The organism is Bartonella fuyuanensis, from assembly GCF_014197255.1.
In the GTDB taxonomy this organism is placed as follows: domain Bacteria; phylum Pseudomonadota; class Alphaproteobacteria; order Rhizobiales; family Rhizobiaceae; genus Bartonella; species Bartonella fuyuanensis.
The window spans coordinates 1-43,144 of sequence record NZ_JACIFE010000014.1 but is presented as its reverse complement, the minus strand read 5'-3'; the positions used below and the strand labels follow the sequence as shown (position 1 = coordinate 43,144).

Sequence of the window (43,144 nt, the reverse complement as noted above, 5' to 3'; positions counted from 1 at the left end):
ATGGAGTAATGAAACGCATATATACAAAACGTATCTATCGCAAGTGCTCTATTCAAGATATGAAAACTTATCAAAAGGAATGTAAACGATGCGTATGATCTTTAATCACTCTTTTGAATGAGAGAGCCTCTAAAACGCTTTTCGTTGCTATCAAGCGTATCAAACATAACGTCTTTATCTTTAAAGAGATTCATATAAAACAAAGCCCTTGATCATGACGCTTCTTTTAAAACGTTTCAAAATATTAAACTCAAATTCGAGCTGAGTGAATTCAAATAACACATTGTCTAAAATCAAACCTATCAAACAAATCAAAACGCTTGATAGCTTTAACAAAACCCGTTTTTTACAGTTGCAAACGATTACTTTCTAATAGGTAATAAAATATCGCTAGAATAGATATAGACTTTAGCTCCCCAATTTTGGGGAACTAATAATTTTGTTCTTTATGCTATTAACAATACAATCTTTAAAACAAGACGTGATCTTAAACGTATATTATCGATAATTCTAAACAATTAAATTTTAAAACAATGTAATTTGTGCTGGGATAAAAACCTATCATAAAATTTATAAACTGTTATGAATGATAGCTACTTTTCATTATTTAATTGTGTTTACAGTACTCAATAAAGCAAGAATAAAAAATAATATAAGTGCTTTTCATTATATGATCATATGTGTTTTTTTCCAAAATAAATACGCATAAAAAGCTTTTCGATGCCTTAGTAACATTTGATAAATAATAGAGAAGATTTTTTTACTTTTTCGAAAACATAATCCTTGCAAAGATGAATTATATGAAATCTTTTAGAAAAAAATCGATTCATACACCCTATAGCTAAATGCTTTGTTGCACATAGATAACGCTTTTCATATAGTTCACTCAATAACACAATAGAAAATATGAAGGTATACAGATGAATTATCAACCTCAAAACTCGAAAATAATACTTATTTCAAAAATTTTAGTCCCAGTTATGTTGAGTCTTTTAATCTTTTCACCTTCTTTTTCAAACGCAATATCCCCGCAGAAATCAGTTAATCATTTAAGTTTAGAAAAACTTAAAACACAACTTTTAGAAGATTCTAGCTTTTTATCTAAACTTAAAGAAAAAATAATATCACATACTGATTCTCATTATATTCAACAAATTATCAGGGAATATCTTCTTACTCACCCAGAAATTATGATTGAAATGCAACTTATCCTTCAAAACAAGTTGGAAAAACAAACTGAATACGAAAACCAAAAACAAGCTTCAGCCATTCATTTATTAGAAAAAGAAATTTTTCACTCTCCTTATGATGCTGTTTTAGGCAATCCAAATGGTAAAAAGGTACTTGTTGATTTTTTTGACTATAATTGTGAGTTTTGTAAAAATTCTTATTCCTATATAGAAGGCTTGATAAAAGAATACCCAGATCTACGAGTTATTATTAAGGATTTACCGATCTTGGGATTTGATTCTACGGCGGCTCATACTGTTGCCTACGCATTTCGAAAACAATTTCCAGAAAAATATCCTCAGTTTCACAAAACACTTTTAATGTCTCAGGGACGTGCAAATGAAGCTAAAGCTATAAAAATAGCTGTTTCATTAGGAATCGATGAAAAAAAATTACGCCATGCAATAAAAGATCCTAATCTGCAAAATGCTTTTAAAGAGAATATTCAAATTGCCTCTACACTTCATATTACAGGGACCCCTTCTTATATCATTGGTAATAAAATATTCATCGGCGCAGCTAATCAAGATATTCTAAAACAAGCAATCGATGACACACCGTAAATATCTATTTCAAACCTAATCAATTTTAGAAAGAATACTGTAAGTGAGATAATTTTATGCTTTCGCTTTTTTGATAACAAGCTTATAAATGTGATTTTACAGAAGAAAATATGAGTTTAAAATTGCAAAGAATAATAACTTAAAGGAAAGAAATGCCTTTAAAGGCTCAAAAGATATCATCCGAATCTAGAGATATTCGGTCATAAAATAATGACGATCTTCATTGATCAAGGAGTTAGAAATAAAATGGCAATAAAAAAAATGGATTCGGCAAAGCATACTGCAATTAATACGAAAATTGTTCGTGATCTTGCCGAAATTTTGAATGATACAAATTTAACGAACATCGAAGTTGAACAAGGGAAGCTTCGTATTTGTGTCTCACGCCAAAATACCCCAACTTCTTCCGAGCAAACAATCTATGCTCCTGTTTCTACTCCTACTTTTTCTGTAACATCTTCTCCAATTCCAACAACTGAAACTCCAATACAATCTGCTCAAGAAGATCAATCAAAAAATACTATCACCTCTCCAATGGTGGGGACAGCTTATCTGGCACCTTCACCAGGAGCACAACCTTTTGTAGAAGTAGGACAAAACGTTTCTGAAGGAGAGACATTACTTATCATTGAAGCCATGAAAACAATGAATCAAATTTCATCACCGCGCTCGGGCACGGTAACCATTGTTTTTGTCAAAGATGGTCAACCTGTTGAGTTTGGTGAACCACTTATTGTTGTTGAATAAAGCGAGGAGCAGCTATGATTCGAAAAATCCTCATTGCTAATCGGGGAGAAATTGCTCTTCGCGTTTTACGTGCGTGTAAAGAACTTGCCATAAAAACCGTAGCTGTTCACTCTACTGCTGATGCAGATGCAATGCATGTTCGCCTCGCTGACGAAAGTGTTTGTATTGGCCCTCCTCTCGCTCGCGATTCTTATCTGAGTATTCAACAAATTATTGCTGCTTGTGAAATTACAGGAGCTGATGCTGTTCATCCAGGATATGGCTTTCTTTCTGAAAATGCAAAATTTGCAGATGTTCTAGAAGCCCATAATATTACATTCATCGGTCCAACGGCTACTCATATTCGAACCATGGGCGATAAAATTGAAGCAAAAAAAACCGCCAAAAATCTTGGTATTCCTGTAGTTCCTGGTTCAGATGGGGCTATTACTGAAGAAAAAGATGCTTTACGCATAGCTCATGAAATTGGTTATCCAGTTATTATCAAAGCTTCTGCCGGCGGTGGTGGGCGTGGTATGAAAGTCGTTCATTCTGAACAAGAATTTTCTATAGCTCTCAAAACAACGCGTTCAGAAGCAAAAGCAGCTTTTGGTAATGACGCTGTTTATATAGAGAAATATTTAGAAAAACCTCGTCATATCGAAATTCAAATCATAGGTGACGGTGCTGGAAATGCTATTCATTTAGGAGAACGCGATTGTTCTCTTCAACGGCGGCATCAAAAAGTATGGGAAGAAGCTACATCACCTGCACTTAATGAAACTGAGCGAAAAAAAATTGGTCTTATTGTTGCAAACGCCTGTGCCCAACTTGGCTATCGAGGGGCAGGTACTATTGAATTCCTTTATGAAAATGGTGAATTTTACTTCATTGAAATGAATACACGTTTACAAGTCGAGCATCCTGTAACTGAAGCAATTACAGGTATAGATTTAGTCCATGAACAAATTCAGATTGCATCAGGTTGCAAGCTGTCAGTAACACAAGATGATATCTGTTTCTCTGGTCACTCCATTGAATGCCGTATTAATGCAGAAGATCCTATTAACTTTACTCCATCCCCTGGAACCATTACACATTTTCATACACCTGGAGGTTTAGGAATTCGCGTTGATTCAGGCGCTTATTCAGGTTATCGTATTCCTCCTTATTATGATAGCATGATTGGGAAGCTGATTGTTCATGGACGCACCCGTTTAGAATGTATGATGCGTTTGCGGCGTGCTTTAGATGAATTTGTCGTTGATGGGATAAAAACTACACTACCTCTCTTTCGCGATCTTATTAATAATCAAGATGTTGCTGATGGAAATTATAGTATTCACTGGTTAGAAAAATACCTTGCTCATCAATCAAGATCTTTAGATTCGTAATTCAACAGCGAAATGGCGAATTTTTGATGAGATCAATATAAAAAATGATTGCAACATTGCTGTAAAAAGTGCTAGAAGGGGAAGTAAAATGGTTATTTATTATATTTCTTTAATATGCACAGAAATTGATAATTTTCTGTTTTCCTTTTTGTGAGTTTGTGGTAGCTACGTGATTGTGCCCTTATAGCTCAGTTGGTAGAGCACCTGATTTGTAATCAGGGGGTCGGGAGTTCAAGTCTCTCTGGGGGCACCATTTTATGTATTCAGTATATTGAAATATATAGATTTTCTTCCTTTAAATAACCATTTTCAGACTGCCTTTTAGACCACCTTCTATAGTTTGTATAATTTTATCTAATTTGTTCTTATTTGCTCCTTATTTTTCTTTGGAGCGAAGGCTAAGATCTCCTTCTTTCTCTATCTCACTGCTCTCTCTAGCTTATATGGCTCCGGAAACACTCCTTGAAGCACCCTATTGCGAATCGTTGTTGTGGATACACTAAAAATCTGTGCACACTCACATGTCGTTACATAGCTATCTCCATCATCAAATATCATCTGATTACTTTTCTCTTTTTTATCACTTATCTCGACGGATAGGTCGCAAAAATAACATTCATCGCATGGGGAGAAGAGTTTCCTACTTTCTCGACAAGCCTAGAGGCATCTGTGGTAGCAGGGAGAGCTAAATCAGATGCCGATATTTCACCATCATCTTCTTGGTTTTTACGACGCTTGCCGATTTGCTTATCGCAACACACTGCAAAGCAAAGGCCCTTGTGCATCGGCTGTCCATTCACAAATGCTTTGTGACATCAGAGCTAGCGAGGGGACTAAAAACAAAACATGCTTGCCTTGACCGGCTATGGTCTCTGCTATTTTCAAACTGGTGAAAGTTTTTCCTGTCCCACAGGCCATAATCAGCTTGCCACGGTCGGCCTCTTTTAAACCCTCACAAACCGCTTTGAGCGCTTCTTTCTGATGATCTAAAAGATTTTTCTTCGTTTGCTCGTAAAGGACAATGTTGCCTGTCTTATCAAAGATACCCCAATCGATTTGACTATTGTCCATGTCAAACAGATTAATCCGATAAACCGGAACGGCTTGCCCTTCAATCATGGTATGGGCATTTTCGCTTAAGTCTGTTTCTGTGCTATCAATGAGAAGACGGTATTTAAATCTCTTTTTACCAGAAATGGCGATAAAGCTTTCAATATCGTCTTGGGTAATCTGATGATTGGCCTCATAAAATTGACAACGAATAGCAACGTAATCCTTTTGATCACGAATTTTAGCTACCAAATCAATATCAGTGTCTGCATCGCTTCCTTTCCACCCTTTTTTGTCCGCGACCTCTCTATAAATTAGAACCTTTTCGTATTCTTGCTTTTGAAGCGAGTCTTGCGTCAAATAAGCAATGACAAACTTTTCAAAAGCGGCTTGCTTTTCTTGCTCTGATAGTGCTTGTTCACGATAAGATTGTAAGAGAGAGCGTAAAGAGATGCGTTTGTTATCAGAATAAAGAGGATAAAACATATTACAACCTGGCTCCGTTTTGGTATGAGGTATTTAATTCTCTTCAAAAGAATCAAAGCGAAGCTTATTAAATCCATTTTGGATGAATTAAGAAAAGAATGCAGAAAACTGCGAAAAAAGCCGATATATTTTTTTCAAAGGCTTTTAAAAGGTACTTATCCATAGCCCATGCCATGGAATAAGATCAGCAAAGTAGTGAAATTTGCTGTTCGTTTCACGTATTCATCAAGACAAATGAACTATGTACATTAAAATATCATAATGAGTATTTTGATGAGTTTTATGACGAATTTTTCTTATAGGTTTTGAAGGTGTAAAAATCATCACCCCCCCTCAAAACGTATATTATTGATTGAATTCAGAGGTTATATTATCAATATGGGTTGTTTTTTAAAGATCTGTAAAATATTAACACATTGAAATATAACGTTTTTAATTTTTATCGTTTTTTTATCTAAAAGGGGCAACCGTCAAAACTCATAACCATGATGGTCTTGATAGTATTTCATATGAGGTTTACATCCTTTTTAATACTTAACCTTTTTACTGTAAAATTATTTGGCGAGCCTGAGTTTCTGTTCGGTTTTATCAAAACCATAGCAATTTTAATCTTGATTGTTGTGGAATTTTATATAAGCCTCACCGATTTTGTCTTTCTAAATAATACAATTGCTTCCCTTGGTCAAGGATAGAATGGTGGAAATGTTTTTCGAAGAATTACAGATTTTTTGTTGTTTTTCAAATTGTCATGTTTTCTTTTGTTGATATTGAACTGGCCAGAGACAATTACTATTGAAGTAAAAGAGCTTCAAAAAGCCTTATCAAAAGCGGTTAATTTAATACCAATCCTTATCGGATTCATATTTTTTCTCTTCTTGTGATTATATCTGGAACGCTTTGGGATTAAATCAGTTCAAGAAAAATCCCATTTGTAACAATCTATGCACTTATTGATATTCTAACTGCTTCTAGTTTAATGAAATTTGTTATCCTCACAGCTACCACATTTTCAGCAAATAGTGGATTTTTTTTCAATCAACCGCACAATCTATGGGCTAGAAATGCAAAAAGAGGTTCCTAATTTTTTAAGAAAACTTTCTTGTAACTACATTCCAGAAAACGCATTATTCATTTCATGTTTATTCATCTTATTCGGTTATGCAATTGCATCGTTATCCCCAACCCTCATAGCTGCTTTCACAATTTCTACAACAATTGCTGCAACTTTGTTTATATTTTGACTATCATTTTAATCAGCTATTTGTCCACCGTTATGATTATCCTCTCCAGAATGCTGTATTCCCCTACAAAAGGCTAGAGAGCGTTTCTATGTGTTGGATACTTCTCATTTTCTTTCCATCCATTATTTATTGTCATTAGAATCTGATACTGTTATGGCTTCAAAATACATTCCAGTGTGGTTTATTATATTTTTATGAATTGCATACTTTACTTTTTTTTAAAAAATTACGCAAAAACTTGAAAAATAAAGTTCATATTCAAGAAAATATATAAAAAGGATAAATTAAAGATACCCTTTTTTGATATTTATCTATAAAATTCTAAAAGCTGTTTACAAAATATTTCTATAAATGCTTTAATTACGCTCTTTATCAATCAAAGCATTCGACTTTATCCAAGGCATCATAGAACGAAGTTTTTTGCCAACTTCTTCAATAGGATGATTATCATTTAAACGCCGCATACTTTTAAAATGAGCAGCACCGCCTTTATATTCTTGAATCCAATTCGATGTAAATTTACCCGTTTGAATATCTTTCAATATATGTTTCATTTCTGCTCTGGTTTTATCCGTAATCACACGTGGACCAGACATATATTCGCCCCACTCAGCTGTATTAGAGATCGAATAATTCATATTCGCAATACCCCCCTCATATATGAGATCAACAATTAGTTTAACCTCATGTAAACACTCAAAATAAGCCATTTCTGGTGCATAACCTGCTTCCGTTAGTGTTTCATAACCTGCTCGAATCAGTTCAACAAGACCACCACAGAGAACCGCTTGTTCACCGAAGAGATCAGTTTCACACTCTTCTTTAAAAGTTGTTTCAATCACCCCAGCACGTCCGCCACCAAGACCACATGCATAAGATAATGCTACATTATGAGCATGCCCTGAAGCATCTTGTGCCACCGCTATTAAGCAAGGAACACCACAACCACGTTGGTATTCATTACGAACTGTATGACCTGGACCTTTAGGAGCAATCATCACAATATCAACGTTTTGTTTAGGTTCAATCAACCCAAAATGAATGCTCAAACCATGAGCAAAAGCAATCGCTGCTCCATCACGTAGATGGTCATGAATATGCTCTTTATAAATCTCAGCTTGCAATTCATCTGGTGTTGCCATCATGATGAGATCCGCCCATCTTGCTGCTTCAGCAACACTCACCACTTCAAAACCATCAGCCTTAGCCTTTTTAACTGTTGCCGATCCTGAATGCAAAGCTATTTGCACATTCTGGACACCAGAATCTTTCAAATTTAAAGCATGCGCACGCCCTTGAGAGCCATAACCAACAATAGCCACTTTTTTCCCTTTAATGAGATTAATATCCGCATCGCGATCATAATAAACACGCATAAAACACTTCCTTCTTTTTCCATTTAAACTGGATGTAAGATCATTTTGATTAAATAAATAAGAAACATTATTTTCAATGCATCGCATACTATAAAGATAAAAAACACCGCTTATAAAAACAGAGGAATTGAATAACCTTTAAAGCTTACATATTGTATAGAAAAAACTGTGGCTCCTAAACATTCCCAAAACATAAACGGATCCCTAAATAAACTCCAACTGCACCCCACAAAAACGATATATTACACAAAAGAAGATTTCTAAAGAAAACATATATGCTAATATTCTATTCTTCTATTGCACAACAAAATATTATAATCTAAAAATTAAAATATAATATATAATTTTTAACACAAATCAAAATAATATGGATAGCAAAAAAATTGTAAAGTAATAAATATTTTTTTAATGCAACCTTTAGAAAGCATATACAGTAATATTTTTAGAATAATATAGAGGGGGTACTTTTACTTTTTACATTCGTTAATAGTCACACTTCTCACGCAAAAAAGAATGACATTGTGTTATTCACTCATACATTTATTAAAAAGGTTAAACTGTTTTCAAAAGGCCCCTGTAATAATTTAAGATTTATCCCTCTTTACTTCGTAAAGCTACAAGTCGACCCCATCATTCTATTTGCTCACTCCCAATGTTGCAACAACTTTTATTGCATTGAACCTATTTATAAAAAGCATTTTCTGATTTCAAATCTGTTTATGATGAAATCATCACCCCTTGCACATAACAAGCAAAATTGCATGTGAATATCTTTCTTGTAAACCAACTCGCAGAAACAGCTGCAGCAACATTAAACTAGAAAAAAATGATGGTGCTAACTTATATCTTTATAATGTAAAATGATAATACATAATAATTTTCGATATCATTCATGAAGATTTCTATATTCCACTATATACGGGTAGCATTGTGAAATGGGCTTAAACATATTGAGAGATGTCTTTATAACGTTTTAATTTATAATAATAATTTATTGTTTAGTGCGTTGAACGAAAATCCCGACTATCACAGGATTCTCTCATTCCAAGTCTGTTTATGTTGAATCAATCAAAACTACTTGCTTGCACGTCACAAGCAAGATGAATGTATAGGACCAAATTTATACAAGAAAGGAGTAAAAATAGCTCTTATAAACCCATCTTAATACAAGGGCTGTCGCAACATTGAAGGCTAGCAAGTATAATGATGGTTCCAACTCGCTTCTCCATAAGTGTGAAGATGGAGATTCTCAATGGATTTTACGATATATCATTCATGAACACCGTCGTGAAATGGGCTTGGGTGTCTTGGATGCCTTAAGGAAGGTCTCTTAAAAAACTCGTGAAACTACAACATAATGGCGTTCTGTTTTACGCGAAGGTTGTACCCCCATTAATAAAGAATGCAATACAACAAAAGCATGAGGCAATAAGTAATCTCATTACTGAAAAGACATTGCTTTAGATGCTTTTGAAAATCGTAAAACTGAATTTAAAATGGCAATAAGGCTTGCGATTGGTTCTTTACCTTTACGACCTTATATTCTTCTAAATGACGCATATGATTTTTACTCACTCATTTGGATTACAAAGCCTATAAATGCTTTTCACCACTTCAAACCTAACGGCCTCATTTTTTAGGTAACCATTTGAAATTGAAACGAATCTATTAAGAAAGAAAAAGCTATATTAGCAAAACACAGCTCTTACATAGAGTCTATAATTAATATGCTTCAATAGTGTTTGTAATACGAAAGGTATAATGATTCAACTTTTGAAAATGTATTAAGGTATCAAATTAGAAATTGAAGTAAGTCAATTTCAAATGATTTACATTTAAAATCAAAACAAATGCCTGTTAAACAAATGCTTTTTTAAAAACGGTCTTTTTACGTTTGCAAGCGTTGGTTTTTTCAAAGCAGCTTTTCATAAAACAAATAAATAATTATGGTTTTTTGTCACCATTTTTATCAAGTCAATTTTATTAATAATAGTTATTAAAAAATTACAAAATTAAAATAACCATTTGAAATATATCCATATAGATATATTAATGATTATGAGTAAAATAAAATGCATCCTATGGCTTGGCTCTTCACTCAAAGATATAAAAAATTTTTCTGATCTTAATTCAACAAAGGATTGGCTATATTTTTTATCTTACTCCAGATAAGAGATAAAAGAGAAAAATGTTAAGGCTCTCAAGGGGTTTTAATCTGCCAATGTTCTGGAAATTGTTGAACATGATATTCAAAAAACTTACCACATTATTTAAACGGTACAATATAAAAAATCTCTTTATGTGTTGCATTGTTTTCAGAGAAAATCGACCCGTAGCATTGCAACACCAAAACCAGTTATTAATCTGATTATGATCAAATGAAAAACATATATAAAGTGTGGATTCTTATAAAAGAATCTTATATAATTTGTTGATTTTTTTATATTTTTACGCTAAACTAGTATCTAGTTGAAGAAAAGAATAGCACGATTAATGGTGATAATGAAAACATACAGAGTGCGATAGAAAATAAAATAGAAGAAAAAAATTGTACTATTGGCAACAATTCTCGGACAAATTAATCTAGCAAATACTTTTACAACAGCAGAAAATATAAGCATACAAGTAGCAGCTTTACTGAAAACGAATATAGATGAATGAAATGAACTACAAATATGAGAAAATAATGAAATCAATTTAACCAAACTAGAAATTCACGTTGAAAATAGCACTGAGTTCTTATTGAAGCTATCGCTGAAAATAACAGCGCAGATATTCAAAATTTGTCAATCGGTACAGTCAAGCTTAATAAATCGAAAATCTATGCCAACAGGTTGTTAGGAGATGGAATTTCCGAAGAACTAAAGTCTTGGAAAAATAAATTTAATCAAACCTTTTGGTGTTAATAGTACCATCCAGATTGGCAAAAACTTTAACCTTGATCTCATAGATACTTCCCTTGAAGGTAGCATTGGCATTAATGCGCAACTGTCTTACAATTTCTCCCTTTATAGTGTTATGAGTTAGCAACAAAAGATTCAAAAAAATGGTATCTCTGGAGCAATTTTCAGGAGACAGACGCCTATCAGTTTTTAAAAAGGCTTTAAAGCAAGCCTATTCATTCTATTAAATTGAATAAAAAAAGCAGCATAGTGTACTGGTTTTTCAATTCATAAATCTATATTTCTTTTTCTAAAAAGCTCTGTCTTTTTATGACTGAAAACAACTAAAAGATTTTAATAATTATTATTTACGATTGTAAAATCCCTACTCTCCCCTTTTTAAAGAAATAGAAATAGACATTGTTAGAGAAATAAGACCAGAAAGGATCAAAAAAGCAAAAGACAGTAAAATAAAACTTATGCCATAAAAAATCAGAAAATTCGTAATTTAACTTATGAAATACTCAAATACTTATTTATATTTTGTAATATTCATTAGAAAAATATCACAGAAAATATTCTACAAATATAATTAAATAAATTATAATAATATAAGAGCAATTTATCTCATAAATTATATTTATACAAATTATAAGGAAGAACACATAATATGATAAAAATACTATCCCGAAATAATTTTATAATATAAAAATAAAAAATGAAAAAATCTATGTTACAATAAAAGGAACTCCAAAAAAACGGCTTCCTTTTCTGGTAAAATTTATCATACTTTTCCTTCTCTATAAGCGATAGACTCAACGCTTGCTTTAAAAAACTCCTTTGTATAATCATGTTGTGCATGTAGATTACGTAATTCATCGTTGCTAAGCTCTTCAAGAATAATCCCTTTATGCATAATCCCAACACGCTCACAAATATGTGCAACAACGGCAAGATCATGGGACACCATCAAATAAGTAAGCTTTTTTCTTTCTCGCAACGATTTCAACAAGTTTAAAATTTCAGCCTGTACCGACACATCCAATGCAGATGTCGGCTCATCAAGTAACAAAACCTCTGGTTCAATAATTAAAGCACGTGCAAGAGCGACACGCTGACGCTGCCCTCCAGATAACTCATGAGGATAACGATAAAGAAATGAAGAATCTAAACCAACGGAATCTAAAGCATCCTCTATCCGCTCCTTTTGATTATCCATACCACGGATTTTAAGAGACTCAAAAAGAACCGTATGGACCATTTTTCTTGGATGAAGCGAAGCATAAGGGTCTTGAAAAACCATTTGGATATAACGTAAAAAATCTTTACCTCTTTTTTTTTCGACTTCTTGTCCAGCAAAAAGGAATTCTCCACTATAATCTGGAATCAGCCCTACCAATGTATTCAAAATAGTTGATTTTCCGCATCCGGATTCACCAATCAAACCATAAGCTTCACCACGTTTTATATGAAAATGAACATTTTTAATAACTGTTACTGCCTTATGCCCATGACCAAAAGTTACAGATAAATTAGCAACATCAATAATATTCTCACAACTTGTCATGAGGAAACTCCTCAATACCATTAATAATCGTAGGATTATACAACCAATCAGGATCACGCTCAGGAACAACCAAAAAATCAACAGGCTTATCAAGCCGTGGCAAACTAGCAAGCAAAGCCTTCGTATAAGGATGGCAAGCGCGAGACAAATCAGAAGCAAGCAACTCTTCTACTACGCGTCCTGCATACATCACTAAAATACGATCACAAAAATCAGCAACCATATTCAAATCATGGCTAATAAAAATAAGTCCCATTCCAGATTTTGTCACAAGTTCATCTAATACAGATAAAACTTTTCTCTTTACTGTAATATCAAGTGCAGATGTTGGCTCATCGGCAATAATTAAATCAGGCGTTGGAATGAGCATCATTGCAATCATCACACGCTGCCCCATTCCCCCTGATATTTCATGAGGAAATAAATACATCACATGTTCAGGATCACGAATGTGAACAGATTCCAACATAGAGATAGTCCGCTCCCACGCTTCAATTTTTGAAACGCAGTAATGAATACGGTAAGCCTCCATAATCTGCTCCCCAATCCGGATTAATGGATTAAGTGAATATTTAGGATCCTGTAAAATCATTGAAATACGCCTACCTCGGATTTTCCGCATCTGAAATTCATTTGCAGTCAGTAAATTGACATCTCCAAAGCACATTTTCTTAGCTTTAACAATTGCTGATTTTGGACTCAACCTTAAAACTGCGCGCCCAGTCATAGATTTTCCAGATCCGGATTCACCAACAATTCCAATTTTTTCTTTTCCGACAGAAAAGCTAACGCCGCGCACAACTTCTGAAATTCCGTATATTGTAGGAAAAGAAATACGTAAATCTTCCACTTCTAATAATTTATTACCCATTACGTGGATCCAATACATCACGAAGACCATCACCTAAAAGGTTGAAAGCAAGGCTTACAAATAATATTGCACAGCCTGGTATTGCAGCCAACCACCAATTTGTCATCATAAATTCCCGCCCTGAAGAAAGCATCGCCCCCCATTCAGGACTCGGAAGTTGAGCTCCCAACCCCAAAAATCCAAGACCAGCAGCCGTTAAAATAATCCCAGACATATTCAAAGTTAATCGTATAATTACTGAAGGAATACACATGGGTGCAATATGAAACATAATAATCCGCCAAGCAGAAGTCCCCTGCAAGCGAACTACAGAAACATAATCAGAAGAACGTATCATCAAAGTCTCAGCACGTGCTAAACGAGCGATCGGCGGCCATGCTACAATTGAAATTGCAATAGAAGCATTTTCGATCCCAGGCCCCAATGCAGCTGAAAATGCCAGAGCTAAAATCAAACCTGGAAAAGCAAGAAAAATATCGACAATGCGCATAAGCACAATATCAACCCATCCACCCATATAACCAGATACAGTTCCAACGATAAGCCCTATTGGACCGACAATAATTGCTGTAAGAAAAACAACATAAAGAGTAAGACGGGAACCAAAAACAAGGCGGCTAAAAATGTCACGTCCTAATTCATCCGTCCCCAAATAATGCGCCATAGAAGGTGGCTGCAACCGATTCCCCAGATCATTGCTAAGAAAATCATGCGTAGCAATCCAAGGAGCAAAAAATGCACATATGACCATAATACAAATAATAAGCAGACCGAACACAGCCGAAAAGTTATGAAAAAACTTAACCAGTGTATAATGAATTCTTTGTATGCTCGCTTGAATTATGGACCGTGGAACAGGATCATTTAACCAATTTCCCAAAGCAGATGATGATTGCGATTTGTGATGATTGCTTACTGTCATATTCAGCGCGTCCTTGGATCAAAAATGCGATAAAGCAAATCAGAAAATAAATTGATGGCGACAAAGATAAATCCTACAAGTAAAGTACATCCTACAACTGCATTCATATCTCCGGCTAAAAGAGCATTTGTCAAGTAATGTCCGAAACCAGGCCAAGCAAAAACGGTCTCTGTCAAAACAGCACCTTCTAATAAAAAAGCGTAAGAAAGCGTAACAACGGTAATAACCTGAACAACAGCATTTCTAAAAGCGTGTCCCCAAACCGTTCGCGCCCACGATAATCCCTTTACACGTGCAGTAATGATATATTCCTGATTGAGCTGCTCAATCATAAATCCACGAGTCATACGGCTAATATAAGCCATAGCACCGAAAGCTAAGATCAAAGCAGGCATAATAATGTGACTAAAAACATTACCAAAAGCCTCCCATTGTCCTTGGCTTGCTGTATCCCAAAGAAAAAATCCTGTTTTGAGTTCAAAAGTATCTTCATAAAGAAAATCAATACGCCCTGGACCACCAATCCAGCCAAGCTTGGCGTAAAATATTAACAATGCCATTAAACCAAGCCAAAATATCGGAGTGGAATAACTCAAAAGTGTAAAAACACGAACAACATAATCAATAAATGAATCGCGATACATTGCTGCAAAAACACCAAATGGAATTCCAAGACTTGTGCCAATCACAATAGCAACAGTTGCAAGTTCTAATGTTGCAGGAAATACGCGCATAATATCGACTAAAACAGGACGCCCAGAAGTTAAAGCATCTCCAAAATCAAACAATAATACATTATGAAGATACTTCCAATATTGAACAATCAACGGCTTATCAAGTCCCAGTTTATAATACATTGCATCGTAAGCCTCCTGACTGATATTATCACCAAGAATAGACAAAACCGGATCTAGAGGAAGAAGATGACCAAGAAAAAAAGTAATCGTCACCAATCCAAGCAATGTGATAACAACTGAAATAAGGAATTTTAATCCCTGGAACACAAAAACCCATAAAAATATTTTTTTCTGCTTTTCTGATACAGCTCTTTCAATCTCTGAAAGTGGCAAAATCATTATAAAATTCCCTTTGTAGCAACAAAATATAAAGCGAATACCTTTTTCCATATAATGAAACAATCCGCTTATTTAAGTATATTCTACAATCCTTTTCTATCACATGCTTTATTTACTTTTCTAATTCATTGTAATAAAGCCTGTAACTATTCCAAACCCATTTTTTGATATCATCTCTCATGCCAACGGTATAATATGTCTGAAATAAATAAACCATAGGACCATGCTCTAAAACATAATGCTGTAAAGTACGATATTGCACAATACGCTTATTGGGATCTTGCTCAAACAAAGCATCCATCACCATTTTGTTAACATTTTCATCATAATATCCAGCACGCCAAGCCAAATACATATTATGCTTTTTTGTAAATGTTGGATCAGGATTAAACACGTGATTTAATGAAGCAGCATGTCCATCAGGATCAGCACTCCCCCACCCCATAATAGCAGTATCATAATTTCCGCCCCGTACACGATTCAACAATTGATTTTGTGCCATTTTTTCAATTGCAAGCTCAACACCGATTTTACGTGCATTGGCTTGAATAGACTGGGCAACAAAAGACATATAACTAAGGCTTCCAACTAAAAGATTAGCTTTAAAACCGTTAGGATAACCAGCCTCAGTAATCAGCTGTTTTGCTTTTTTCAAATCCAGTTTAAAAGGCAAACCTTCTTTTTCATCTAAAGCACCCGGAACACCCAAAGACATATAAGTAGCCCGAGGTATAGCAATTCCCTTCAAAACAGTTTTTCCAAGACCTTCATAATCAACTAAATAACGAAGTGCCAATCGGACCTTTTCGTTCGCAAAAATTGTATTTTTATTGTTTAACGATAGATAAATAATCTGTGGGCGCAAAACACGGCTAATTTTGACCGAATCTCCTTTTTTTTCAAGATCTAAAATATCCTCTGCAGAAAGATCACGCGCTATATCCACATCACCTTTTTCCAAAAGAAGTCTTTGACTTGATGAATCCGCTACGTGCTGAATAACAATCCGCTTAATTTTAGGCACATCACCCCAATAATGCTGTGTAGCTTCTAATACAACTTTATCCCCTGGAGACCAGTTCACCAATTTATAAGGTCCAACACAAGCTGAATGTGTTGCTAAATATTTATTCCCCATATCACCATTAATACTCTGTGCTTCAATTGTCTTCCGATCAAGCAACGCAGAAGTATAAGATTGCCCAATACCAGTCAATATGATCTGAATAGGATAGGGTTTATCTAATTTTAATTGTAAAGTCTTATCATCAAGAGCCTGAATATTTGTTTCAACATTGTTTTTGGTAAACCCATAGTCCTTTAAAAATTGAGCATAGCTCAATCCCAATTTAATAATCCGTTGCATCGACCATACCAAATCTTGCGCCGTTGCTATTCTTCCATCATTAAACTTTAAATCATCACGAAGATGAAAAACTATTCTTTTGCCATTATCTAAAACATCCCAAGATTGTGCCATAGCAGGGCGAATTTTTGTAGGATCATGTTCATCATATTGCACTAATGCGCTACAAATATTCATCAATAACTCACTCGTTACAACCTCAACAGTTTGCGCTGGATCAAAACTACTAATTGAATCAATATTCCATGCCATCACCAATATATCCTTAGATGAAGCACTAAATGCTGATGTCACAGCTCCATTTAAAAAACCTATAATGCTTAATAAAATACAAATTCTTTTTAACATTCTTTTTTCCCCACTTTATCTCTTCCTCTTGTGTTCTTGCACCTTTGCACACAAAGGATTGTGATTTTACTCTTTCATCTCTTTAACAGCATGGTATCAAACATCAAATTCAACTAATCAAACTAAACATTTATAAAATAATCCCTCTATAGATCAATCTTATATTCGGAACACAGAGAATCTATAACCATAAATAAAGATCCTCCCTAATATAACTTTCCATATTCATTTCTTCCTATAAACAACCTTAATCATATACTCTACAAACATTCCTCACAATTTCATCTTTTAAAAACTGAAGAGCTTTTATGTGGGAAAATATTTTCTTCATATAATATATGAGCGAGCTCTTTTCGTATTTATCAAAACTAAAAAACACTCTTATTTTTCAATTCCATTATAAAAAATACGTGATGTACTATTCCAATCCCACCTTTTAACATCGGATGTCATTGCTAGAACGTTATATTGTTGATAGATAAACGCATAAGTTTTTTTGCATAAGTTCTCGTTGTAAATCAGTATACATTTGCGCCCATTTTTGTGAATCTTTTTGAAACAATGCATCTCCAACTTTTTGATTCATCTTAACATCAGAATACCTATGCTTCTAACTAGAGTAGGTTGTATTTCTAACCTCAAATCGATTATTTGGATTATAAACGAAATGTGAAGCCATTGTATGAGGATCCACAGAATTATTACTCCAGCCAACAAAATCCGTATCAAAAATCCGAGCATTGATTTTTGAAAGAAATTGTATACCTGCCACATGTTCAATTCTAAGATGTATCTCCGCTTGTGCAGTACTATCTTGGAGTGATTGAGCAGGGAACAAAGTATAAGGAGCATTTGATACGAGAATTTTTTTCTCAAATCCGTTTGGATAACCAGCTTCTGCTAAAAGATTCTTGGCTTTTCGAATATCAAGTTTAAAGGGTTGCCCTTCCTTTTCATCCAAAACCCCTAAATTGCCAAAAGGCATAAAACTCGCCTGCGAAATATTAATTTCTTTGAAAATCTTTTTGCCAAGATCTTCATAATCTATAAGATAGCGCATTGCCAAGCGCACTTTTACACCTAGAGATTTTGCAGACCTGCAAAAAACAACAGATGTTAAAACTGAAGCAGTGTTAGAGCCATCCATGATGCACTGGGGATTCAATATGACAAAACCTATTTTTTCTGAGGAAAAATTACGAGCAACATCAACATCATGCTTTTGCAACAACAAGCGTTGTGCTCCTGGATCCACAACATGATGAATTAAAATCTGCTTCAGTTTAGAGGCTTGTCCCCAATAGTTGGAACTAGCGCGCAACAAAATTGCTTCTCGAGGGTGCCTTTTTAACTGATAAGAACCAACACAAACAGCATGTGTTCTCAAATACTGATTTTCCAGATCTTCACCTTTTTTGTGCTTCATAATTATCCCACGATCAAGCAAAACCGTTTCAGAAATCACAACAAGATGGTTAAGAATGAGCTCTTCCGCTGGATAAGGCTTATCAAATTTTATTACCACTGTTTTCTCATCAGGGGTAGAAAGCATCATCAACATTTTGCTCTAAAATTCTATATTCATTAAAAATTTCCGCCTTGGCCATCTGTAATTTGACGATCCGCATCATATCCCCAACAAAATCATTGGCATTAACTGGTCTACCATTATGAAACTTCAAGCTATCACGAAAATGAAAGGCAACCACAGTACTGTGACCATCATCTGAAACATCCCAATGTGTTACTAAAGCGGGAACCATTTTAACAGGACCATCTGTAGCAATACTTAATCAAGTTATCACAAATATTAAGTATTGCGAACAATTTCACTTAATATAAACATCATTGAAATATATTAATTGTATTAATATATATTCCAAGCCATTACAAGTGTATTAGCTGGTGTTTTTGTTGATATGGGCTATATAACCACCCAAGCATCATAAGCGCAGAAACAAGAAAGCTGCTCCTTTTTAATATCTTCCTTTTCAAGGTCATAGACTTTTCCTTTTATTTTTATCAATTAATAATGCTGGAATAACATGGCAAATTTACAATTGTACAAATTGAACAAATGCGTTTATCGCTTACCCAGAGTCACCCACTTTACAAATCCTTTAGTTTAAGGGTCAATTAAACCATAGAGAACATGCAATCTATATTTTTCTAATCAATCTCACATTCTTTTCATAATATCTCTTTACACATGATAATAAGCCATATCAGCCCTTAATTAATCATCAAAATGATAAACCTTGTAGCCCCCCTAAATGATAAAATTTTTAAAAAATCATTGAACACGATTTATGAACTCACTCTTCTATTTCTTAAGCGGTATTTAAAATAAAATATGCAAATTTCAAAAATCCTCATCCCCTTAAAAGACCCAATTTTAAGATGTGTCACATCTTTACTTCATGATCAAAACAGAACTAAAACAGCAAAAAACATAGGAAATATTTTTTCTAAACCTCTGCCCCGCAAAAATTGCTTAATCTTTTGAAAATTAAGTTTCAAAAAGAAGCTATCAGATAATAAAATCTAACACAAGCCGTCTGGGTTATTTAATTTCAATTTTTCATAGCTGTATTTTGTTCTATATTGTCTAAGAACATATTGAGCAATCAACAATCATACAAATAAACCAACATCACCTTCTTCACCTACATATTAAAACATGTTCTATCAAAAACTTTCAAAATTAAAGCGCAACATTACTCCTAAACCATGTTACACAATTCTATCTTTTAAACGAGCAAAAGTGCGAACAATTTTCTTAACAGGACATCGTTTTTCATCGGGAATTTTCTAAAGTATGTAATTGCATAATCTATCTTATATATTGAACACTCTTCCATCTAAAAGCGACCCTATAATCCCTATTTAAAAAAGAAACGCAAAATATTTTAATCATATCAAATTATAGTCTTAAACTATCCGATACAGTGGAGTTATCTAATCTGTATCTGGACATATACTAATTATCCTATTAAGATTAACCTCATAAAAAACTTTGCCAATTTATCGACAAAAACACCCTTCAAGATGATCATTAACGATCCCTACAGACTGCATAAAAGCATAACAAATCGTAGGACCAATAAATGTCCAGCCGCGTTTCTTCAAATCTTGAGAAAGACGAAGAGATGCAGGAGTTATAGGATGGACCGATAGAGTTTGAAAATCTATCTTTTCATAACGCTCTGATTGTGGTGGCTGAAAAAACCAAAAATAATGGGCCAAGCTCCCCCACTCTGTTACAATTTCCTGCGCCCTAAGTGAATTATTAAGCACTGATCGAATTTTTCCTTGATGGCGAACAATGTCTTTATTCTGCATCAACGCTTGCACTTTTAGCTCATCATAATGAGCAATCTTTTCAAAGTCAAAGTAATCAAATGCAATGCGAAAAGCAGACCGTTTTTTTAAAATTGTAAACCAAGAAAGCCCTGCTTGAAAACCTTCAAGACAAACTTTTTCAAACAAACAGATATCTTCAAAAACAGGTTTTCCCCATTCGTTATCATGATAAGCACAATAAAGTGGATCAGTTCCAGCCCATGCGCAACGAACCTTTCCATCCACTCCCTTAAGAAGACCTTCTGCAAGCATGAGGTTAATCGTATTAAAAGAGAGTTCCCTGGTCATCGCCAGCCGACTTTGTTTGATTGCCAGACAACTTTATCTGTTTGTGTCTTGAACTTTTAGCAGAAACAGATTCTTGTGCTGCAACACTGATATCACCATCAAAAAAACGCAAATTTATTTTCTCTGTTCTAGGAAACTGGGCCAAGCGTTTAATAGGCTTATTATTTTGCCCTAAAGCCAAAACAAAACCACGCTCTAAAATATTTTGATAAGAAGTACTTTTTAAAAGCCTATATGCAACCTCCATTTGGGCACGTTGTTTTTCCATACTACAGATAAAAGCACGATGAAGACGCGCTGTATATTCCTTTGTACTACGTCGTGCTTTTTCACTATTTAACAAACGTAGCGAAAGACGTAGACGAATAGTGTGAAAAGAAAAACGTTTTTTATCATAACTCACACAAAGAGCACGCTGCAATCGACTTGAAATTTCATCAAAAGCACGGCGGGGTAGAGCGAAAAGTTGATCAACAGTAGGAAGACCACGTCTGACTGCACACAACTTTTGTTGATGAAAATCAAAAGACCGCGCCAATCTCTTGCGCAAACGTGCTCCTAGCGACGCAACACACACTTCAAGATCAAGCTTGACGGGAACAGCTTTTTCTGCAGCTCCTGTCGGAGTTGGAGCTCGCCAATCAGCGACATAATCAATCAAAGTCCAGTCCGTTTCATGCCCAACAGCAGAAATAACGGGAAGAGCAGAGGCATAAACAGCACGAACAACAGCTTCATCATTAAACCCCCACAAATCTTCTAAACTTCCCCCTCCCCGTGCAACAATAATAAGATCAGGTTTTGGAATAAAGCCTCCTGGAGCAAGAGCATTAAAACCTTCAATAGCAGCAGCTACTTCTCTCCCACTTGTTTCCCCCTGAACACGAACAGGCCAAACCAAAACATGCAATGGAAAACGATCAGATATCCGATGAATAATATCACGAATAACAGCACCCGTTGGTGATGTTACAACGCCTATAATCTGGGGCATATAAGGCAAAGGTTTTTTCCTTTCTTCATCAAATAAACCTTCTTCTACAAACTTTTTCTTACGGTTTTCAAGAAGTGTCATCAAAGCACCAACCCCTGTTGGTTCAAGAGCCTCAATGACAATTTGATATTTTGATGCCCCTAGATAAGTCGTCAGTTTACCAACAGCTACCACTTCCATCCCTTCCTCAGGAGGAAATTTAAGCTTTTCCATCACTCCACACCAAATGACAGCTTCCAACCGCGCTTTATCATCTTTTAAAGAAAAATAAGCATGTCCCGAAGCATGAGCACCACGGTAACCTGATATCTCCCCACGCACCCGTACATAACCAAATTTTTCCTCAACAACCCGCTTTAAAGCCCCTGCTATTTCGGAAACAGTAAATTCCGCGACATTCGTTACACTTATTTTTTCACCAAATAAATTTACCATTTTTCAATCCACGCAAGTTGAAATATCTAGTTTTAACATCTACGTAAACATATCTTTAATGAGATAAAAGATCTCTTAAAAACAGAATATCTTGTAAAGTACATTCTCTCTACACCATATCCCTGCATTGTCCATACTATCCACTTGTTATCCATGAACTTTGACGTATTGCAAATTTTTTAAATCCTATGCAAGCATCGCGGTTATCATGATTGCGCTCTTTTTGTATTTTACAAGTAAAAATTATTTTTCAATTGCACTATAAAAAACACGTGACGTAGTATTCCAAATCCATTTTTACATCAAGTTGTCATCGCTAGAGTGTGATACGTCTGAGGAATAAGGGCATAGAGACCTTTCTGCATAAGTTCATATTGCGAATCAGCATACATTTGCGCCCGTTTTGTGAATCTTTTTGAAACAACACCTCCTGAACTTTTTGATTCATAGTTTCATCCCAATCCCCATGGCATCAACTAGCATAGATTGTCCTTTTAGCCTCAAACCAATTATCAGGATTGTAAATAAAGCATAAAGCCATTGTATAGGAATTTGCAAAATCATTATCCATCCCCCTAAATTGTATCAAAAGCATGTCCAGATAGTTTTGAAAACAACTTCATGCTTACAAAACATTCAATTTTAAAACGTACATCTACCTTATCTTGGAGAAACTAAGCAACAGGCAAAGCAAAAGGATAAGGAAAAGCACCCCAAAAAACAGGTCTCAAAATCTTCTAGGTAACCAACTTCCGTTAAACGCTGTTTTGCTTTTTGAAAATCAAGCTTAAAGAGTTGTCCTTCTTTTTCATTCAAAGCTTAAAAACTACCAAGAGGAATAAAACTTGCACGTGAAACACAAGCATCTTTGAAAAGCGTCTTACTAAGTTTTTCATAGTCAACTAAGATAACACATCACCAAATACACTTTTCATTAGCAAAATTGGATTTGTCACATTAAATCCCCCTGCAATCAGGATATCTCCAACACCCTTGCAACTTTAATATCTGTTGTCTCTTGGAGATCTGCCAAATCCTCTGGCATCAAATTATGTGCCATATCAATGTTGTATTTTTGCAATAGTAAATGTTGTGTTCCAAACTCCAAAACATGGAGAATTAAAATCTTCTTCCATTGCGGCAACCGGACCTAATAATTTTGGGATTTGCATGCAATACAAAGAGCTTCCAGGATGCCAATCGCTTAACTGGACCAATATAGACAGAATAACGTGCTAAATACTGTTTTCCCAGATCACCATCTTGTTCGTGTTTTATAATTGTCTCACAATCCAGCAAAGCAAAAGTACGTCGATTGGCAAAATGGCTAAGGATAAGTTATTCTGGATAAGATTTATCACATTTCATTACTACCATTTTCTCATCCAATAGCTGAAAAGCTTCATCAACATTTTTTCTGTGAAACCATATTCATTAAATGTAACCGCAATGATCACCTTCAATTTAACAACTCATCTCAAAATCATGAAGTGAGAGCGTTAACTGGACAACCATCATTGAACTTTAAACCATCACGCCAATAAAAAGCATTCACCGTTCTCTGGGTATCACTTAAAACATTCCAGCTTTTTGCTAAAGAGGCAATAAGTTTAGCTGCATTATCTTTAGCTGCTTCAACTAAATTATCACAAACATTGACAAAAACTTCCTTACCATAACAGCCTTGATTTGTGCTGAATCAAATGTGCTTGTTGAATCGAGAGCCACCACCTCACAAGGCTATTCGCTAAAGTTTTTGCTAAAACTTGTTGTACAACCAGTTCCAATGCCACAAGAGCAGAAACAAAAAACTTCTTCCTTCTCCATATCTTTTTCTTCAAATGCATAGACTGTCTCTTTTAACGTTTCTTGTATAAATTCCTCCACGCAATAAAAACGTGCAGAATAATAAGATTATAAAAACCACAAGTGCCTAAAAATAAAGTGTTAAAACTTTCAAACAACAGCACTTACCAATCATCCCCCCTATCCATATTTAGAAGCCGAACCAAACAAAAACATGCAATGGAAAACATTTTAATATAAACGAACGGTCACTCATTACAGAACCTATTCATGCTATCATAACCTCTACCGTTGAAACTATAAAACAAAGACTTCTTCTCTCTCATTGAGAAAGCTTGTCTCTTCTAGTATTTCTTATGCCACAAAGCATTACCATCGGTTATTTTAATCAACTTCATAACAAAAAAGCTCTAATAACAATTTGATATTTCAATAAAACAAAAAAATCGTCCATTTTCCAACATCAACCATCTCCCCCTTTCTGCAAAAGGAATTTAATTTTCTCCATAATTCCCCGTCAAATAACGATCTCTAATTTTATTGTATTTTCAAAACAAAAGAAATATGGGCACCACAAATCTCTGATATATCCTCTCAAGCTCTCGTACATAATAAAACTTGTTTTAACATTGTATTTTAAATGCCTTTGCTCCTTTAAAACATCCAATTCATTGCTTGCATTTTTTCAGCAAAAATATCTTTTCAATGCACTAAGGTTGAAATACCCAAATATAATACCTATACAAAAACACCACTATCAGAATAAGTAGTTTTTTTAATAAACTTTCTTGAAATATTATTTTTATATACGATAATAATAAGGTCGTTACAAAGACTTCAACGTACGAAATCCCTCACCCTAATGTGAAATATCGAAACATTATAAAAAATTCTCTATAAATTCTTAGAAACGACAGGATATCACTTCATTTAAGAAAAGAAATTCCATAAAATAGTGCAAAAAATACAATAAAATACGAATGTATTTCAAAAAAATTGTACTGATATTACATAAATACTGAGGTGGTAAACTCAAAAAAGTAAGAAAAAATAAAAAAACGTTCCTTCTTTATGATAAAGATATAACTGTACTATGATGATACAATGAAAAAACGAGATATTTGAAAGTATATTAAAATAAACCGCAAGAGAAAATTGACAGTTTCCTTTCATGCGTTTCTTGGAGGAACATTAAGTCGTGTTAGCTTAAAATTGCTCATCCTTTCATTCTTCATTGGCATTGTAATGAATTTTTTTGGATGGACTCCTTGAAAAATTATCCATAAAATAATAATTTTTCTTCAATCTCTATGGAAAACAGGATTTATAACATTCACAAACTCTTTCACATAACCATGATAGGAGCTCTTATTGTTGTGCCTATTTTTTTATCTTACGCATTTTCCATAAAAAATAAAAGTCTTAACATTTCCCCTGCGCTAATCTTTTCGAAACATCAAACGACATAAAAACCCTGTCGTCACAGCAATAATCACCGCAACAATACCATATAAGAAACGATACTTATGTGCTGCATAAAAAATTGTATAAGCGATATGTGCTTTAACAATTTCAAGAGTCGTTGTAGCGCTATCAATAAACTGGCTATCACGAAAAAGATAAGCATGGACCTTATAATGTCCAACAGGAATATTTGCCGGCAAACGAAAATGTGCTGTGAAAAGTGTATCAGAACCAAAACGAACACCACCGACTTCCTCATAATAAAGATTTTTAGCTTTTTGCAGTTTTATAAGTTCATCGCGAAAGATTTGTATTTTTTTCTGATCTTGTTCATCAGTCTGCAATGGTAAATAGAGTAACCCTAACCCCAAGCGTTTATAATCTTCAATGCTCGTAATATCGTCAATTTCACGTGTTGTGATCATAGAGTAAAAAAAAGGAACCTTTTTAAAAACAAGGGAATCTGTATTAACCCATACACCAGCGTTACGTTTTTTTTCCCGCATCACCATTGTCCGGTCTTGTCCCTCCAAGCTTACAATAACATCATAACGGTTCTGTCGAGAATATAACGGGTCAATATTTTCCAAAACACCAGCAATATAAAGATCACGACCAGCAAAATTTGCATCCACAGTAATCATATTCGTTGTTACAATAATTTGGATAGTTTCATGATCAACTTGATCAATGAAGGTAGCTGTCGTCCCAACATGTGACCATGTGGAAAAGGAAACAAAACAAAAGCAACCTGTAATGATATATAAAGGAAATAATCTACCCATTTTTATCTCATAAGAATATCCAGAGAAAAAAGATTATCGGGGCGTATAAATAATTGAAAAGCAAGACGCAAACACACAATCCACACCAAAAATGCAAGTGCCATCCGCAACTGTTCAGCCTTTAACTTCCGTCCAGCCCGTGTTCCATATTGCGCGCCAATACTTCCTCCAAGCATTAACAAAAAAGCCAAGACAATATCAACGGACTGATTAGTCATACTTTGCAAAACTGTCGTGAAAGAAGATACAAATGTAATCTGAAAAAGGGATGTCCCAATCACCACACTGGTTGGAACACGCAGCAGGTAGATCAATGCCGGTATCATAAAGAATCCCCCACCAATTCCCATAACAGAAGACAACAACCCTACAATAAAACCAATCCCTAAAACTGGAATAATGCTGACATATATCATAGATGTCCGAAAACGCATTTTTAACGGTAATCGATGAATCCAATTATGTCGACCAGCAAGCCGAATATTGGCTTTTTCTGCCTTACGTTTGCGCATCATATCAGACCAACTTTCAATAATCATCAAGCTTCCTACACTTCCAAGAAGAATAACATAAAGAAGCGAAACCATTAAATCTAATTGACCTAATTTTTTCAAAACAGAAAAAATCTGAATTCCGATTAAAGAACCAATCCCTCCTCCAATTGCCAAAAGGATACCAAGTTTGATATCGAGCGTACGCCTTCTAAAATGTGTAATCGCCCCTGTGACAGAGGATGCAATCATTTGGTTAGCACCTGTTCCTACAGCAATAGCAGGAGGAATATTATAAAAGATCAATAAAGGCGTGATAAGAAAACCACCACCAATTCCAAAAAGTCCTGAAAAAAAACCAGCAACAACTCCCATACCAATCAAGATCAGCATATTGAGTGACATTTCAGCAATTGGTAAATAAATACTCACTTATAGCACTTTCAAGATAATTTAAAGCTTTTTAACAATTAGAGAGTCTTTCTCCAATTATCCTCTTTTCCAATAATCTCTGTTGCGTATAAAAGGATAATTCTAGCTGCTCTATAGCTTTCTACAATCATGAATGCACATTACATTTCACATCAACATCATAAAAACTAAAAAAAGCAATCTCCTTTAAAAAGCTATCAAAGACATAATGTTATCGCTACTATAAATGCAATGATTAAAAAACAAAGAACACTTTTTTTACCCAATAAGCTAAAAACGAGCTACTCTCGCGAGACCGCACCTTTAAAGAAGAAAAATTATTCTCAATGCTATGATTAGATGATTGCACATCCATTTCCTTTTCTTCTATCACAGCATACTCCCCTACTTCCTCAGTCTTTTTTTTACAAGGAGGATTCATAACATCACTTGGCAAAGAGCTTTTATTTTTTTTCTGCAACACATTTTCAACATTCGTTTGGAGTGGAATTATACCGTTTGATCTCGAAAAATCTTGTACCTTTTGAAGTGATAAGCGTTCTTGATTTTCCTCACATTCCATATGGGCAAGTTTTTGTACAACAGAATCAGGAAATTTTGAACGCGACATACGTCGTGTTACTACGACCTCTTCTGAATTTTTTTTTTCACTATGCAAACTTTGAACAATTGTTTTAATCTGCTCTAAAGACTGGAAAAGCTTTTTTTCCCTTTGACGACGTATATAATATTCAGCTAAAATGGCTCGACTAATATCATCTAAGTAAGATTTAAAATGCTCTTCTACCAAACTTTGCCGTATCAAAGGACGGGGGGGGATCTTCATTTGCATTTGTGCATAAACAGTGCGTAATTTTTGAGCAATATCCGCCATTGTTGCTTCCACAGACGTATCCACTCTCTCTTTCTGCTCAACAGAAGAGAATTTATCATTCCTAATTTGATTGGTTGCCCGGTCGATCGTATGACCTTTCGTATTCACAAATGTCTACCCCTCATTAATCTTCTAATAAAGAATCGCGCAAATGATTAGGAAGTATGATCTATTTTAGTAAATATAGTTTTAAAAAATCGCAAAATTTTCTTTCCAGAAATATTTTTCTTACTCTATTATCCCGAATATTTAAGAAAGATCTTTAATTTTTCTGTGCACAAAATTTTTCTGTGCACAAAATTTGAAGAGCAAAATCATTCCCCTATTTTTTATTTTTCATTGCATAAAGTACCTATTGCACCATCATAAACAAAATATATGAAACTAAAAAAGAATATTCTCATAAGACATATTGATTTTTTTACTTTTTATTCAAGCAAATAAGGCAATTGTAAAAATACAAAAGATATGAAGATTGAAAATAACACCAAGAAAATGCAATAAACGTAAAAAAAGCTTATATGTAAAGAGAATACAAGTTATCAATGGGACTTCATTCTCAACAATTTGGTTTCTTATGATTATTGCTGTAAACTTATAATCATACAAATAAAAGAGGATCATCATGAAGATAATTGTCGCTGTTAAACGTGTTGTTGATTATAATATCAAGATCCGCGTTAAACCTGATGGTACAGGCGTTGATCTGTCTCATGTAAAAATGTCTATGAATCCTTTTGATGAGATAGCCATAGAGGAAGCAATTCGCCAAAAAGAATCCGGTAAAATTTCAGAAATTGTTCTTGTTTCAATTGGCCCAGAAGCAACCCAAGAAACTCTACGAACAGGACTTGCAATGGGGGCTGATCGTGCACTCCTTGTCACAACAGATCAAACACTTGAACCCTTAGCAATTGCTAAGGTTCTCAAAGCCATTGTTGATGAAGAAAAACCCGATATGGTCTTTTTAGGAAAACAAGCAATTGACGATGATAACAACCAAACAGGACAAATGCTCGCTGCTCTTCTCGGTTGGGGCCAAGCAACTTTTGCCTCCCATCTTAATATAGAAAATGGGCATGCGACAGTTACCCGTGAAGTTGATAATGGTACCCAAACCCTTTGTCTTCCCCTACCCATAGTTATGACTGCCGATCTACGGCTAAATGAACCGCGCTATACCACTCTACCCAATATCATGAAAGCCAAAAAGAAAACTATTGAACAAAAAGCTCTTGCTGATCTTAGCATTGATACGAAAGCACGCTTAACAATTTTAAGTATTGAAGAGCCAAAACCGCGTCAGCCCGGTATTAAAGTGGCAAATGTAGTAGAACTGGTCAGTGCACTAAAACAAAGAAATTGTATTTAATATTCTCACCACTAGTGTAAAAGAAACACTCATATAAAAAGGCAAAAACTTATGGCAATTCTTTTATTGGCCGATCATAATACAGAAGAAACCGCAAGAACACTCACCGTTGCGCGCGCACTCAATGATGATATCGATATTTTGGTTTGCGGAGAAAAAATTCAAACGATAGCGGAAAAAAGTGCTAAACTGAATGGTGTGCGGCAAATTCTTATTGCCGAAGCAGACTATTTAGCACATCAACTCGCCGAACCTATCGCAGACACAATTATTAAGTTAGCAAATGATTATGATGTAATCATAGCTGCATCCAACAGCACTGGAAAAAATGTAATGCCGCGCGTAGCAGCTCTTCTTGATCTTATGCAAATTTCAGATATTACCGCCGTTCTTTCAACCAATACTTTCAAACGACCAATTTATGCAGGCAATGCACTTGAAACTGTACGCACCAATGAACAAAAAAAAATTATAACAGTTCGCACGGCTTCTTTCACCCCAACACCCTTTCAACATAACTCAGTCCCCATTAAAACAATACCACCAGCTCCCAATCCAAATCTTTCTTCTTTCGTAAAAGCAGAAACCAATAAAAGTAATTGTCCTGATCTTACCTCAGCACGTGTTATTATATCAGGTGGGCGTGGTCTTGGTTCTCAAGAGCAATTTATGGCACTTCTTCTTCCCCTTGCAAATAAATTAAATGCTGCTTTAGGTGCTAGTCGCGCAGCAGTTGACGCAGGCTATGCGCCTAATGATTGGCAAATTGGACAAACAGGCAAAGTTGTTGCACCTCAACTCTATATCGCCGTTGGCATTTCGGGAGCGATCCAGCATTTAGCCGGTATAATGGATGCACAAATTATTGTTGCTATTAATAAAGATGAAGAAGCCCCTATCATGCAAATTGCCGATTACACCCTTGTAGGTGATCTCCACCAAATCATTCCAGAATTGGAGAAAGCTTTATAAGCCATGAAAGTACCTCTGAATGGCCAATATGAAAGTATGGAGTTTGACATCGTCATTGTCGGAGCAGGACCAGCAGGGCTTTCTGCTGCAATTCGTTTGAAACAAATTAACCCTGAACTTTCCGTCACAGTCGTTGAAAAAGGTACTGAAGTTGGTGCACATATTCTTTCTGGTGCAGTTATTGACCCTATTGGTATCGATACACTCTTACCAGAATGGAGAAATGACAACGACCATCCCTTCACAACCCCTGTTACCCGTGATCAGTTTTTTTTTCTAAAGCCCCAAAAAGCGACAATCTTACCCGGTATCTTGCAGCCAAAAATCTTATCAAATGATGGGTGTTATATCGTTTCACTTGGGAGTGTCTGCCGTTGGCTAAGCAAAAAAGCTGAAGCATTGGGTATTGAAATCTATCCTGGCTTTGCCGTAACAGAGACCATTCAAAACAATAATGGAGCTATCATTGGTGTTCTCACCGGTGATATGGGGCTTAACAAAGATGGAACTCCTGGAAAAAATTACATACCTGGTATGGCTTTATTAGCAAAATATACTCTGATTGCGGAAGGAGCACGCGGCTCAATTGCAAAACAACTAATACAAGATTTCAACCTTAGCAAAAATCGTGAACCACAAAAATTTGGTCTTGGTCTCAAAGAACTCTGGAAAATTGATTCTCACAAACACCAACGCGGTTTAGTGCAACATTTCATCGGTTGGCCCTTAGACAATAATACCGGTGGTGGTGGCTTTCTTTATCATCAAGAAAACAATGTCATTTCTGTCGGTTTTGTAGTGCACTTAGATTACAAAAATCCTTATCTTTCTCCTTTTGAAGAATTCCAACGGTTTAAAACACATCCAAAACTCTATGAAATTTTCAAGGGTGCAAAACGTCTTTCCTATGGTGCACGTATTATCAGCGAAGGAGGTTGGCAATCTGTGCCAAAACTCACCTTTCCTGGTGGAGCGCTTATTGGCTGCTCTGCTGGCTTTGTCAATGTTCCTCGTATCAAAGGATCACACAATGCTATCTTATCTGGTATATTAGCTGCCGATAAAATCGCTACCGCTCTTGCACAAGGACGTGCTCACGATGAGGTCAAAGAAATAGAAGAACAATGGCGAAAAGGGCTCATTGGTAAAGATCTTTACAAAGTACGAAATGCCAAACCGCTCTGGGCAAAATATGGAACAAAATATGGAATTAAACTTGCCGGTTTTGATATGTGGTGGCAACAGCTGTTTGGATTCTCCTTATTTAAAACACTCTCCCACGGAAAGGAAGATTATGCATGTCTTGAACCAGCAGAAAAATTTCAACCCATTGTTTACCCAAAACCAGATGGCGTTGTAACTTTTGATCGCCTTTCAAGTGTTACCCTTTCCAATACAAACCATGAAGAAAATCAACCTTGCCATTTAAAAGTAGCCTCATTAAAAAAACAAAAAGACTCTGAATATGCAATCTATGGAGGACCTTCTACACGCTATTGCCCAGCCGCTGTCTACGAATGGCTTAATCATGATAATCATCTGACTTATATTATCAACGCTTCAAATTGCATACATTGTAAAACGTGCGATATTAAAGATCCCAACCAAAATATCACCTGGACCTGTCCACAAGGCAATGAGGGCCCTTTTTATCCCAATATGTAATCCTCCAATATCTAATTATTGTTCACTCGCCTAAAATTGAAGTATACAAAATTCAATAAATAAAAATATTTATCTTAGATCAAAAATCTATCAATCACCTTCCTGCATACGCTTTTTCACAAGGGAAACTGGACTCTATTCTCATCTAAAATATTCTTCCACCACATAATTTTTTTCAACGGAAAAATATAATATATTTTTATCAAAATTTTTTATCTAAATGACAAAACAATAGCGAAGATACCTTAATCATTTTTCTATAAACACAGCCACTGCGCTCAAAAGTCTGTACAAAGAGAATCCTGTTCTGCTTTGCCTTCTCCCGTCCATGACCCAAAATACTTTTGACCCCTTTCTACGCAATAGCAACCGTTTCATCTAGCCAAGAGTAAAACTCCTAGAAATGTACCTCAAGTTTGTTTTATCTCCTACTCTTTAACAAACAATTTTCACTAAAGCAGACCAAGAATGAATGTAGAAAAAGAAAACATTGCATGATAGAGAGCATGCTTATTTAATTACTTTCAATGTTTCTACTAATTAGGCACAAAAAATCTGAAAATCACCGCACCCTCTTATCCTCGAATCAAGGATGACCTATCCATTCCCTTGTCTCTAACCTTTCCAGATATAATGCAAAGAATGTGTACAAAGATCATAAGAATAAACAGACGAAAAACTATAAGTATTAGCATTATCGGAAATAATCTTTGAAATAAACCAAATATCTCTCCAATTCATTCCCACTCTATTCCACTTCGATTTGAGTAATCTTTGAAACGAAAATAAGTTTGTAGAGAAAGAGAAAATGACAAAATGAAATATTTTTTATAAGAATTTATATTTGATCAATAACGATACAGTTAATTGTTTATGTTTAAAAAGAATCTGTTTCCGTTTGCTCAGAAAAACAGTTTAGATATCGGATGAAACATTAGAAAAATGGGTGTTATGGGGATAGTCTAAAAAGTTTAGCTTTTTAAAAGAATACATCCAAACATGAGATAGAGTAGGCATGGATAAAATTGTTTTTTAGTTCTCAAAGAAAAAACTTTATAGAAAATTATAAAGCGGCTAGGATGTTGATCACATCTAGAGTCCATTTCACTGGAAAAAATAATGCTTATCAAAATAGACGATAATGTTAATGAATGTGAAATTATTTTCTTGTGATGCTATCGATTATTCGAAAAAGATAGATCTTTATAGTAATAAAAAATATGCCGATAGAAAACAAGCAAAACTAGCCTATAAAGCTTATAAGTATGGATAAAAATCTTGTGGTGAGGGAAATTTAATGAAGAGAAAAAAGCATGTGTGAAAAAGCATATTTTATAGGTGCACATGCTTATTCTGCACCCATTATAGAACCAGGGCTTTATCTTGTGGCAACACCTATCGGAAATCTCGCAGATATTACTCTTCGTGCTTTGCAAGTACTTGCAGGAATTGATATTTTAGCGTGTGAAGATACGCGGGTAACACGTATTTTGCTGGAACGGTACGCTATTCAAAAAAAACCTTTTCTCTATCATGAATATAATGCACAAAAAGCAGGTCCAAAGCTCTTAGCAGCTTTAGCAGAAAATAAAACGGTAGCGCTTATTTCAGATGCAGGAACGCCACTTATTTCTGATCCCGGATTTCGATTGGTGAAAGAGGCACGAAAAGCGGGGCATAAAATTGTTCCTATTCCTGGAGCATCAGCTTTTCTAGCCGCTCTTATTACGACAGGGCTTCCTACGGATAGCTTTTTCTTTGTAGGTTTTTTGAGTGCACGCAAGGTACAGCGTCAAAAACAATTGGAAAAATTAAAAGAAATTCCAACAACTTTGATTTTTTATGAATCACCACATCGTCTCATTGAAACTTTACAGGATATGGTTACTTTTTTTTCGGCTGATCGACCTGCCGCAATTTGTCGTGAACTAACAAAAAAATTTGAAACAGTAGATGTTTCCAATTTGGGAAAATTGTTGGAAAGTTACAGAAAACAGACACATATTCGTGGAGAAATTGTTGTGCTTGTTGGAGAATCACTTTCCTCTTTAAAAGTGATGAGTGATCAAGAAATTGATGAAATGTTATTAGAACTCGCTCAAACACATTCTGCGGCTCAAACAGCAGCTTTAGTTGCAAAAAAGACCGGTTTAAAAAAACAGAAACTTTTTCAGCGATTAAATTTTTTAAAAAATTCATAAAATGTAAAATAATGTGTGAAGACAGACAAAAAAAACAGAAACAAAAATCTTTTTCTCGAGGAATTCGTGCAGAAAAATTGGCAGCATGGTGGTTGCGTTGCAAAGGATTTTACATTGCTGAAATGCGTTTTAAAACAAAGTGTGGTGAAATTGATTTAATTGCACGGCGCGGAAATCTGGTTTTAATTGTTGAAGTTAAAGCACGTTCAACATTAACTGAAGCAATGGAAGCAGTTTCCCGAATAAATGAAAAGCGAATTGAGGCAGCAGCTAATATTTGGCTAGCACGGCAAAAAGATTATGCCCTTTTGTCTGTACGCTTTGATTTGATTGCAATTTTACCTTGGCGTTGGCCACAGCATATACCCGCATTTTTTACATCTGATAAATAAGAGGAGGTTACCGTTTTAACCATGTTAGGTCAAAAACATTTCGTTTTTATATGCATGTGCATTAAAAAGTATGTGACAATTTGAGCGCTATAGGGAGAAAAATATGGATGATTATGAAAAGTTTGCAACAGGCTTGCTCATTGTTTTTGGAGCTCTGATTATTGGTGGTTTAATGGCAATGCATATTGTACTTATGAATAAGCCAGGTTTTTTATTTGCACTAGCGGCCGCTGTTGTTGGTTGGTTTTCTGCTTTTGCCATTCTATTTGACAAGCCAAAAATCTATTTGGTCTTGATTATTCTTGCTATTTTATGTGTTACTTCCTCAATTAGCGTTTATGTTAGTTAAAACACATAAAGCGTTGATTGAACTTTCTTTTTCAATATAATACTGAGGAATAAAAATGAAACTTGGTTTTTTGGGAACAGGTAAAATTAGTGCATCAATGGTGCATGGTTTAATGACAAGCACTTTTGACGTTTTTTCCATTATTGTTTCATCGCGCAATATACAAATAGCAGAGCATCTTTCACACACTTATGATAAAGTTATTATTGCTGAAAATAACCAAGCGTTGCTAGATGTTAGTGATTGTGTTTTTCTTTGCTTGCCCAACCAAATTGCAGAAGACGTTTTGCGCTCTCTTCGTTTCCGTCCCGAACAGCTGATTATTTCCGTACTTGCTATGGCAAAAGCAGCCGAAGTGGAAGAGTGGATCAATCATAAAGTTTATCGTGCTGTTCCGTTACCTTTTGTTGCAGAATGCAAAAATTTGACACCAATTTATCCCGATCATCCCTTTTTACGCACTCTATTTGATGCATTGGGGGGCACATTGGTGCTGGATAAGGAAGAGCAGTTTAATCTTTTTATGACTGCTGGTTCACTTATGGGAGTGTATTTTAATTTTATAGAAACAGCTCATCAATGGTTTATAACACAGGGATTAAAAAAACAACAATCGGCAGAGTTTCTTACCATGATGTTTGGAAATCTTACAGATGAAATGCGTAAAATTATAGCAATGGATCGTTCTGGATCTCTCGATTTTGCACTACTTGAAAAAGAGTTTTCAACAAAAGGAGGAACAAATGAATTTCTGTCAAATTGTTTTTCTCATCAAGGTGGAAAGAGTGCTTTAACAACAGCTCTTGAGACTACTTTGCAAAAAATGAATGCTGTTAAAAAAACTGACCAACATTTTTTATCAACTTAATAAGTAAAGAGTCCTTCGTACTTTTATTTAGCTTTTCGTGAACTTGAATTGATAAAATTGTCTACTGGTACATATTTCAAGAGCAGGATAACCAGGCTTTTTAATACTTATCTCTATAATCTAACCGAAAAAACACAGATTTTATAGGGAAAAGAGTCCTATAAAATCATCAAATGAGCAGTAGAATATCAATGAATTGAAGAAATATCTAACTTTTATCCGATACTTTGTAAATAAACATAATATCTTTTGGCTTTACTTCTACTTATCCTTACAAAACACTTATGAATGCCTTTTTATAAAAATTAAATTGAGAAAACTATATAAACATATTTGGGCTAGAGAATACCAAAAAGCAGCATGATATAAAACAATAAAATCCCGACTAGCTTTTATTAACAAAAGCACTAAAAATTATTAAAAAGTTTATTGTTTTTTCAGTTTACATTTTTCAAATCCACCTCATTAGAAATGAAAAAACATCTCTCGTTATGACTCAAATATCCATTTCATCAAAATACTTTATTTTTCCACCTTCCCAACAAACTTTATAGTATTAAGATTTATATCGAATAAACTCACATCGAAAAACGCTTTTTAACACTTGGGATAAGATACCATTTTATGAAAAATGATTGATTTTTAAAATATTTTGATAAGCTTTTACAATTTTCCTAAATTATTTTCACTTTCTATTTTCTTCTTTTAGAATCAAAGCCTATATTTTTCATCTCCTTGCTTTAACGCTCCAATTTTGTTCCCCTTCAATTACCAAGTATATGATTAATTTTTTATTTGTTTAACCTGCTCCATTCAAACATTAAGACTTTCCCTTATAAAAAAACAACTACTTTTATGTATTTCATAATTGTGTTTTAGCAAACGTTTTTAAATAAATATGCATTCAAAAGAGTTTATTTTTTATTTGATCAACAATTGTACGATATAATTTAGCATGCTCATCCCTAGGCTTAGAAATAAAAATAGGAACCCCCTCATCTGAGGAAAATCGTAAAGCTGTATCAAGCGGTATTTCTGCCAAAAAAGGTACCTCTCGACATTCTGCTTCTGCCCGTGCACCACCATAGCCAAAAATATCGTAGCGTTTTCCTGTATCAGGAGCAATAAAATAACTCATATTCTCAATGAGTCCCAAAATAGGAACATTGACTTTCATAAACATTTCTATCGCTTTGCGCGCATCAACTAAAGCGAGATCCTGAGGCGTAGAAACAACCAACGCACCAGTTAATTGTACCTGTTGCGCAAGCGTTAATTGTGCATCCCCTGTACCCGGCGGCATATCAACGACCAAAACGTCTAGAGGCTCCCAGACAACATCTCGTAACAATTGCGTTACAGCTGCCATAACCATAGGACCACGCCATACTACTGGCTTTTCTTCTTCCACCAAAAATCCCATCGACATCAATTTAAGGCCAAATTTTTCAAGAGGTTGAATCCTTTTTCCGTTAATGAGTTGTGGTTTTTGATTAACAAGTCCTGTCAAACGTGGCAAGGATGGGCCATAGATATCTGCATCCATCACCCCCGTTTTGAAACCAGAATCTTGTAAAGCTAAAGCGATATTTATCGCCATCGTAGATTTTCCAACTCCCCCTTTTCCAGAAGCAACAGCAATTACATGTCGCACACCTCTTATAGGCATTTTTACAGGTAAGAGATTTGCTCTGTGTCGAGGCGTAGATCTCTTTGCTGTTTTTTCTGCTGTAAGAGTGATAAAAACAGATTCCACCCCCTCCAAAGCACACACCACCTTTTCAGCAGAACGGCGTAATGACTCCCATTCATGCACACATCCATCAGGAACGGTAATGGAAAAGAAAACCTTACCATCAGCAATCAATATTTCTGAAAGAAGTCCCAATGTCACAATATCGCTTTCAAGATCTGGTCCTTTGATTTTACGTAACACGTTGAGGACAGCCTCATTTGTAATAGGATTCACTTTTCTTCCTCTCTATAAAAATACCAGCAAATACAAACATAAGAACACTGACAATTTTAGCACTTGATAACTTTCTACTTTACTCAGAATTATCAAGTATAAATTACTTATAGCTTATCTCTTTAAAAATACGAAACTCTCCTTAGAATTAAGGAAATTCAAACACAAAATCTGCTATAAATTCCTATCAACCATGCTCATTCTACAATCACTTTAATGAATATTCTGGCAAGAATTTTGTAAAAGTCAAAATTGAGAAAACCTCTTACTATTAAATTATATTTTTAATTGAGCATATAACAATCAGTCACACTTTCCTTAATTCTTTAACGCTTCGATCATTTATTTTCTGAACATCCAATATTATTTTTTGACGCTTTAAAATATCACAAACAGTATGAAAGTATTTTGTATTTTTTCCAAAAAGAGAAAAACAATCTAAGATTGACTTTTTTTATATTTTTCCTTATGGATTAACGACCATATGATAAGATAAAATTGTTCATCTAGCGCATAACTACTCATAAAATTAAGATAAGGAGGGCCGCACTCTGCGGTATTTAAACAAATGAAACGTACTTACCAACCCTCTAAACTTGTCCGTAAACGTCGCCATGGGTTTCGTGCACGCATGGCAACAGCTGGAGGACGTAAAGTTATTGCTGCAAGACGTGCTCGTGGACGTAAGCGGCTCTCTGCTTAACCGTTTAAATTTTCACAACCGTTGATATTGCTCACTATTTCTTCGTTGTGGAGCTTTTGTTATAAACCTCTAATACCTGCAAATAGGCATCTAGTGAGATTGCGAGCTGTTCTTTATATGAAGAAAAAACATCCCTGTCGCATTCGCAAAAGAGCAGATTTTTTGGCTGTCCGTACAGGAGAAAAACGGCGTGGTCCTTTATTTTTACTCGAAGTTAAATCTCGTGAACAAACAACAGAAAGAAAATCTTCTCCTGCGCGTGTAGGATTCACTGTTACCCGTAAAAACGGTAATGCTGTTAAACGTAATCGGATAAAAAGGCGCTTACGTGAAGCAGTAAGAGTTGGTGTGAAACACATGGAGGAAGGAACAGACTATGTCATTGTAGCATATCGTGATGTATTATATGTACCTTTTACATCTTTGATTAGTGAATTAAATCGGCGGATAAACTAATAATAAAACATCATAAACAACAACTAAGGTAGTACGAATGGAATATAACCGCAATTTCTTCATCGCTCTTGGCTTATCTTTCGTAGTGCTTATCGCATGGCAATTTCTTCTTGCTCCCAAACAAGCAAAATTACAAAAACAACAAGCTATCACACAGCAATTATCAAAGCAACAAACAGCACTTTCTATCGATACTACTGATTTTTCTAATGATATCTCGACGCACAAAACATCATCTATCATCGATCAGCCAATGACTCCTGAAATCCGAAAGGCTGTATTGGCCAAAACAGAGCGAATTGCAATCAAAACCAATGAACTTGAAGGCTCTATTAATCTTGTTGGTGCACAATTTGATGATCTTCGCCTCAAAAAATATCATTTAACAGTCGATAAAAATTCACCGGAAATCAATTTGTTGAATCCTAAAGGCTTCAAAAAGACCTACCTTGCTGAATTTTATTTTACCAGTGCATTTTTGCCAACAGAAGTCTTACCACAATCTGATACACATTGGCAACTCGAGGGAAACAATACAACCCTAACCCCTTCAACGCCCATCACTTTAGTTTATAATAATGGACAAGGCCAAATCTTCCGCCGTACCATTTCTGTTGATAATCATTACATGTTTACCATTAAGGATTCTATTAGCAATGAGAGTGATCAAACAATATATCTGTCGTCCTTTGCCCGTGTTGCACGTGCAGCAGCACCAGCAGATACGAATGCAACCTATTTGCTTCATGAAGGAATGATAGGGATTGCAGGAAATTCGCTCAAAACTGAAAAATATAAGAACTTAGCAGAACTTGATCCAAATTCTGATAATGGGCAAAAGAGCATAACTTTCTCCGAAGTAACAAGAGGTTGGATTGGTATTACCGATAAATATTGGGCTGTAGCAGTTATCCCTCCGCAAGATAAAAAATACACAAGTCGTTTTATTTATTCTGATCGCTTGCAAACACATTATCAATCTGACTTGCGAGGGGCGCTTTTAACGATTGCTCCAAATGAAACAAGAACTGTAACAAATCGTCTTTTTGCTGGTGCAAAACAAGTTGAAGTCATCAATCACTATCAAAATGACCTGAAAATCCACAAGTTTGCTCTTTTAATTGATTGGGGCTGGTTTGATTTCATCACCAAACCAATGTTTTCCCTCATTGATATTCTTTATAAGCAAACAGGAAATTTTGGTATTGCCATCCTTCTGGTTACAGTGCTCTTAAAAACACTTCTTTTCCCTCTAGCCAATAAGTCTTATAAATCCATGGCGCGTATGAAGCTTATACAACCGCGGTTGTTAGAAATAAAAGAAAAATATCCCGATGACCGGATAAAACAGCAACACGCAATAATCGAACTGTATAAAACCGAAAAGATTAACCCCCTTGCCGGTTGTTGGCCAATGTTGGTTCAATTTCCAATATTCTTTGCTCTTTATAAAGTTCTCTATATCACCATTGAAATGCGCCATGCACCTTTCTTTGGTTGGATTCAAGATTTAGCAGCACCCGATCCAACTTCTCTTTTTAATTTGTTTGGACTCTTGCCATACACAACGCCAACATTTCTTATGATCGGTGCATGGCCCTTAATTATGGGAATAACCATGTTTTTACAAATGCGAATGAATCCAGCTCCCCAAGATCAAACCCAAGCGATGATCTTCACATGGATGCCTATCATCTTTACTTTTATGCTTGCTTCCTTCCCTGTTGGTCTTGTCATCTATTGGGCATGGAACAATATATTATCAATGATTCAGCAAGGTATCATGATGAAACGCCAAGGAGTCAAAATTGAGCTTTTTGATAATCTGAAAGCTATGTGGAGAAGATCACCTAAAAAAGAAGTGCATGAATGATAAAAGATTCTTCCCTTTCTGGAGTTTTTTCTCGCAATTGGATTTTTATTCGTGGTGTACCAGAAATACGCTTTCTCCCTCCTGAAGGACCACCAGAAGTTGCATTTGCAGGACGTTCTAATGTTGGAAAATCATCTTTAATCAACGCACTCGTCCAACAAAAAAACTTAGCACGTACCTCAAATACACCAGGACGAACGCAAGAGCTTAATTATTTTATACCTGATGGATTCAGTGGACAACTAGGAGATTTTCCTCCGCTAGCATTGGTAGATATGCCTGGCTATGGTTTTGCTGCTGCTCCTAAAAATTTAGTTGATACATGGAAAAATTTGATTTTTAGCTATTTATGGGGGCGCACAACACTGAAACGTGTGTATATCTTGATTGATTCACGGCACGGAATTAAAAATAATGATGAAGATATTCTTACCCTCCTCGATAAAGCAGCCGTTTCTTATCAAATTGTTTTGACAAAAAGTGATAAAATCAAATCAAATATCTTGGAAAAATTAATTATGATCACACAAACAAAGCTCCTCAAACGTCCAGCAGCTCACCCTGAAATTCTTGTAACCTCTTCAGAAAAAGGGCTCGGTTTGGAAAAATTCCGCGCTGCCATTTTGCAAAGCATCGTATAAGAGAAGGCATTCCTTATTATTAATAATTTATTAATCATAATTACGAGCAACTGCTAACGATCTTGTACTTCTAAGCAAGTATCTTTATAAAATTGATTACTTGAAAAAATTCTTATCAACTCTATTTGATCGTGTAAATTATGCTGACACTTTTTCACTCTCCCCTATCCACAGGCTCACGTTTTATACGCCTTATTCTTGGAGAATATGGTGTAGCAACTCAGCTAATTGAAGAATATGAATGGGCTAGAAGACATGAATTTCTTGCTTTGAATCCTGCTGGTCAGGTTCCTGTTTTTCTCGATGAATATGAAATTCCATTATCAGGTACCTTTGTTATCTGCGAATATTTAGACGAAACACATGGAAGTGTACGACAAGAAAATAAGCTCTTTCCCGAAAATCCTTTAGATCGTGCGGAAGTACGCCGACTAAATGACTGGTTTTTAAATAAATTTGAGAATGAAGCAACGCGCCATATTGTACGAGAACGAATCTATAAACGTGAAATGCCACTCTCTATTGGTGGTGGTGCTCCCAATTCACAAATTTTACGCAATGCTCGTGCTAATATTTTACCACATATGAATTATCTCAATTGGCTCTGTGCCTCTCGCGATAGTTTAGTCGGTTCTTCCTTGTCCTATGCAGACCTAGCAGCCGCAGCTTCTATTTCTGTACTTGACTTTCTAGGAGAAATTGACTGGGAACAAACTCCTGCTGCTAAGGACTGGTATATGCGGATTAAATCACGACCTTCTTTTCGTTCTCTTTTAACAGATCGCGTTCGCGGAATTGTTGCCAGTGCTCACTATGCTGATCTTGATTTCTAACCTCCTCTCACAACCAAAAGTAAAAACGATATTTTATCTAGAGAACACTTCTAAGTTTATAAATTTTTATGCATGGGTATAAACAATACAATAACATATTAATTTATAATCATAAAGCTTAACACAAGACTAGGATAAAAAGTATTTAAGAAATGATTTTAAATACCCTATTTAGAGCTGTACCCCTCTTAGCAGCGAAGCAAGTAAACATATCCACTCATGTTATTCTCTATTCTCCTCAATATAAAAACAGTCTGACTTTTTGTTTATCCCCATTTCTTCCCTCTTTTATGTAATTTTATTCACAGATAAAATATTGATTTACAATGACAAATAAAAATATTTTTTAATTTGATCATGAAGTTCAACTACTTTTTTCTTATTATCTTCCCTACATTTGCATCAAACCAATTTTTTCTTCTGCGTCATAAATGGAATTGGCGTGTAGAAAAATATTAAAGAAAAAATAAAAACGTCTATGAATCGCTTCAAATGCCACAAGCTGTTGTAACATTAAAAGCTATCAAAGCCTATATTGATGCTGATTTTCTTTCTTATAAAACATAAAAATAGTGATGCAGAATAAATTTTATATTATTCATAGAAGCCATCTGTTTCTAACATTCAAAGCCCTATCATGAAATGAATTTAGAAGCCTTGAAACATATTTCTTTAAGACAAGTACATAAATTAACAGCACAAGTGTCTTTTGTTTGGATAACACTTTGATTTATAATGATAATTCACTGTTTTGTATGTTGAATGAGAGTCTCGAATATCGTAAGATTCTCTCATTTCAAACCTCTCTATGTTGAATCAA

Annotated in this window: 28 protein-coding genes, 1 tRNA gene and 7 pseudogenes; 20 read left to right on the top strand and 16 right to left on the bottom strand. The window is 35.1% G+C overall.

Going from position 1 to position 43,144, the window contains the following annotated elements; genetic code table 11:
• Nucleotides 1–920: 920 nt before the first annotated feature.
• The 4 genes from GGR08_RS05750 (at nt 921) to GGR08_RS05735 (ending at nt 4,166) form a co-directional block, all read left to right on the top strand.
• Nucleotides 921–1,793, top strand: a complete 873-nt coding sequence (locus tag GGR08_RS05750) for a DsbA family protein (protein WP_183194419.1) — start codon at nt 921–923, stop codon at nt 1,791–1,793.
• Between the two features lie 246 nt (nt 1,794–2,039).
• Nucleotides 2,040–2,540, top strand: a complete 501-nt coding sequence (gene accB / locus GGR08_RS05745) for an acetyl-CoA carboxylase biotin carboxyl carrier protein (RefSeq protein ID WP_183194418.1) — start codon at nt 2,040–2,042, stop codon at nt 2,538–2,540.
• 14 nt (nt 2,541–2,554) lie between these two features.
• Nucleotides 2,555–3,913 (top strand): acetyl-CoA carboxylase biotin carboxylase subunit, encoded by a 1,359-nt coding sequence (gene accC / locus GGR08_RS05740; RefSeq protein WP_183194417.1) that lies wholly within the window; start codon nt 2,555–2,557, stop codon nt 3,911–3,913.
• A gap of 177 nt (nt 3,914–4,090) precedes the next feature.
• Nucleotides 4,091–4,166: transfer RNA gene (locus tag GGR08_RS05735), tRNA-Thr, on the top strand.
• 101 nt (nt 4,167–4,267) lie between these two features.
• Here GGR08_RS05735 and GGR08_RS05730 read toward each other — a convergent pair.
• Nucleotides 4,268–4,471 (bottom strand): annotated as a pseudogene (locus GGR08_RS05730) (helix-turn-helix transcriptional regulator).
• Nucleotides 4,472–4,503: 32 nt separating this feature from the next.
• Nucleotides 4,504–5,449: pseudogene (locus tag GGR08_RS05725) on the bottom strand (restriction endonuclease); the annotation flags it as partial.
• Nucleotides 5,450–5,934: 485 nt separating this feature from the next.
• Here GGR08_RS05725 and GGR08_RS08570 point away from each other — a divergent pair.
• A complete protein-coding gene (locus GGR08_RS08570; RefSeq protein ID WP_343050799.1) occupies nt 5,935–6,141 on the top strand; it encodes a hypothetical protein in 207 nt (68 codons plus the stop codon).
• Nucleotides 6,142–6,468: 327 nt separating this feature from the next.
• Nucleotides 6,469–6,690: a hypothetical protein gene (locus tag GGR08_RS08565; protein WP_343050797.1), complete on the top strand. Its 222-nt coding sequence runs from the start codon at nt 6,469–6,471 to the stop codon at nt 6,688–6,690.
• Nucleotides 6,691–7,046: 356 nt separating this feature from the next.
• Here GGR08_RS08565 and ilvC read toward each other — a convergent pair whose 3' ends face one another.
• Nucleotides 7,047–8,066 carry a ketol-acid reductoisomerase gene (gene ilvC / locus GGR08_RS05715; protein ID WP_183194415.1) on the bottom strand — a complete coding sequence of 340 codons (1,020 nt, stop codon included), beginning with the start codon at nt 8,064–8,066 and terminating at the stop codon, nt 7,047–7,049.
• A gap of 1,184 nt (nt 8,067–9,250) precedes the next feature.
• Between ilvC and GGR08_RS08665 the strand changes: the two genes are divergently transcribed.
• On the top strand, nt 9,251–9,400 hold the full coding sequence (locus tag GGR08_RS08665; RefSeq protein ID WP_183194420.1) for a hypothetical protein: 150 nt from the start codon (nt 9,251–9,253) through the stop codon (nt 9,398–9,400).
• A 2,332-nt stretch (nt 9,401–11,732) separates the two neighbouring features.
• Here GGR08_RS08665 and GGR08_RS05705 read toward each other — a convergent pair.
• The 9 genes and pseudogenes from GGR08_RS05705 to GGR08_RS08315 all read right to left on the bottom strand — a co-directional run bounded on the left by GGR08_RS05705 (nt 11,733) and on the right by GGR08_RS08315 (nt 24,025).
• Nucleotides 11,733–12,515, bottom strand: a complete 783-nt coding sequence (locus GGR08_RS05705; RefSeq protein ID WP_183194414.1) for an ABC transporter ATP-binding protein — start codon at nt 12,513–12,515, stop codon at nt 11,733–11,735.
• Nucleotides 12,502–13,299, bottom strand: a pseudogene (locus GGR08_RS05700) (ABC transporter ATP-binding protein); the annotation flags it as partial. The gene GGR08_RS05705 and the pseudogene GGR08_RS05700, both read right to left, overlap by 14 nt.
• A gap of 79 nt (nt 13,300–13,378) precedes the next feature.
• Nucleotides 13,379–14,308, bottom strand: a complete 930-nt coding sequence (locus tag GGR08_RS05695) for an ABC transporter permease (protein WP_183194412.1) — start codon at nt 14,306–14,308, stop codon at nt 13,379–13,381.
• A 2-nt stretch (nt 14,309–14,310) separates the two neighbouring features.
• Nucleotides 14,311–15,384, bottom strand: coding sequence for an ABC transporter permease (locus GGR08_RS05690; RefSeq protein WP_183194411.1), 1,074 nt, complete (start codon nt 15,382–15,384; stop codon nt 14,311–14,313).
• 112 nt (nt 15,385–15,496) lie between these two features.
• The gene (locus tag GGR08_RS05685) at nt 15,497–17,098 is read right to left on the bottom strand and encodes an ABC transporter substrate-binding protein (RefSeq protein WP_183194410.1); all 1,602 of its coding nucleotides are present in this window, start codon (nt 17,096–17,098) and stop codon (nt 15,497–15,499) included.
• A 381-nt stretch (nt 17,099–17,479) separates the two neighbouring features.
• Nucleotides 17,480–19,099 (bottom strand): annotated as a pseudogene (locus tag GGR08_RS05680) (ABC transporter substrate-binding protein).
• A 1,023-nt stretch (nt 19,100–20,122) separates the two neighbouring features.
• Complete coding sequence (locus GGR08_RS05675) at nt 20,123–20,749, bottom strand: DNA-3-methyladenine glycosylase I (RefSeq protein ID WP_183194409.1); 627 nt, start codon at nt 20,747–20,749, stop codon at nt 20,123–20,125.
• The gene (xseA, locus tag GGR08_RS05670; protein ID WP_183194408.1) at nt 20,727–22,178 is read right to left on the bottom strand and encodes an exodeoxyribonuclease VII large subunit; all 1,452 of its coding nucleotides are present in this window, start codon (nt 22,176–22,178) and stop codon (nt 20,727–20,729) included. The genes GGR08_RS05675 and xseA overlap by 23 nt, the downstream gene beginning before the upstream one ends.
• Before the next feature lie 243 nt (nt 22,179–22,421).
• Nucleotides 22,422–24,025: pseudogene (locus tag GGR08_RS08315) on the bottom strand (ABC transporter substrate-binding protein).
• 1,096 nt (nt 24,026–25,121) lie between these two features.
• Between GGR08_RS08315 and GGR08_RS08310 the strand changes: the two are divergent.
• Nucleotides 25,122–25,401, top strand: a pseudogene (locus tag GGR08_RS08310) (DUF6460 domain-containing protein).
• Nucleotides 25,402–25,423: 22 nt separating this feature from the next.
• On the opposite strand, the gene GGR08_RS05665 reads toward GGR08_RS08310, so the two are convergent.
• The 3 genes and pseudogenes from GGR08_RS05665 to GGR08_RS05655 form a co-directional block, all read right to left on the bottom strand.
• Nucleotides 25,424–26,233 (bottom strand): TIGR02186 family protein, encoded by an 810-nt coding sequence (locus GGR08_RS05665; protein WP_183194407.1) that lies wholly within the window; start codon nt 26,231–26,233, stop codon nt 25,424–25,426.
• A gap of 2 nt (nt 26,234–26,235) precedes the next feature.
• On the bottom strand, nt 26,236–27,156 hold the full coding sequence (locus GGR08_RS05660) for a TSUP family transporter (protein WP_183194406.1): 921 nt from the start codon (nt 27,154–27,156) through the stop codon (nt 26,236–26,238).
• A 127-nt stretch (nt 27,157–27,283) separates the two neighbouring features.
• A pseudogene (locus tag GGR08_RS05655) lies at nt 27,284–28,138 on the bottom strand (hypothetical protein).
• Between the two features lie 517 nt (nt 28,139–28,655).
• Between GGR08_RS05655 and GGR08_RS05650 the strand changes: the two are divergent.
• The 7 genes from GGR08_RS05650 (at nt 28,656) to GGR08_RS05620 (ending at nt 35,849) form a co-directional block, all read left to right on the top strand.
• The gene (locus GGR08_RS05650; protein ID WP_183194404.1) at nt 28,656–29,402 is read left to right on the top strand and encodes an electron transfer flavoprotein subunit beta/FixA family protein; all 747 of its coding nucleotides are present in this window, start codon (nt 28,656–28,658) and stop codon (nt 29,400–29,402) included.
• Nucleotides 29,403–29,453: 51 nt separating this feature from the next.
• Nucleotides 29,454–30,374, top strand: coding sequence for an electron transfer flavoprotein subunit alpha/FixB family protein (locus GGR08_RS05645; RefSeq protein WP_183194403.1), 921 nt, complete (start codon nt 29,454–29,456; stop codon nt 30,372–30,374).
• Between the two features lie 3 nt (nt 30,375–30,377).
• The gene (locus GGR08_RS05640; protein ID WP_183194402.1) at nt 30,378–32,039 is read left to right on the top strand and encodes an electron transfer flavoprotein-ubiquinone oxidoreductase; all 1,662 of its coding nucleotides are present in this window, start codon (nt 30,378–30,380) and stop codon (nt 32,037–32,039) included.
• A 1,313-nt stretch (nt 32,040–33,352) separates the two neighbouring features.
• Nucleotides 33,353–34,240, top strand: a complete 888-nt coding sequence (gene rsmI, locus GGR08_RS05635; protein WP_183194401.1) for a 16S rRNA (cytidine(1402)-2'-O)-methyltransferase — start codon at nt 33,353–33,355, stop codon at nt 34,238–34,240.
• Between the two features lie 11 nt (nt 34,241–34,251).
• On the top strand, nt 34,252–34,632 hold the full coding sequence (locus GGR08_RS05630) for a YraN family protein (RefSeq protein WP_183194400.1): 381 nt from the start codon (nt 34,252–34,254) through the stop codon (nt 34,630–34,632).
• Between the two features lie 103 nt (nt 34,633–34,735).
• Nucleotides 34,736–34,981, top strand: coding sequence for a hypothetical protein (locus GGR08_RS05625; RefSeq protein WP_183194399.1), 246 nt, complete (start codon nt 34,736–34,738; stop codon nt 34,979–34,981).
• Between the two features lie 55 nt (nt 34,982–35,036).
• Nucleotides 35,037–35,849 (top strand): pyrroline-5-carboxylate reductase, encoded by an 813-nt coding sequence (locus tag GGR08_RS05620; protein ID WP_183194398.1) that lies wholly within the window; start codon nt 35,037–35,039, stop codon nt 35,847–35,849.
• 904 nt (nt 35,850–36,753) lie between these two features.
• On the opposite strand, the gene GGR08_RS05615 is transcribed toward GGR08_RS05620, so the two are convergent.
• Nucleotides 36,754–37,818 carry a P-loop NTPase gene (locus tag GGR08_RS05615; RefSeq protein WP_183194397.1) on the bottom strand — a complete coding sequence of 355 codons (1,065 nt, stop codon included), beginning with the start codon at nt 37,816–37,818 and terminating at the stop codon, nt 36,754–36,756.
• A gap of 568 nt (nt 37,819–38,386) precedes the next feature.
• Between GGR08_RS05615 and rpmH the strand changes: the two genes are divergently transcribed.
• The 5 genes from rpmH (at nt 38,387) to GGR08_RS05590 (ending at nt 42,324) form a co-directional block, all read left to right on the top strand.
• Nucleotides 38,387–38,521, top strand: coding sequence for a 50S ribosomal protein L34 (gene rpmH, locus GGR08_RS05610; protein WP_005864709.1), 135 nt, complete (start codon nt 38,387–38,389; stop codon nt 38,519–38,521).
• A 117-nt stretch (nt 38,522–38,638) separates the two neighbouring features.
• Nucleotides 38,639–38,977, top strand: coding sequence for a ribonuclease P protein component (rnpA, locus tag GGR08_RS05605; RefSeq protein ID WP_183194396.1), 339 nt, complete (start codon nt 38,639–38,641; stop codon nt 38,975–38,977).
• 37 nt (nt 38,978–39,014) lie between these two features.
• Nucleotides 39,015–40,850, top strand: coding sequence for a membrane protein insertase YidC (yidC, locus tag GGR08_RS05600; protein ID WP_183194395.1), 1,836 nt, complete (start codon nt 39,015–39,017; stop codon nt 40,848–40,850).
• Entirely contained in the window at nt 40,847–41,491 is a 645-nt protein-coding gene (gene yihA / locus GGR08_RS05595) for a ribosome biogenesis GTP-binding protein YihA/YsxC (RefSeq protein WP_183194394.1), read from the top strand. Before yidC ends, yihA begins: the two co-directional genes overlap by 4 nt.
• Nucleotides 41,492–41,631: 140 nt before the next feature.
• The gene (locus GGR08_RS05590) at nt 41,632–42,324 is read left to right on the top strand and encodes a glutathione S-transferase family protein (protein ID WP_183194393.1); all 693 of its coding nucleotides are present in this window, start codon (nt 41,632–41,634) and stop codon (nt 42,322–42,324) included.
• Nucleotides 42,325–43,144 lie beyond the last annotated feature (820 nt).

What these genes read in the sequence shown, in the direction of transcription:
- accB (WP_183194418.1), top strand. Translation starts at nt 2,040, where the DNA reads ATGGCAATAAAAAAAATGGATTCGGCAAAGCATACTGCAATTAATACG.
- rnpA (WP_183194396.1), top strand. Translation starts at nt 38,639, where the DNA reads ATGAAGAAAAAACATCCCTGTCGCATTCGCAAAAGAGCAGATTTTTTG.
- yidC (WP_183194395.1), top strand. Translation starts at nt 39,015, where the DNA reads ATGGAATATAACCGCAATTTCTTCATCGCTCTTGGCTTATCTTTCGTA.
- GGR08_RS05625 (WP_183194399.1), top strand. Translation starts at nt 34,736, where the DNA reads ATGGATGATTATGAAAAGTTTGCAACAGGCTTGCTCATTGTTTTTGGA.
- GGR08_RS05705 (WP_183194414.1), bottom strand. Translation starts at nt 12,515, where the DNA reads ATGACAAGTTGTGAGAATATTATTGATGTTGCTAATTTATCTGTAACT.
- GGR08_RS05675 (WP_183194409.1), bottom strand. Translation starts at nt 20,749, where the DNA reads ATGACCAGGGAACTCTCTTTTAATACGATTAACCTCATGCTTGCAGAA.
- yihA (WP_183194394.1), top strand. Translation starts at nt 40,847, where the DNA reads ATGATAAAAGATTCTTCCCTTTCTGGAGTTTTTTCTCGCAATTGGATT.
- GGR08_RS05665 (WP_183194407.1), bottom strand. Translation starts at nt 26,233, where the DNA reads ATGGGTAGATTATTTCCTTTATATATCATTACAGGTTGCTTTTGTTTT.
- ilvC (WP_183194415.1), bottom strand. Translation starts at nt 8,066, where the DNA reads ATGCGTGTTTATTATGATCGCGATGCGGATATTAATCTCATTAAAGGG.
- GGR08_RS05620 (WP_183194398.1), top strand. Translation starts at nt 35,037, where the DNA reads ATGAAACTTGGTTTTTTGGGAACAGGTAAAATTAGTGCATCAATGGTG.
- GGR08_RS05650 (WP_183194404.1), top strand. Translation starts at nt 28,656, where the DNA reads ATGAAGATAATTGTCGCTGTTAAACGTGTTGTTGATTATAATATCAAG.
- GGR08_RS08570 (WP_343050799.1), top strand. Translation starts at nt 5,935, where the DNA reads ATGATGGTCTTGATAGTATTTCATATGAGGTTTACATCCTTTTTAATA.
- GGR08_RS05685 (WP_183194410.1), bottom strand. Translation starts at nt 17,098, where the DNA reads ATGTTAAAAAGAATTTGTATTTTATTAAGCATTATAGGTTTTTTAAAT.
- GGR08_RS05630 (WP_183194400.1), top strand. Translation starts at nt 34,252, where the DNA reads ATGTGTGAAGACAGACAAAAAAAACAGAAACAAAAATCTTTTTCTCGA.
- GGR08_RS05590 (WP_183194393.1), top strand. Translation starts at nt 41,632, where the DNA reads ATGCTGACACTTTTTCACTCTCCCCTATCCACAGGCTCACGTTTTATA.
- accC (WP_183194417.1), top strand. Translation starts at nt 2,555, where the DNA reads ATGATTCGAAAAATCCTCATTGCTAATCGGGGAGAAATTGCTCTTCGC.
- GGR08_RS05695 (WP_183194412.1), bottom strand. Translation starts at nt 14,308, where the DNA reads ATGACAGTAAGCAATCATCACAAATCGCAATCATCATCTGCTTTGGGA.
- rsmI (WP_183194401.1), top strand. Translation starts at nt 33,353, where the DNA reads ATGTGTGAAAAAGCATATTTTATAGGTGCACATGCTTATTCTGCACCC.
- GGR08_RS05645 (WP_183194403.1), top strand. Translation starts at nt 29,454, where the DNA reads ATGGCAATTCTTTTATTGGCCGATCATAATACAGAAGAAACCGCAAGA.
- xseA (WP_183194408.1), bottom strand. Translation starts at nt 22,178, where the DNA reads ATGGTAAATTTATTTGGTGAAAAAATAAGTGTAACGAATGTCGCGGAA.
- GGR08_RS05690 (WP_183194411.1), bottom strand. Translation starts at nt 15,384, where the DNA reads ATGATTTTGCCACTTTCAGAGATTGAAAGAGCTGTATCAGAAAAGCAG.
- GGR08_RS05640 (WP_183194402.1), top strand. Translation starts at nt 30,378, where the DNA reads ATGAAAGTACCTCTGAATGGCCAATATGAAAGTATGGAGTTTGACATC.
- rpmH (WP_005864709.1), top strand. Translation starts at nt 38,387, where the DNA reads ATGAAACGTACTTACCAACCCTCTAAACTTGTCCGTAAACGTCGCCAT.
- GGR08_RS05750 (WP_183194419.1), top strand. Translation starts at nt 921, where the DNA reads ATGAATTATCAACCTCAAAACTCGAAAATAATACTTATTTCAAAAATT.